The sequence below is a fragment of the Tatumella sp. JGM94 genome, assembly GCF_018257595.1.
Lineage (GTDB): Bacteria > Pseudomonadota > Gammaproteobacteria > Enterobacterales > Enterobacteriaceae > Tatumella > Tatumella punctata.
The window spans coordinates 1-57671 of record NZ_JAERJN010000019.1 but is presented as its reverse complement, the minus strand read 5'-3'; the positions used below and the strand labels follow the sequence as shown (position 1 = coordinate 57671).

At 50.3% G+C, this 57671-nt stretch carries 53 protein-coding genes and 1 pseudogene (1 of these 54 running past the window's edge); 26 read left to right on the top strand and 28 right to left on the bottom strand.

Annotation, left to right across the window (positions count from 1 at the left end; genetic code table 11):
* From JK216_RS13655 to JK216_RS13605, 11 genes are all read left to right on the top strand, one after another.
* Positions 1-186 carry the final stretch of a glycosyltransferase family 2 protein gene (locus tag JK216_RS13655; protein WP_212711992.1) on the top strand. 570 nt of this gene lie to the left of the window's left edge, so 186 of the gene's 756 nt are visible here — the last part of the coding sequence; its start codon lies beyond the left edge, outside the window; the stop codon is at positions 184-186.
* A 24-nt stretch (positions 187-210) separates the two neighbouring features.
* On the top strand, positions 211-1947 hold the full coding sequence (locus tag JK216_RS13650; protein WP_212710346.1) for a hypothetical protein: 1737 nt from the start codon (positions 211-213) through the stop codon (positions 1945-1947).
* 11 nt (positions 1948-1958) lie between these two features.
* Positions 1959-2456 carry a hypothetical protein gene (locus JK216_RS13645; protein WP_212711991.1) on the top strand — a complete coding sequence of 166 codons (498 nt, stop codon included), beginning with the start codon at positions 1959-1961 and terminating at the stop codon, positions 2454-2456.
* Positions 2453-3475, top strand: a complete 1023-nt coding sequence (locus JK216_RS13640; protein WP_343878087.1) for a WavE lipopolysaccharide synthesis family protein — start codon at positions 2453-2455, stop codon at positions 3473-3475. The genes JK216_RS13645 and JK216_RS13640 overlap by 4 nt, the downstream gene beginning before the upstream one ends.
* 41 nt (positions 3476-3516) lie before the next feature.
* Positions 3517-4152, top strand: a complete 636-nt coding sequence (locus JK216_RS13635; protein ID WP_212711989.1) for a hypothetical protein — start codon at positions 3517-3519, stop codon at positions 4150-4152.
* Positions 4145-4780: an HAD family phosphatase gene (locus JK216_RS13630; RefSeq protein WP_212710350.1), complete on the top strand. Its 636-nt coding sequence runs from the start codon at positions 4145-4147 to the stop codon at positions 4778-4780. The genes JK216_RS13635 and JK216_RS13630 overlap by 8 nt, the downstream gene beginning before the upstream one ends.
* The gene (locus JK216_RS13625) at positions 4780-5844 is read left to right on the top strand and encodes a sugar phosphate nucleotidyltransferase (protein ID WP_212710351.1); all 1065 of its coding nucleotides are present in this window, start codon (positions 4780-4782) and stop codon (positions 5842-5844) included. Before JK216_RS13630 ends, JK216_RS13625 begins: the two co-directional genes overlap by 1 nt.
* Before the next feature lie 52 nt (positions 5845-5896).
* Entirely contained in the window at positions 5897-7915 is a 2019-nt protein-coding gene (locus JK216_RS13620) for an autotransporter domain-containing protein (RefSeq protein WP_212710352.1), read from the top strand.
* Positions 7916-8027: 112 nt separating this feature from the next.
* Complete coding sequence (locus JK216_RS13615; protein WP_212711987.1) at positions 8028-8465, top strand: acyltransferase; 438 nt, start codon at positions 8028-8030, stop codon at positions 8463-8465.
* An 11-nt stretch (positions 8466-8476) separates the two neighbouring features.
* Complete coding sequence (locus JK216_RS13610) at positions 8477-9121, top strand: acyltransferase family protein (protein WP_212708918.1); 645 nt, start codon at positions 8477-8479, stop codon at positions 9119-9121.
* 26 nt (positions 9122-9147) lie between these two features.
* Positions 9148-9426 (top strand): FaeA/PapI family transcriptional regulator, encoded by a 279-nt coding sequence (locus JK216_RS13605; protein ID WP_212708919.1) that lies wholly within the window; start codon positions 9148-9150, stop codon positions 9424-9426.
* A gap of 42 nt (positions 9427-9468) precedes the next feature.
* Here the strand turns inward: JK216_RS13605 and JK216_RS13600 are convergent, their stop codons facing one another.
* The 3 genes from JK216_RS13600 to JK216_RS13590 form a co-directional block, all read right to left on the bottom strand.
* On the bottom strand, positions 9469-10782 hold the full coding sequence (locus JK216_RS13600; RefSeq protein WP_212708920.1) for an MFS transporter: 1314 nt from the start codon (positions 10780-10782) through the stop codon (positions 9469-9471).
* Positions 10783-10992: 210 nt separating this feature from the next.
* A complete protein-coding gene (locus JK216_RS13595; protein WP_212711985.1) occupies positions 10993-11985 on the bottom strand; it encodes a LacI family DNA-binding transcriptional regulator in 993 nt (330 codons plus the stop codon).
* Between the two features lie 187 nt (positions 11986-12172).
* Positions 12173-12781, bottom strand: coding sequence for a hypothetical protein (locus JK216_RS13590; RefSeq protein WP_212708922.1), 609 nt, complete (start codon positions 12779-12781; stop codon positions 12173-12175).
* A 601-nt stretch (positions 12782-13382) separates the two neighbouring features.
* On the opposite strand from JK216_RS13590, the gene idnO reads away from it, so the two are divergent.
* From idnO to JK216_RS13575, 3 genes are all read left to right on the top strand, one after another.
* The gene (idnO, locus tag JK216_RS13585) at positions 13383-14147 is read left to right on the top strand and encodes a gluconate 5-dehydrogenase (RefSeq protein ID WP_212711983.1); all 765 of its coding nucleotides are present in this window, start codon (positions 13383-13385) and stop codon (positions 14145-14147) included.
* Positions 14148-14228: 81 nt separating this feature from the next.
* Positions 14229-15506 (top strand): MFS transporter, encoded by a 1278-nt coding sequence (locus JK216_RS13580; protein ID WP_212711981.1) that lies wholly within the window; start codon positions 14229-14231, stop codon positions 15504-15506.
* 12 nt (positions 15507-15518) lie between these two features.
* Positions 15519-16526 carry a substrate-binding domain-containing protein gene (locus tag JK216_RS13575; RefSeq protein ID WP_212711979.1) on the top strand — a complete coding sequence of 336 codons (1008 nt, stop codon included), beginning with the start codon at positions 15519-15521 and terminating at the stop codon, positions 16524-16526.
* A 44-nt stretch (positions 16527-16570) separates the two neighbouring features.
* Here JK216_RS13575 and narI read toward each other — a convergent pair whose 3' ends face one another.
* The 8 genes from narI to nirB form a co-directional block, all read right to left on the bottom strand.
* The gene (narI, locus tag JK216_RS13570; RefSeq protein WP_212708926.1) at positions 16571-17251 is read right to left on the bottom strand and encodes a respiratory nitrate reductase subunit gamma; all 681 of its coding nucleotides are present in this window, start codon (positions 17249-17251) and stop codon (positions 16571-16573) included.
* Positions 17248-17937 carry a nitrate reductase molybdenum cofactor assembly chaperone gene (gene narJ, locus JK216_RS13565; protein WP_212708927.1) on the bottom strand — a complete coding sequence of 230 codons (690 nt, stop codon included), beginning with the start codon at positions 17935-17937 and terminating at the stop codon, positions 17248-17250. The genes narI and narJ overlap by 4 nt, the downstream gene beginning before the upstream one ends.
* Positions 17937-19469 (bottom strand): nitrate reductase subunit beta, encoded by a 1533-nt coding sequence (gene narH / locus JK216_RS13560; protein ID WP_212710357.1) that lies wholly within the window; start codon positions 19467-19469, stop codon positions 17937-17939. The genes narJ and narH overlap by 1 nt, the downstream gene beginning before the upstream one ends.
* Positions 19466-23206, bottom strand: coding sequence for a nitrate reductase subunit alpha (locus tag JK216_RS13555; RefSeq protein ID WP_212708929.1), 3741 nt, complete (start codon positions 23204-23206; stop codon positions 19466-19468). The genes narH and JK216_RS13555 overlap by 4 nt, the downstream gene beginning before the upstream one ends.
* An 86-nt stretch (positions 23207-23292) precedes the next feature.
* Complete coding sequence (locus JK216_RS13550) at positions 23293-24681, bottom strand: NarK family nitrate/nitrite MFS transporter (protein ID WP_212711977.1); 1389 nt, start codon at positions 24679-24681, stop codon at positions 23293-23295.
* A gap of 330 nt (positions 24682-25011) precedes the next feature.
* Positions 25012-26139 (bottom strand): uroporphyrinogen-III C-methyltransferase, encoded by a 1128-nt coding sequence (gene cobA / locus JK216_RS13545; protein ID WP_212708931.1) that lies wholly within the window; start codon positions 26137-26139, stop codon positions 25012-25014.
* 6 nt (positions 26140-26145) lie between these two features.
* Positions 26146-26511: a nitrite reductase small subunit NirD gene (gene nirD / locus JK216_RS13540; protein ID WP_212708932.1), complete on the bottom strand. Its 366-nt coding sequence runs from the start codon at positions 26509-26511 to the stop codon at positions 26146-26148.
* Entirely contained in the window at positions 26508-29051 is a 2544-nt protein-coding gene (nirB, locus tag JK216_RS13535) for a nitrite reductase large subunit NirB (RefSeq protein WP_212711975.1), read from the bottom strand. The genes nirD and nirB overlap by 4 nt, the downstream gene beginning before the upstream one ends.
* 292 nt (positions 29052-29343) lie before the next feature.
* Between nirB and JK216_RS13530 the strand changes: the two genes are divergently transcribed.
* Positions 29344-29847: a hypothetical protein gene (locus tag JK216_RS13530; protein ID WP_212708934.1), complete on the top strand. Its 504-nt coding sequence runs from the start codon at positions 29344-29346 to the stop codon at positions 29845-29847.
* 82 nt (positions 29848-29929) lie between these two features.
* On the opposite strand, the gene JK216_RS13525 is transcribed toward JK216_RS13530, so the two are convergent.
* Positions 29930-30781: an SDR family oxidoreductase gene (locus JK216_RS13525; RefSeq protein WP_212711974.1), complete on the bottom strand. Its 852-nt coding sequence runs from the start codon at positions 30779-30781 to the stop codon at positions 29930-29932.
* A 95-nt stretch (positions 30782-30876) separates the two neighbouring features.
* Here JK216_RS13525 and JK216_RS13520 point away from each other — a divergent pair, with 95 nt between their 5' ends.
* From JK216_RS13520 to JK216_RS13510, 3 genes are all read left to right on the top strand, one after another.
* Positions 30877-31275 carry a helix-turn-helix domain-containing protein gene (locus JK216_RS13520; RefSeq protein ID WP_212711972.1) on the top strand — a complete coding sequence of 133 codons (399 nt, stop codon included), beginning with the start codon at positions 30877-30879 and terminating at the stop codon, positions 31273-31275.
* A gap of 246 nt (positions 31276-31521) precedes the next feature.
* On the top strand, positions 31522-32316 hold the full coding sequence (locus JK216_RS13515) for a siderophore-interacting protein (protein ID WP_212710359.1): 795 nt from the start codon (positions 31522-31524) through the stop codon (positions 32314-32316).
* A gap of 46 nt (positions 32317-32362) precedes the next feature.
* The gene (locus JK216_RS13510) at positions 32363-32863 is read left to right on the top strand and encodes a PadR family transcriptional regulator (RefSeq protein WP_212708938.1); all 501 of its coding nucleotides are present in this window, start codon (positions 32363-32365) and stop codon (positions 32861-32863) included.
* Between the two features lie 68 nt (positions 32864-32931).
* Here JK216_RS13510 and JK216_RS13505 read toward each other — a convergent pair whose 3' ends face one another.
* Positions 32932-33942 (bottom strand): MDR family oxidoreductase, encoded by a 1011-nt coding sequence (locus JK216_RS13505; protein WP_212711971.1) that lies wholly within the window; start codon positions 33940-33942, stop codon positions 32932-32934.
* A 972-nt stretch (positions 33943-34914) separates the two neighbouring features.
* On the opposite strand from JK216_RS13505, the gene JK216_RS13500 reads away from it, so the two are divergent.
* Positions 34915-37065 (top strand): ornithine decarboxylase, encoded by a 2151-nt coding sequence (locus tag JK216_RS13500; protein ID WP_212711970.1) that lies wholly within the window; start codon positions 34915-34917, stop codon positions 37063-37065.
* 49 nt (positions 37066-37114) lie between these two features.
* Here JK216_RS13500 and mltC read toward each other — a convergent pair whose 3' ends face one another.
* From mltC to mutY, 3 genes are read right to left on the bottom strand one after another with little or no spacing between them, the layout of a single operon-like run.
* Positions 37115-38191 (bottom strand): membrane-bound lytic murein transglycosylase MltC, encoded by a 1077-nt coding sequence (mltC, locus tag JK216_RS13495; RefSeq protein ID WP_212708941.1) that lies wholly within the window; start codon positions 38189-38191, stop codon positions 37115-37117.
* Positions 38192-38242: 51 nt separating this feature from the next.
* Positions 38243-38515: an oxidative damage protection protein gene (locus JK216_RS13490; RefSeq protein WP_212708942.1), complete on the bottom strand. Its 273-nt coding sequence runs from the start codon at positions 38513-38515 to the stop codon at positions 38243-38245.
* Positions 38515-39600, bottom strand: coding sequence for an A/G-specific adenine glycosylase (gene mutY, locus JK216_RS13485; protein ID WP_212710360.1), 1086 nt, complete (start codon positions 39598-39600; stop codon positions 38515-38517). Before mutY ends, JK216_RS13490 begins: the two co-directional genes overlap by 1 nt.
* 154 nt (positions 39601-39754) lie before the next feature.
* On the opposite strand from mutY, the gene trmB reads away from it, so the two are divergent.
* The 3 genes from trmB to JK216_RS13470 all read left to right on the top strand — a co-directional run bounded on the left by trmB (position 39755) and on the right by JK216_RS13470 (position 41613).
* Positions 39755-40474 (top strand): tRNA (guanosine(46)-N7)-methyltransferase TrmB, encoded by a 720-nt coding sequence (gene trmB / locus JK216_RS13480; RefSeq protein WP_212710361.1) that lies wholly within the window; start codon positions 39755-39757, stop codon positions 40472-40474.
* Entirely contained in the window at positions 40474-40800 is a 327-nt protein-coding gene (locus JK216_RS13475) for a YggL family protein (RefSeq protein WP_212708945.1), read from the top strand. The genes trmB and JK216_RS13475 overlap by 1 nt, the downstream gene beginning before the upstream one ends.
* A 99-nt stretch (positions 40801-40899) precedes the next feature.
* Complete coding sequence (locus JK216_RS13470; protein ID WP_212708946.1) at positions 40900-41613, top strand: DUF2884 family protein; 714 nt, start codon at positions 40900-40902, stop codon at positions 41611-41613.
* Between the two features lie 52 nt (positions 41614-41665).
* Here the strand turns inward: JK216_RS13470 and hemW are convergent, their stop codons facing one another.
* Genes hemW through JK216_RS13450 form a run of 4 tightly spaced genes read right to left on the bottom strand, consistent with a single transcriptional unit; the run spans position 41666 to position 44686 of the window.
* Positions 41666-42805, bottom strand: coding sequence for a radical SAM family heme chaperone HemW (hemW, locus tag JK216_RS13465; RefSeq protein WP_212710362.1), 1140 nt, complete (start codon positions 42803-42805; stop codon positions 41666-41668).
* Entirely contained in the window at positions 42798-43391 is a 594-nt protein-coding gene (gene rdgB, locus JK216_RS13460; protein ID WP_212708948.1) for an RdgB/HAM1 family non-canonical purine NTP pyrophosphatase, read from the bottom strand. The genes hemW and rdgB overlap by 8 nt, the downstream gene beginning before the upstream one ends.
* A gap of 20 nt (positions 43392-43411) precedes the next feature.
* On the bottom strand, positions 43412-43966 hold the full coding sequence (locus tag JK216_RS13455; RefSeq protein WP_212708949.1) for a YggT family protein: 555 nt from the start codon (positions 43964-43966) through the stop codon (positions 43412-43414).
* A 12-nt stretch (positions 43967-43978) separates the two neighbouring features.
* On the bottom strand, positions 43979-44686 hold the full coding sequence (locus JK216_RS13450; protein WP_212710363.1) for a YggS family pyridoxal phosphate-dependent enzyme: 708 nt from the start codon (positions 44684-44686) through the stop codon (positions 43979-43981).
* A gap of 14 nt (positions 44687-44700) precedes the next feature.
* Between JK216_RS13450 and JK216_RS13445 the strand changes: the two genes are divergently transcribed.
* Entirely contained in the window at positions 44701-45735 is a 1035-nt protein-coding gene (locus JK216_RS13445; protein WP_212711969.1) for a PilT/PilU family type 4a pilus ATPase, read from the top strand.
* Between the two features lie 22 nt (positions 45736-45757).
* Here JK216_RS13445 and JK216_RS13440 read toward each other — a convergent pair whose 3' ends face one another.
* The 8 genes from JK216_RS13440 to metK form a co-directional block, all read right to left on the bottom strand.
* Positions 45758-46138: a protease inhibitor I42 family protein gene (locus tag JK216_RS13440; protein WP_212708952.1), complete on the bottom strand. Its 381-nt coding sequence runs from the start codon at positions 46136-46138 to the stop codon at positions 45758-45760.
* A 113-nt stretch (positions 46139-46251) separates the two neighbouring features.
* Positions 46252-46668: a Holliday junction resolvase RuvX gene (gene ruvX, locus JK216_RS13435; RefSeq protein WP_212711968.1), complete on the bottom strand. Its 417-nt coding sequence runs from the start codon at positions 46666-46668 to the stop codon at positions 46252-46254.
* The gene (locus JK216_RS13430; RefSeq protein ID WP_212710365.1) at positions 46668-47231 is read right to left on the bottom strand and encodes a YqgE/AlgH family protein; all 564 of its coding nucleotides are present in this window, start codon (positions 47229-47231) and stop codon (positions 46668-46670) included. Before JK216_RS13430 ends, ruvX begins: the two co-directional genes overlap by 1 nt.
* A gap of 72 nt (positions 47232-47303) precedes the next feature.
* The gene (gshB, locus tag JK216_RS13425) at positions 47304-48251 is read right to left on the bottom strand and encodes a glutathione synthase (protein ID WP_212708955.1); all 948 of its coding nucleotides are present in this window, start codon (positions 48249-48251) and stop codon (positions 47304-47306) included.
* A 94-nt stretch (positions 48252-48345) separates the two neighbouring features.
* Positions 48346-49077 carry a 16S rRNA (uracil(1498)-N(3))-methyltransferase gene (gene rsmE, locus JK216_RS13420; protein WP_212711967.1) on the bottom strand — a complete coding sequence of 244 codons (732 nt, stop codon included), beginning with the start codon at positions 49075-49077 and terminating at the stop codon, positions 48346-48348.
* Positions 49078-49245: 168 nt separating this feature from the next.
* Positions 49246-49752 (bottom strand): SprT family zinc-dependent metalloprotease, encoded by a 507-nt coding sequence (locus JK216_RS13415; RefSeq protein ID WP_212708957.1) that lies wholly within the window; start codon positions 49750-49752, stop codon positions 49246-49248.
* Positions 49753-49851: 99 nt separating this feature from the next.
* A complete protein-coding gene (locus tag JK216_RS13410) occupies positions 49852-51249 on the bottom strand; it encodes a sugar porter family MFS transporter (RefSeq protein ID WP_212711966.1) in 1398 nt (465 codons plus the stop codon).
* A 439-nt stretch (positions 51250-51688) separates the two neighbouring features.
* Entirely contained in the window at positions 51689-52840 is a 1152-nt protein-coding gene (gene metK / locus JK216_RS13405; RefSeq protein WP_212708959.1) for a methionine adenosyltransferase, read from the bottom strand.
* A gap of 815 nt (positions 52841-53655) precedes the next feature.
* Here metK and speA point away from each other — a divergent pair.
* From speA to JK216_RS13390, 3 genes and pseudogenes are all read left to right on the top strand, one after another.
* Complete coding sequence (gene speA / locus JK216_RS13400; protein WP_212708960.1) at positions 53656-55632, top strand: biosynthetic arginine decarboxylase; 1977 nt, start codon at positions 53656-53658, stop codon at positions 55630-55632.
* Positions 55633-55826: 194 nt separating this feature from the next.
* A complete protein-coding gene (speB, locus tag JK216_RS13395; protein ID WP_212710367.1) occupies positions 55827-56747 on the top strand; it encodes an agmatinase in 921 nt (306 codons plus the stop codon).
* 58 nt (positions 56748-56805) lie between these two features.
* Positions 56806-57219, top strand: a pseudogene (locus JK216_RS13390) (YidB family protein); the annotation flags it as partial.
* Positions 57220-57671 lie beyond the last annotated feature (452 nt).

Sequence of the window (57671 nt, the reverse complement as noted above, 5' to 3'; positions counted from 1 at the left end):
AATGATCGCAGCGCAGGGGAGTTCTATGTCGCTCCCGTTTATAACTATATGCTGGCTGAGGGCAACTCCCGGCTTGGGATCCTTAATATTGGCAGCGAAATGGACGGCATGTATGGTCTGGGGACACCTGAGGACTTGCAAAAATTCTGTAGCCTGCCGGTTTTCCGCCAGTCTGTATCGTTCTGATAACCGGGCAGGCTGGAAACAAATATGAGAATTATTCGTTACAGACATGACAGAAAACTCAGGGTCCCGGTCCTGAATCGTTGTTACAGCGGCCATCTTCCGCAAGCCGAAGAGGGTACCCGTATGACGGTGATTAGTTTTTCTGCCTTTGAAGGTAAAAAAGCAGATAAAGAATACGTGGTAAATGGCTGTTCACGTTTTCTGTTAAAAGATATTCACCATGTTGCACTGATTAACGTGCAGAACGATTCTTCACTGTATGCCCATCTGTTGTGGGATATCACTCATCAGATGCCAGTCGGGGCCCGTCTTTATATTAAAGAACAGATCCCTTGTGACAGTCTGCTGGAGCGTCGTTATTACCAGCGGGCTTTTACTGAAGTTGAAGCCCGTGATGGATTCAGGGTATATCTCAAGCAGCACCCGCTGACGGCAGAGCAGGACAGGGGGCTGGAACAGTGGAGTTTTTGTATTCCGACAGGACCTGAAGATCCGACATTTCTTAATGCCTGTGTGGAACGTATTCTGCAGCTTAATTTGCCGGAATTCGAGATTATCCTGTGCGGAACGCCCCATGCCGATTTTCTTTTTTATGATCAGGTCCGGATTATCGGCCAGGAAATTACTGCTCCGCCGGTACATATTACCCGTAAGAAAAATGCACTGGCACAGGCCGCCCGCTTCCCTAATCTGTGTATTATCCATGACCGGGTGATGCTGCCACTGAACTTTTCTGAAGCAGTGTTGCGTTTTGGTGACTTTTATCCGATGACCGGCTTTCAGTCATTCTATTTTGCCGATCAGTATAATCTCATTCCAAGAAAATATTCAGATTTCAATACGATAGAGCAGGACCTGACCCGGGAGCTGAATATCCGGACAGTAACGAAAAAAGATACCGCACTGATCAGTAAACTTTTTTACTGCTACCAGCATCCGGCCAGAAGCCAGTTCGGCCATGATTATCTGACCGGCAGCCTGTATTTGTGTAAAAAATCAGTCTGGCTACACTCCCCACAGAATGAACAACTGTACTGGAATGATTATGAAGATATAGAACAGGGGATACGTTGCAGCGATGATGGTATACCTTCTATCATTAATCCGCTGACGGTGACCCAGAGTATGAACGCCCGCTCGGTGATTCATTACTACGGTTGTGTAGCCGTAAAAGATTACCGGGGAAGAAACCGTATGAGCCGCAGTATTATGGAAATACTGCCGTTTGTGCGAAAAAAACCGTTATTCCGCCTGTCAGATGAGCAGGCCCGCGGGCGTATTTATCAGTTTGCCTGTAAGTACGGGGCCACCCGCCAGGTCTTACAGACCATATCTTCATCAGGAATGAGCGGACTTGCCCGGTTCTTACTGATAAAGAATGTGATTAAAGAAATTACAGTAAAATTGTCCCGGACCAGTGAGTTTATCAATGATTTTAGTCGTCTTATTCTGTGTGAAGAGATAGCACCTAATGAACTGATTCAGATTTTACGGGTAATGAATTCCTCAGCCAGTCCTGCAACTAAGAAAAGCACACTGGTGGGAAGCTTTATTCTTAATAACCAGTTGTCACATTCATGGTTTTACTCACCGTTTTACAGAAATAATGATGACTGGTTTATTAAAAAAACACCATTAATAAAAATAAGCACCTGGATTTCGGCCTGCTACCTGAAGTACCTGTATAAGGGTGCTTACTTCCCGATGTCTGTGAAAGAAGTAGCCCGATTATTAAATGACAGTACACCCTATAAAAAGTGACCGGAGAACAGATGGAACTGCAGGTAGAGGGCGTCAGCGAAGAAGAATACGGGCTATGGTTAAATGGTAATGATCAAACCAGAATTCCCGAACTTAACAGAGAAATATCACAGGTATTGTTACTGGGTTTTGATATGGAAAAAGTTAAGAATTTCTCTGTCGATCTGGAAACAAAAATCTATGCGATCTTTGTTAAGGTAAGTAATGATAAAGAATATGATACCTACCGTGAGCATCTGATTACTCTGATAAAAATTCTGCTGATGGATGACTCCCGACCGGACCGGAGTGTGACGGTATTTATTGTTTCCGCAAAGCATGAAGACTATAAGAATGAACTCTGGTCTTTTTTTAATATGAGCACCAGATACCTTCGGGTCCGGCACTTTGGCGAATACAGGGCGTTGCTGAATAATGTATCAATGATTTTTCTCGGGGTGACTATTACTGAAAACTTTAAAAAACTTATTAAATTGGTAAAAAAGAAAATCAGTTCGATCAGGGGATGATCATGGAGAGAGTAAGTATAATTTTTCAGGGTCGGGTTATAGAAAATAATAAGATATGTGATGATATTATCGAGAATATAGCCATTACCCGGAAGAATTTCCCACAAGATGAAATTATCTTATCCACATGGAATATCAGGCGTGATTTACGGAGGGAGTTAAAACAAAAGATAAATCCTTACGACATTATTCTTCTGGAGAGTCAGGATCCCGGTCCATTGATATACCAGCAAAAAACAGCCCGCTGGGTAACGAATATAAACCGGCTGATAGTTTCTTCGCGGGAAGGTATTCGCCGCGCAAGCCATGAACTGGTGGTTAAGTTACGCACTGATTCACGGCTTAATGGCCCGGAAATCAGGCATATTTTACAACACCGACAGGAGTACGCCTGCCGCTTCCCACGAGATCCTGGCTATGCATTATTTCGTCATCGGGTAATAAACGGTAATGTATTTGCCCGCAATGCCAGAGGATATATGCCATATCTGTTTCATCCCGGTGATATTTTTCTGGCGGGGAATCAGCAGGACTTATATGACCTGTTTGACATTCCGCTGGCAGACAGTTCAGTGTTTGAAGTTTGCTTTTGCTTTTCAATATTTACCCTTATGCGTTATGTGCCTGAGCAATACATATGGGTTAAGTATATTGAAAAGGTCAGCGGGAATATGGAGTTCCCCGGAAATCGTTTCGCCTCTGAAACGCTGCGGGAAAGATCAGAGAATTATTATATTAATAACTTTATCCCTTACTCCAGCGAAATGCTTAATTTTTACTGGGGTAAACATCATCAGGTATATAAAAGTAAAGGACTTTCCAGTGTGTATTGCTTTGATGACTGGAAAAAATTACAGCCAGGGGAAAACCCTTCTCAGGGAACAGTGCAGCAGTTACGTCATAAAGTAAAAAGGCTGCATATTTTTATATTACGGCTGATGTTATGGATTAAGTTTCTGCCGTTACACATCACGTTTGTCCGCGGGGTTGCTATCAGAGTTTTTGGGCGTCGTTGCTAGACCCGGGACAGTACCACAGGGAAAGTTATACCGGAGGGGAAATGCAGATTTTATCACACCGGGGGTTATGGAAAACGGTGGCTGAAAAAAATACGGTTACGGCATTCAGACGTGCTTTCAGCCAGGGGTTTGGTTGTGAGACCGATATTCGTGATTTTAATGGTCAGCTGGTGATCTCTCATGATATGGCGCAGCAGGGGTGCCTGCTGTTTTGTGATTTTTTACAATTACATGCCAGCTATGACTATCGCCTGCCGCTGGCGCTGAATATTAAGTCTGACGGGCTGGCGATGGAAATCCGGCAGCATCTGCAATTTTTTAAAATAGAAAATTATTTCTGTTTTGATATGTCAGTTCCTGATATGCACAGCTATATCGCAGCAGGGGTGAAGACCTATGGGCGGATCAGTGAATTTGAAACCGAAAATCTGCTGTTCCGGGAATTACAGGGCGTGTGGCTGGATAGTTTTTTGTCCGGTGAATGTGATGTCCGAAAAATAGAATATTTTCTTCGCCGGGGTGCAGAGGTCTGCTGTGTTTCTCCGGAATTACATCAGCGGGATCACCGCGACTACTGGCAGCAGCTAAGCCATTTTACGGCCGGATCAGAGCTGACTGATCAACTGATGTTATGTACCGATAGACCTGAAAATGCCAGGGAGGTGTGGGATGAATAATAAGATTCAGGCGATCATTTTTGATATGGATGGTGTCCTGATTGATGCCAGAGACTGGCATTATGATGCTCTGAACAAAGCGCTGGCACTGTTCGGAATGGTGATTGCCCGTCATGAACATCTGTCTAAATTTGACGGTCTTCCTACCCGCGATAAGCTGTCTATTCTGAGTACAGAGAAAGGATTACCGCCGTCACTGCACGGCTTTATCAATCAGCTGAAGCAGCAATACACGATGGAAATGGTATATCAATATTGCCGTCCCGTGTTTCATCATGAATTTGCTTTAGCCAGGTTGCGGCATGAAGGCTATCGTCTGGCTGTCGCATCAAACTCCATACGCGACAGTATCGAAGTTATGCTGACCCGGGCGAATCTGCTGGCTAATTTTGAGTTTTTTCTTTCTAACCAGGATGTGACTTACGGAAAACCTTCTCCGGAAATTTATCAGAAAGCTATCGCCAGACTGGGACTGCTACCGGAGCAATGTATGGTGGTGGAAGATAACGACAACGGGGTTCGTGCCGCCACAGAGAGTGGTGCCCATGTGCTGAAAGTGGATACAGTCAGTGATGTCAATTACTGCAATATCAGAAACTTTATCAACATAATTGAGGGTAAATCCTGATGATGACAATAATCACGCCACTGGGAGGCAGCGCATTATATGAAATGAGCGCTGAATTCTCTTATCCGAAAATCCTTAACGAAATTGATAAGAAAACGTTGTTCGAATATTCGCAGGAGATTGTTGCGGGGTTACCGACAGATACCCGGCGTATCTTCCTTATCCCGGGACAAAAAGATAAAGCACTGCAGTTATCTTCAATGATCGCTATTGTCAGTAATGGTCAGGGAAAAGTAATTCATTTACAGGGTGATACGGGAGGTGCGGTTTGCAGCTGTTTACTGGCTGTTGATGATATCGATCCTGATGATGAGGTGATTATTATTTCCGGCGATCAATATATCAGTGGTGATATTCATAACATCCTGGATTATTTTCGCCAGAAACAGGCCGATGCCGGTGTGCTGACCTTTACTTCATTACATCCTAAATGGGCATTTATCAGAAAGCAGGCTGACGGAAGAATTATTGAGGTTGCGGAAAAAAGAGCCATCAGTCGCGAAGCCATCGCAGGTTTTTATTACTTCAGAAAAGGTGAGTTTTTTATCAACGCGGCCAGGCGCAGTATTATTAAAGGCGCAATGGTCAACGGGCAGTATTATCTTTCCGGATGCCTGAACGAAATGATTTTGCAGAATATGAAAATTACTGGCTGGTCATTACAGGAGGGAAGTTACCATAATTTCTACGATTATCATGCTATTAAAGAGTTTTCGTCTTTCCGTAAACCCGGGAAAGCACGGCTGCCTGCCGGTTTCTGTTATTCCGATATTTTTACAGTAAAAGAGATTATCGATCCTGAAATGGTATTTGATTCGCGGGTAATTCTGCAAAAAAAAGACCGGCAGTTATCCGGAATTACAGCGGTAACCGAATATCTGACCCGTTTATTGTGCTCTGCTGAACAGTTCCGGGCAGAAGGTCAACTGAGCGGCAGAGAAAGTCATCAGGTCATTATTCTTTATACTCTGTATTGCCAGGGGAATGTCCGGCGGTTACTGGATACGATTACTGTCAGCGAGAAAGGAAAAATAATTTATATCAGCCAGTCTGAAGTGACTTAACAGTTTCATTCTTTAATGAAGCAAAAACTTTCAATTTAAATAAGGATATTTAATGAAAAGTGTACTCCATGCCGGTGTTATCTCGGCGACACTTGCCATTTCTGCTCCGGTAGTTGCTTTTGATAAAGTATATACCTTCGGGGACAGTATCAGTGATGGTGGTTTTGCCGGGCCTATTACCCGTTTTCTGTCGGGATATGACAGTAAACTGTATAACGAGCTGATCTCAGAGGCTTACACAGGTGAAACTTCACCACCTTATACCCAGGGCGGAACCAATTATGCACAGTCAGGAGCCACAGCCAGCCAGACACCGTTTCTGATTTATAAAACCAGTCAGCAAATTGATATGTATCTGCAAGACAATAATCAGCAGGGAAATCCTGATGGCTTATATATTCTCTGGGTCGGAGCTAATGACCTGTCAGTTGATGTGGAAACCAGCTTACTGAGCTTTAATTTCAGTAAAATATTCAATCAGGGGGAGAACTACCTGCTATCCAGTGCCCCGCAGGATGTCGTCAGCCAGGCCCGACGGCTGCTGGATTCGGGGGCAGGGATGGTGGTAGTACCTAACCTTCCTGATGCCGGAATGAGCCCATGGACGGGGACCGCGTTATTTGGTTTTGCTCAGGCTTTCCTTGGCGGAAATCTGCTGGATCTCCCGCGTCTGTATGCATTACAGGACGCCTATCTACGCTCACTGGGCAGTGTTAATGGCGAAGAAGCACGCCAGGCGGCGGTTACCGCTTCTGTTGAACGGGTACTGGAAAGTTATGGGCTGAATGTGCCGATTGAGATCACCTCTGCCATTTTTCGTACATTCCTTAGCATGGAAAATAAACTGACTGAGCAGTTCAATAATGATGTGGAAAAGGGACTGAGCGGGTTGCAGGGAAATATTGTTCTTGCTGATGTTAACCGGCTTTTCGCCGAAATCATTGATTCTCCTGCCGCCTATGGTTTCGATAATATTTTAGTCCCGATGTGCCAGATTGGTATCGGAGCTCCTTTCTGTAAAGAAGATACCCCGGGATTTTATAATGATCAGGTATATTTATTTTCAGACTGGTTTCACCCCAGCCCGGTCGCCCATGGGGTGATTGCTGAATATATGATGTCGATTATTGATGCGCCGTTTCAGGTGGCCGGGCTGAATCAGGGGATCAATAATATTCAGTCTGACAGGCGTTTATACCTTGATTCGCAATTACAAAAACAACGGATGATGTCCTCCGATGACAAAGTCAGTATTTTCGGAGGATACAGCGGTAAATACGCAAGGGCTAAAGAAAATACGCTATTGACTGGCGGACACGGGCTTGCCAGTAACGGCCATATCGGTTTTTCCCTGCAACCAGTGAAAGGGTTCAGCCTCGGTGGTATGGTCAGTGCCGGAAATACACATTTTAAATCTTCAGATCTCTTCAAATACCAGTACAACAGCACCACTATGAGCCTGTTTAGTCAGCTGGTGATGGAAAACGGTGTATGGGGTAACCTGGAACTCAGCAGCGGCAGTGCTGATTTTAATAAAATCAGACGCAGTGTTTCGCTGGGGAAAGCGGTCAGAACAGAACAGGCTGCAACCCGCGCCCGCTTCAGCGGGTTAAGTGTTAATCTCGGATTTGATATGGCATTACATCGTAATGTTACCACTGGCCCTCTGCTGGGTTTTAGCTACGATCGTTCGCTGCTCAATGGGTATGCCGAAAAAGGCAATAGCAGTACCTCAATGAAGTTTGGTGATCAGCGACTGAATCGCCGCAATATTACAGCAGGCTGGCGGATAGATACCCGCAACCTGCCGGTAAACCCCTATCTTCACCTCAGCTATCGTAATGAATCTGTGACTGCGCCGGGCAAAATAACCGCCTCGTTAAAAAGTACCGGAACGGAATTTTACCGGCTGACAGAGGGGGGGAAATCACGGCAATGGCGGGAAGTGAAACTGGGGATGTACTCTTCTCTAAGTAAAAATCTGAGTACCTACGCAGCAGTTCAGTTAAGTAACAGCAACGACAGTAATACTGTGGTTAATTATGCCACCGGTCTGAACTATTCATTCTGACCGGCAGCCGACATGCTTTGGGATATGTAAATAAAGACAGATGGCTTGCGGTCAGCCCGCAGGCATCTGTTTATTCACCAGCACCATTAGTATCAGATAAAGAGACATCTCTATGACCAGTGAACGTCAACATATCGATATTATTCAGGTTTATCGGGCTATTGCTGCATTAGCGGTTATTTTCTATCACTACAGCTGGTTTGTTTCACCTTTGGAACAAACCCTGTTACGCCGCGGATATCTGGGGGTAGATATTTTCTTTATGGTCAGCGGTTTTCTGGTATGGATAACCACCAGACAGTTGCAGTCCGGATGGAAAAACAGCTTGAAATATATTATCCGGCGCAGTTTTAGAATATTTCCTGCCTATGCAATCCTGACGTCAGGGTATGCCATTTATTACTGGTTCACCCGCCCGGCGAGCGGATTATTTAACCAGACGATAAAATCATTATTCTTTATTCCGCTGAATGGCGGAGAGTCACCTGCTTACGGCTTTCCGTTGCTGGAAAATGGCTGGACGCTGAATTATGAGTTTGTTTTTACCTGATGGTTGCAGTTATGCTGTTATGTGGCCGTTCTCGTTACCTTTTTCTGGTCATACTTTTTTTATCATTAATGTTACTGGTGCCCCGTGATGCTCTGTTACAGCGTCAGGCCAGTGATCCGCATTTCTATCAGCAATATATCCTTATGATCAGTGATTCAATTAATATTGATTTTCTGGCCGGATTGCTGGCAGCGATGCTTTACAGCAGGATGTCATCTTCTGCAGGCATCGGCTGCTGGCTGCTGATGGCAGGATCTGTGGTTTTCTTTTTATTTGCCGTCGGCGGATTATATGCCCCGTTTGGTGAACGCTGGAATTTACATACCAATGTTATGACGCTGCCTTGCTTTATTCTTTTCCTGTCCGGACTTAAATTAAGCAAGATAACATCCCGGCGGGTTCCCGGATGGCTGATGTTTACCGGGAAAATATCTTACTCACTTTATTTGTTACATATGGCCGTTATCTTTACGGTGATTTCTGCCGCGCAGAGATATCTGGGTGAGGACTATTTCGATTCATTTTCAAACCGGTTTAATCTGTTATGGGTAAGCCTGGTGCTGACCTACATATGTTCATGGGTGTTTTATTTATTTGTTGAGATAAAGCTTTCGGTTTTTTTAAGAGACAAATTACTAAAACGTCTCCCTTTGTAACCAGAAACTAATGGAATGGAATAATTATGTACAGTGAAAGAAAGTTACGAAAGAATAAAAAACGGGAAATCCTTCATGCATTAAACGAATTATGCCTGGATGTCTGTCCTGAACCATTGCAGGGGGGGATGTTACCTGAATTACAATACTGGCCGAAAACCCGTCAGGTAGCTGACCGTTGTGATGCCAGTATTTATGTTACCAGGGCGGTATTATTACAGCTGGCTGACGAAGGAAAAGTGATTAAGTCTCCGCAATTATATTTTAACTCGTTACGCTGGTACATTAAAAAGACAAGCCAGTGACCCGTTTCCCCGGCCTGATGGCAGGCCGGGGAAACTACCGGATTATTTGTTATTCGCCAGTGGCGGAGGCAAAGGGTCACTGTCTGCGGCAGGTGCCGGCCGGAGATCACATTGTGCCGGGAGTAATGCTGCAATAATGCCTGCGAGCACCAGTGAGGCTGCCAGCACCACGACGGCCGTATTCTGCCCGTAAAGATACATCATCAATCCTACCAGATAAGGCCCGCAGAACCCGCCGAGGTTACCTAATCCGTTAATGACGCCCCGTGCGCTGCCTGCCGCTTCGGCGGAAGCAATACGCCCCGGAATACTCCAGAACGGGCTGGTGGCTGCTTTAAGAAAAAATCCGCAACAGATCAATGCAATATAAGCCGCGATAATGTTCTGGCGCAATATTACCGACGCCAGCAGTGATGCAGCAAAACAAAACAGAGATATCATTACCCATTGGCGGCGTTTTCCGGTTTTATCGCTGAGGTATGAAATACTGTAGATCCCCAGCAGGGTAGCAATAAAAGGTAATACGGTCAGCATGCCGACATTACCGATACTGGCCCCGGTAAGATTCTTAATAATGGTTGGCAACCACAGGGTATAGCCATAGTCCCCGGTCTGATAGAAAAAGTTCAGTACTACCAGTTTCATCAGACCTTTATTACGGAATACCTCTTTCAGCGGCGCATTGCTGACCGGATTCAGTTTCCGACGCTCGGCCTGTTCCCTGGCGAGCTCGCGTAACAGATATTCTCGTTCAGCCGCAGGTAACCAGCGGGCTTCCCCGGGCCTGTCGCTTATCATAAACCACCAGAAGACCAGAACCACGACAGACAGTAATCCCTCGATAATAAATAACCAGCGCCAGTCCAGTATCGCAATAATAGCCCCGGAAACGGGCGCGGTGACCATACCGCCCAGCGGGGCAAACATCATCACAAATGCATTAGCCCGGCCCAGTTCTTTTTCCGGAAACCAGTTACTGACCATGGTCAGCACCACCGGCAGCATTCCGCCTTCGGAAATACCAAGAATAAAACGCAAAATCAGCAGCTGATAATGGTTAGTCACAAACCCGGTGGCGACGGACACCACAGCCCACGCAATCAGCGAATAAGCAATAAAGCGTTTTCCGCTGCCACGTACAGCAATGTGTCCTCCGGGGACCTGTAAAAAAAGATATCCGATAAAGAAGATGCCACTGACAACGCCGGCCATCTGGCTGGACATGGCCAGGTCAGTTTCCATACCGCCAGGCAGAGCGAAACTGATATTGACCCGATCCATAAACGACATAATGCAGGCAATCAGGATCGGCACAATAACGCGAAACCAGCGGGTGCCGGGGATAGTGTTCTGCATAATAAAACCCCTTTATCATTCTTCAGGACGATGAAAACAGGGTCAGCAAAGTCAGTGCTCTGTGACTGTCTGCAACGCTTATCAGGGGGTATAAAACGCGATTTCAGAAGGATGTTATGGGATCCCGGTCACGTATAATCATGTTAGAAAACCCTGTTACAAGGTTCGTGAGCCAGACGGCGGGATAAGCGGAGTGAAACCGGGAAAGGATCAAAGCGTTTCCCCGCAAGAGAGCTGGTAATGGAGGTCAACATGGGCAGGTGTTTCCTGTCCGGCAATGCTTCTGAGCATAATTTCGGTCACAGTTTTACCGATGGCAAAACGCGGGGTAATAACGCTGGCCAGTTTTAACGGAGTAACCTGACCTATCTCCAGTCCGTGAAAACCGGCAATACTCAGCTGCGCGGGGACCTGAATACCAGCCTGCAAACATTCCTGTAAAACGCCGACGGCCAAATCATCGTTAGTACAGAGTATGCCATCGACCTGCGGGTATTTCTGTCTGGCAACCCCCATCATACCGTTACCGACCGAAACCGATGATATTTTATTCGGGGTGATCTGACCCGGCCGGAGTCCGGCTTGCTGCATGGCTTCGCAATAGCCGGAATAGCGCAATCTGTCTCTGTGATCAGACATCGCTCCGAAATAGATAATCTGTTTTTTACCCCGCGCCAGTAACAGCCGGGTCATATCAAATCCGGCCTGTTGATTATCAAACCCGACACAGATCCGGCCTGGCTGACATTGATTACCCATCACTTCTGCGACCGAGATCCCCGAAGCTTTAAGATATTTTTCGGCACGTAGTGTATGCACCGACTCGGTCAGAATAATGCCTTTAATCTGCATTGCCAGCAGAGCCGCTATCTGTTCTTCTTCGCGTAACGGATCATAGTCGTAACTGACGACAACCGTTTTATACCCCGTATTGCTGAGCGCTGCCTCAACTCCCGCCAGCAGGCTGGGAAAAATCTGGTTATGAAAGGAAGGGATCAGCACCCCGATACGCGCAGTTGCCTGGCCGGATATTTGCGGATTATCTGTATCGGGCTGATAGCCGATTTCGTTAATAACGGCAGCGATTCGCTGTGATGTCTGCGGGGTGACTTTTTCCGGTGTTCGCAGGTAACGGCTGACAGTCATCGGAGTAACCCCGGCCAGAGAGGCTATATCATGCAACGTGATACGCTGGTTTTTCATGCCTGATATCCAAAATATCCTCAAAGGAAATGACCGGTCCGGAGTTACCGGTACAGGTAATAATGGAACAGACTACTGTAAAAACCGCGCAGATGTCACTGATTGTTGTTCTGAAGCCGGAACAAACCGGCTGGCAGCAGCCGGTATTTGCAAAGAGATTATGCCTGCGTCAGGCAGGGACAGCGCATTATGGATTAATCAGGCGGCCGATAGAACGGAAGAAATTACGCTGCCCGCTTCCTTTTTTGATTGCGCCTTCACGATAGAAATAGACTTTTCGCAGGTTACAGTTCAGTAATTCTGCGATGTTTTTGGTATTCAGGTTATAGAGATAGGCGCGTAATAAGGAGACTTGCTCTTTGTTCAGATTCAGGCGATTTTTCAGGATAACACTATAATTTCTTTTACATTTTTCGTTCGTTTCCCGGCAAAGGATACGAATGAAAAAGCTAAAATCGTCGAGGGACAGACGTTTATCCAGTTCAAAATCTGCATTTTTTATACTCATAAACTGATGCAAAACCGAGAGCAGGCAAACTTTACATTCCGGATTCATTTTTTTCATCCGAATAATATCGTTTTCCGGATCGATGACAATCGAACGTGTCGTCAGGGTATCATAAAATATGAAATCAAAGCTGTTGGCTGAAGGGTGATTAAGCAGTTCTTCAACGGATGAAAATTTATGAATAGATATATTATCTGAAATGTAACGGCATATGGATTTAATCGCAATGCAGGTATAATTACAGGTATCTATAATTGCAATGGAACGAATGACTTCCTTGTTATTCATATAGCACCACATTTAATTTATCAGGTTGAATTTAAGTGAGTTTTATATTTTACTTTCCATGGTGAAGGTCACCTGACAGGGCAGCAGGGAAAGGGCATTATTATGCCAGTGAGACTCACTGTATGTTGTGTTAATTGATATTAACTCTTCGGTTGAGAATAATATCGACAGATTATGTCAGTTATTTATGCTCTGTTCCATAGAGCTATTGTCAATTATCAAAAAATAAGAATATTACAGTTTTAGTGAGCAGTTATGAAAATAAACTTTCCGGTTTTTTAAATAGAAGGGGGGACAAATAAACAGTAGTTTCCACGGGAATATTTGTCATTTTACAGATTCATCTTTGTCATTCTCTGGCCAGAGGGCACAGGTGCATAGGTTCAGGCTCCAACGGATTCCGGCCGGATCTCTCTGCCGGATAAAAAGGCTGACGGTTAAATGTTTAGTGGCAGAGAAGGCCGTAAACCGGAGTCGCGAATAAATCCGACAAAGATCACAGATTACAAATAAAGCCCGATAAAGGTCTGGCAGACTCTTTTACCCTGACAAAGGTCGAAGGTAAAGTTACGCGTAACAGTTCATAAAATGAGGTCATCTGATGAATAATTTATTCGATTTAACCGGTAAGCGTGCTCTGATCACCGGCTCAACTCAGGGGCTGGGGCTGCTGATGGCCCGCGGACTGGGTGAACACGGTGCCTCGGTTATTATTAACGGCCGCGACCCGCAGCGCTGTGAAAAGGCGGTAGCAGATTTACGGGCTGACGGGATCCGGGCCAGTGCCTGTGCTTTTGATGTGACTGATCCTGCTGCTGTGGCGCAAGCTATTGCCACTATTGAAACAGAAACCGGGCCGCTGGATATCCTGGTAAATAATGCCGGAATCCAGCATCGGGCACCTTTTACTGAATTTCCGGTTGAAGAATGGGATCGGATTATTGAAGTTAATCAGAAGTCTGTTTTCATTGTTTCTCAGCAAGTTGCAAGGAAAATGATCGAACGGAAACGCGGTAAAATTATTAATATCTGTTCGATGCAGAGTGAATTAGGCCGTGATAATATTACGCCTTATGCGGCCTCTAAAGGGGCGGTGAAAATGCTGACTAAAGGAATGTGTGTTGAACTCGCCCGGCATAATATTCAGGTCAATGGGATTGCCCCCGGCTATTTTGATTCGGAGATGACGGCAGCGCTGGTCAATGATAAGCAGTTCTCTGACTGGTTGTGTCACCGTACACCCGCAGCGCGCTGGGGTAAACCGGAAGAGCTGAAAGGGGCGGTGGTATTCCTGTCAGCACCTGCTTCTGATTTTGTTAACGGTCATATTTTATTTGTGGATGGCGGAATGCTCGCTTCCGTATAGCGTACTGACCGGGCAGATAATTATTTGGCCTGCCCGGCATGTTATTTGCCCTGCCCCCGCCAGTACACAGGATCCTCTCCGATGAATACACCCCGCCAATTGCCGGTAAAACGGTGGTGGTATTTAATGCCGGTTATTTTTATAACCTACAGTCTGGCCTGTCTTGATCGGGCAAATTACGGATTCGCGGCAGCCTCCGGGATCGAAAGGGACTTAGGTATCAGCCCCGGTACATCTTCTCTGATTGGCGCATTGTTTTTCCTCGGGTATCTTTTTTTTCAGGTGCCGGGGACGATTTACGCTGTCAGGCGCAGTGCCCGAAAACTGGTATTTGCCAGTCTGTTGCTGTGGGGGCTGTGTGCGACAGCCTCCGGGCTGGTGAGTGATATACCGGCGCTGATGATTATCCGGTTTATTCTGGGAGGGGCAGAGGCAGCAGTTATGCCTGCAATGCTGATTTATATCAGCAACTGGTTTACCCGCAGAGAGCGTTCACGGGCGAATACGCTGCTGGTACTGGGTAACCCGGTGACGGTGTTATGGATGTCGATAGTTTCCGGATATCTGATCAATGCTTTTGGCTGGCGACAGATGTTTATTCTGGAGGGAGTTCCGGCACTGGTCTGGGCCGTCGTCTGGTGGCAGATAGTTCGCGACAAACCTGAACAGGTCTGCTGGCTGAATGACGATGAAAAACAGGCATTGAACCGGGCACTGGCCGAAGAGCAGCAACAGATCCAGCCGATGCGCAATCTCTCGCGGGCACTGAGATCGCGTAATGTAGTGATACTTTGTCTGTTGCATGCTTTCTGGAGTATCGGTGTCTATGGTTTTATGATGTGGATGCCTTCCATTCTGCGGATGGTCGCGGTTATTGATATTGTACAGACCGGCTGGCTGTCAGCAGCCCCTTATCTGGCGGTGATTATTACTATGCTGGTGGTTTCCTGGTTATCGGATAAGTCAGGATTACGCCGGCGATTTATCTGGCCATTATTACTGATTGCCTCTGTAACGTTTTTTGGTTCCTGGTGGCTGGGCAGTTATTCTTTCCGGCTATCTTATAGTCTGCTGGTGCTGGCAGCGGCCTGCATGTATGCCCCTTACGGTCCCTTTTTTGCCTTGATCCCCGAGTTATTGCCGAAAAATGTTGCCGGAATATCCATCGGTCTGATCAACGGCTGCGGGGCGGCAGGGGCTTTTCTTGGCGCATGGCTGGTGGGATATCTGAACGGTATCAGCGGCGGGCCGGGAGCATCATATACTTTTATGGCAATCACTTTGCTGGTGGCCGTCGGACTGGTTTTTTTACTGCGGATACCATCAGGCACACTGATACTGGCTGATAATTCGGACTAAACAGGAACAGGAATGAAGAAAAGCAGGATGTCGTTACAGGATATCGCCAGCCTTGCAGGGCTGACGAAAATGACTGTCAGTCGTTATATGCGTGACCCGGAAGTGGTCTCAGAACGCAGCAGGCAGGCCATTGATGCTGTGATGCGCCGGCATGACTATATCCCTAACCGCTTACCTGATATTTTATCCGGGGCCCGCAGCCGGACACTCGGGGTTATTATTCCCTCATTCCGTAATCAACTCTTTTCCGATGTGCTGGATGGTATTCAGCAGGTTGCCGCGCAGTATAACTATCAGACCATCATTGCCAGTGATAATTATGATCCGCTGATCGGCCAGCAAAAAATCATTACACTGCTGTCATACCATATTGATGCCCTCATCCTGACCGGCAGGCAGCATACTCAGTCGGCGATAAACAGTATCAGGACATCGGGAGTCCCTGTGGCTGAGTTAATGGAAATCAGTCATGACGCTCTGGATATACAGGTGGGGTTTGATAACCTTCAGGCTGCCAGAGAAATGACCCGTCACCTGATTGCCCGAGGCCGGCGACAGATTGTTTTTCTCGGCGCGATGGATGATCCCCGCGATATTTGCCGCTACCGGGGAGTAGAGATGGAGTTAACGGGGGCCGGGCTGACCGGCAGGCATATTGTGCCGAAAGAAATATCGTCGATGGCTCTCGGCCAGCGAATGTTCCGCAAAATTATGCAGCAGTATCCGCAGACAGACACCATTTTCTGTACCAATGATGATCTGGCTATGGGGGTATTACTGGAATGTCAGGCCCGTCAGATAGCGGTTCCCCGACAGATGGCGGTGGCCGGGTTTCACGGGCTGGATATCGGACAGGCTAACCAGCAAAAACTGGCCAGTGTTATTACACCACGTTTCCGGATGGGCCAGCTGGCGACGGAATTACTGATGGACAGACTGGCGGGTAAGCAGGGCCGTTTAGCGGAACAGACAAGCTGCATTGACCTGGGATACCAGTTATTTTTTGGTGATACAGTATAAATTATCTGCAAGGGCAGCGGCAGAAGATGCCGCTGCCATCATTTTCAGCGGCGTGAACGAACCAGCTGATAGCGGCGGGTAATATATTCGACCGGCGCACTCCAGATATGTACCAACCGGGTAAAGGGGAACAGTAAAAACAGTGTCATCCCCAGTACCAGGTGTACCCGGTAAATCATATCCACACCTTCCAGTAAGGCGGCTGAATTACCCCTGAAAGTCACAACAGACTGGGCCCAGCCAACCAGTTTCATCATCTCTGAACCGTCGGGGTGACGGGCAGAAAACAGGATGGTAATCAGACCGAGGCAGGCCTGAATCAGCAGTAAACTGAGGATCAGAATATCGGCCCGTGTAGAAGTGGCGCGGATCCGCGGATTATACAACCGTCGTTTCAGCAGTAATGCCCCCCCGGCAACGGTCATAATACCGAAAATGCCCCCGGCCATCATGGCTATTTTTTGTTTAGCGGCAATGGATAAAAATGGTTCATATACCCAGTGCGGGGTCAGTAAACCAAACAGGTGACCGAAGAAAATGCCGAGAATGCCGATATGAAACAAGTTTGATGCCAGCGTCATGCCTTTTTTATCCAGCATCTGGCTGGAAGACGCCCGCCAGCTATATTGGCCGTAGTCGTAGCGTAACCAGCTACCGGCTAAGAAAACGGCACCACACAGGTACGGATAGAGATCAAATAAAAAAGTATTCAGCCAGCTGATCATTTGCCACCTCCTGCAGAGAGATCCAGATATTGTGGTGTGACCTGCTGGCGAAAGCGTTGCCGGTATTGTTGTTCCGCTGCATTTTTACATGCCGGATCTGCTATAAATTTCACCTGTTCTTCCTCCCAGATTGCATCCATTGCCTGTGGCGTATCATCGCGTGACTCTCCGGCGATTTTGTCCAGCACGCTGTGGCTGCGTAACGGGCTGTCTGCCAGCATTAACAGCTGGTCAAACAACAACCGGTAGTCACTGCCACGTTGTGCCAGACGGCCGCCGAGTAATGCCAGAATTTCGGCGACATCCAGTAATCCCTGACGGCTGTCTTCTGCGGAACAGAGTGACAGATATTCCAGATACACCGGCAGATAGTCGGGCAGCTCACGGCAACCGGCTTCCAGCCCGGCTGCCTGATACTGTGCCAGCAAATCGACCATTGCCTGGCCACGATCGCGGGATTCGGCATGCACATGTTCAAACATCAGCATTGAGGTGGCACGACCGCGATCAAAGGTTTCGCACCATTCCTGCTGCCGGTCCAACAGGGGGGCCTGCAGGTAACAAGCGGCGAAGGCCAGTAACTGCGGACATTCAGCTTCGATCAGCGGCAAAATTTCGTCTGCAGCATCCCATAATTCCTGAGAAGGATACTCGAGCATGACTGCGATCAGTTTCAGAGGTGACATTACTGATCTCCTGTTTTACCCGACACATTGATGGCATCAATCCGGCGGCTATTAAACAAATTAAAACGGCTGTCGCTGCCATGACAGCCATCACCAAAGCTGAAACCACAGCCGTTACGTTCAGGGAAAGCATCACCGGCCAGCTCACGGTGTCCGGAAGGCACCACAAACCGGTCTTCGTAGTTGGCAATTGCCAGATAACGGTACATATCTTCGGCCTGTTCAGCGGTCAGCCCCACGGCATCCAGTGCGCTGGTATCTGTTTTACCTTCTACGGTTTGTGCGCGTTTGAAATGACGCATTGCCATCATCCGTTTCAGTGCCGACAGTACCGGCCCGGTATCGCCTGCGGTCAGCATATTAGCGAGATACTGCAGCGGGATACGCAGCTCTTCAACAGCAGGTAAGACTGCTTCTGAACTGAGAGCACCGGCCTCGACAGCGGACTGAATCGGGGATAATGGCGGCACATACCAGACCATTGGCAGGGTGCGATATTCAGGATGCAGAGGTAACGCCAGCTTCCAGTCCATTGCCAGTTTCCAGACCGGTGAGTGGCGGGCAGCATCCAGTACATTCTGCGGGATCCCCTGTTGCAGGGCTTCGCGGATCACCTGTGGATCATTGGGGTCGAGGAAAACCTCTGTTTGTCGCTGATAAAGATCCTGATCGCTCTCTGTGCTGGCGGCGTCGAGGATCTTGTCGGCATCATAGAGTAATACACCCAGATAACGGATCCGTCCGACACAGGTTTCCGAGCATACGGTTGGCATACCGGCTTCGATACGCGGATAGCAGAAAATACATTTTTCAGACTTGCCACTTTTCCAGTTAAAGTAGATTTTTTTATACGGGCAGCCACTGATACATAAACGCCAGCCACGACAGCGGTCCTGATCGATAAGAACAATGCCGTCTTCTTCACGTTTATAAATTGCACCGCTCGGACAGGTCGCCACACAGGCAGGGTTCAGACAGTGCTCGCACAGCCGGGGCATATACATCATAAAGGTATGTTCAAACTGGCCGTAAATCTGTTTTTCCATCCGCGCGAAGTTCTGATCCGCTGAACGTTTTTCAAATTCCCCGCCAAGGATCTCTTCCCAGTTAGGCCCGGAAGTGATCTTATCCATACGCTCTCCGCTGATCAGCGAGCGGGGACGGGCGGTCGGCTGATGTTTGCCGGAAGGCGCGTTGTGCAGGTGCTGATAATCAAAGGTAAAAGGTTCGTAGTAATCATCAATACCCGGCACCACCGGGTTAGCAAAAATCTTGCTCAGTACCCCGGCTTTATTACCCAGCCGCGGCACCAGTCGTCCGCTGATTTTACGTATCCAGCCGCCCTGCCACTTTTCCTGGTCTTCCCAGGCCGCGGGGTAACCGATCCCCGGTTTACTTTCGACATTATTAAACCAGGCATATTCCATGCCTTCACGGCTGGTCCAGACATTTTTACAGGTCACAGAACAGGTATGACAGCCAATACATTTATCGAGGTTAAGCACCATGCCTACCTGGGAACGTATTTTCATTTTTGAGCCTCCTGGACCTGATCCCGGCCTTCGTCATCCAGCCAGAGAATATTTTTCATTTTGCGGACAATGATAAATTCATCACGGTTAGAACCGACGGTACCGTAATAATTGAATCCGTAGCTTTGATGCACATAGCCACCAATCATATGGGTGGGTTTGGGACTGATACGGGTCACTGAGTTATGGATCCCGCCACGCATACCGGTGACTTCAGAGCCGGGAATATTGGTGATACGTTCCTGGGCGTGATACATCATGGTCATACCCGCAGGTACCCGCTGACTGACGACCGCCCTTGCAGTCAGTGCACCGTTGCTGTTAAACGCCTCAATCCAGTCGTTATCAGCGATACCCATTTCTCTGGCATCATCTTCACTCATCCAGACAATTGGCCCGCCACGCGACAGTGTCAGCATCAGCAGGTTTTCGCTATAAGTTGAGTGAATGCCCCATTTCTGGTGTGGCGTCAGGAAATTGAGTATTTTCTCCGGGTAACCATTGGACGGAATATGACTCATTTGCTCGACGCTGCGGGTATTGACCGGTGGCCGGTAACTGACCAGGCTTTCACCGAAGCCCCGCATCCACGGATGGTCCTGGTAAAGCTGCTGACGTCCGGTCAGCGTCCGCCACGGAATTAACTCATGAACATTGGTATAACAGGCGTTGTAGGAAACATGTTCATCTTCCAGTCCTGACCATGTCGGGCTGGAAATAATTTTACGGGGCTGTGCCTGAATGTCGCGGAAGCGGATTTTTTCTTCCTGTTTTGGCAGGGCAAGGTGGGTATGGTCCCGGCCGGTAATTTCACCGAGGGCCTGCCATGCTTTTACTGCCACCTGCCCATTGGTTTCCGGGGCCAGAGTCAGGATCATTTCGGCAGCATCAATCGCCGAATTCAGCTGTGGCTGACCTTTGCCTGCTCCGCGGGTATGAGTATGGTTAAGCTGACGCAGCAGATGGATCTCTTTATCGGTGTTCCAGCTGATGCCTTTGCCTCCGTTGCCCAGTTTTTCCATCAACGGCCCGATTGACATAAAACGTTCGCTGAGGGCAGGGTAATCACGTTCAACCAGCATGATATGCGGGGCTGTTTTGCCCGGTTGCAGTTCACATTCCCCTTTATGCCATTGTTTCACGTCATAAGGCTGAGCAATTTCTGCCGGAGAGTCATGCTGAACAGGCAATAGCACCACATCATTTTCCACGCCGAGGTGACCCGGACAAAGGGCTGAAAAGGTTTTGGCGATATCTTTATAAATTTCCCAGTCACTGCGTGACTCCCAGACGGGGTCAATGGCAGCAGATAACGGATGAATAAACGGATGCATATCCGAGGTATTCATATCGTCTTTTTCATACCAGGTCGCGGTAGGTAATACGATATCTGAGAACAGACAGGTGCTGGACATTCTGAAATCGAGAGTGACCAGCAGGTCCAGTTTCCCTTCCCGTGCCGGTGTCTGCCAGTCGACTTCTTGCGGGGACATCTCCGGATCTGCAACGGTTTCACTTCCCTGAATACCGCTCTCGATCCCCAGCAGATAGCGCAGCATATATTCATGGCCTTTCGCCGAAGAACCCAGCAGATTTGAGCGCCAGACAAACAGGTTGCGCGGGTGGTTGTTACCGTTATCCGGTTGTTCGCTGGCAAAGCGTAATTCCCCTTGCTGTAACGCTTTGGCCGTGTAATCCGCCGGGGAAAGTCCGGACTCTTTTGCCTTAGCGGCAATCGTCAGCGGGTTAGTATTAAGTTGTGGCGAAGAAGGCAGCCAGCCCATACGTTCGGCACGGACGTTGAAATCGATCAGCTGACCAGCGAAATCCTGAGGGTTTGCCAGCGGAGACAGCAACTCTTTGACCGATAATTTTTCGTAACGCCACTGAGAAGAGTGATTATAGAAAAATGAAGTACTGTTCATATGGCGTGGCGGACGAGCCCAGTCCAGGGCGAATGCCAGCGGCTGCCAGCCGGTTTGCGGCCGCAGTTTTTCCTGACCGACATAATGGGCCCAGCCGCCACCGGTTTGTCCGACACAGCCGCAGAAAATCAGCATATTGATTAAACCACGGTAATTCATATCCATGTGATACCAGTGGTTCATTCCTGCGCCGACGATAATCATCGAACGCCCATGGGTTTTGTGAGCAGTATCGGCAAACTCGCGGGCAATACGAATAATCTGCTGACGGGGCACCCCGCAAATTTGCTCTGCCCAGGCCGGTGAGTAGGCTTTTACTTCATCATAACTGCCCGCGGTATTACTATCGTCGAACCCCCGGCCGACACCGTAATTGGCCAGCGTCAGGTCATAAACACTGACCACTTTGGCACGGCGGCCGTCCGCCAGACTAATCTCTCTGACCGGCAGTTTATGCACCAGTACCGGTGACTGTTCGACATGGCGGAAATAAGGGGATGGCTGACCGCCAAAATAGGGGAAGGCCACCTCTGCCAGTTGATCGTAACCCTCGGCCAGGCTGAGACGTAATTCTGTTTGCTGGCCTGCCGCGCGGGCTTCCAGGTTCCATTTCCCCTTTTGCCCCCAGCGGAAACCGGCAGAGCCGTTCGGCACCACCAGCTGACCATCGCTGTCAAAAGCCACGGTTTTCCAGTCCGGATTATTACTTTCCCCGAGATTATCCACCAGATCGGCTGCACGCAGCAGGCGTCCGGCGCTGTAATAACCTTTATCGGTCTCTTCCAGCATCACCAGCATCGGCATATCTGTATAACGGCGGCAGTAATTAATAAAGTAATCGCTGGGGTTATCGAGGTGGAATTCTTTAAGGATCACATGGCCCATAGCCATTGCCAGTGCGGCATCAGTACCCTGCTTAGGTGCCAGCCAGTGGTCACTGAGTTTAGCCACTTCTGCATAATCAGGGGTTATAGCAACAGTTTTAGTGCCTTTATACCGGACCTCGGTAAAAAAGTGTGCGTCCGGGGTTCTGGTCTGAGGCACGTTGGACCCCCAGGCGATAATATACGCCGAGTTGTACCAGTCAGCAGATTCCGGAACATCTGTCTGCTCTCCCCAGGTCATCGGGGATGCCGGAGGCAGATCACAATACCAGTCATAAAAACTCAGGCAGGTTCCGCCCATCAGTGACAGATAACGGGTACCCGCCGCATAGGAGACCATCGACATGGCCGGAATAGGCGAAAATCCGGCAACCCGGTCAGGGCCATAGTTTTTTACTGTCCAGATATTCGCGGCGGCAATCAACTGGTTCAGTTCGTTCCAGTCAGAACGGACAAAGCCGCCTTTACCGCGGGCTTGTTTATAGCTGGTTGCTTTCTTCTCATCACGGACAATACTGTCCCAGGCTTCTACCGGGTCACTGAATTGCTGCAGTGCTTCCCGCCATAACCGGATAAGCTGTTTACGCACCAGCGGGTATTTTAGCCGGTTGGCGCTGTAGATATACCATGAGTAACTGGCACCCCGCGGACATCCGCGGGGTTCATGGTTAGGTAAATCAGGGCGTGTCCGCGGATAGTCTGTTTGCTGGGTTTCCCAGGTGACCAGCCCGTTTTTGACATAAATTTTCCAGCTACAGGAACCGGTACAGTTTACGCCGTGGGTGGAACGGACAATTTTGTCATGCTGCCAGCGCTGGCGATAGCCGTCTTCCCAGTCACGGTTGCTGTCCATTTCCTGTCCGTGGCCGTCGGAAAAGGTGCTGCCCTTTTGCTTAAAATAGCGGAGTTTATCCAGTAATTTACTCATTTTTTTCTCCGTGCAGAAACCGTATTTCTGCCATCACTCTGTCAGGTATTCGGTGGTTGATCTGGCGGCAGGCCGGAGCTCCGCAATTATCCTTTCGCCGGTTTTTTACGGCCGTATACCAGTCCGGTAACCAGCAGACAGATAATGTAAAAGACCAGAAAGATTTTCATTGCCCCTACCGGAGAGCCAGTCAGGTCCAGGGAGGTGCCGAACGCCTTGGGAATAAAGAACCCGCCAAAGGCACCAATCGCAGAGATAAAGCCCAGCGCGGAGGCAGTTTCAGTCACGGCCATCTGTTGTGCTTCTGGCTGACTGGCACCTTCTTTGAGCGATTTGCTGATAGTCAGCTGACGGAAGATCACCGCAATCATCTGGAAAGTGGAACCACTGCCTAGTCCGGCGGTCAGGAACAACCCCATAAATACAGCGTAGAAAGCCGTGAAATTGCCTGAGCCCGGGGTAGTGTCTGGCAGGGTAAGGAACAGTAAGCCGCAGAATATAACCATAAAAACATAATTGATCAGTGTTACCCGTACACCACCAAACTTATCGGAAATCATCCCGCCGAAGGAACGGGCCAGGGCACCGATAAAGGGGCCAAAAAATGCCAGTTTCAGGATATCAATCCCCGGGAACTGGGTTTTTGCCAGCATGGCAAACCCCGCAGAGAAGCCAATAAAAGAACCAAAGGTGGTCAGATATAACAGGCTGAGCAACCACATATGACCGCGTTTCAGTACCGGTAATTGCTGCCGTACCGACATCTGAGTACACGGAACATCATTCATCCCGAACCATGCGGCGAGGGTTGCGAGGATCAACAGCGGGACCCAGAACAGGGCCGCATTCGCCAGAAAAAGGACACTACCGTCAGCCTGCTGTACTCCGTGGGTACCGAGCAGGCTGAATAACGGTACAACCAGAACCAGCGGCGCGACCAGCTGCATAACACTGACACCCAGGTTACCAAGCCCGCCATTAATCCCCAGCGCGCTGCCCTGACGGGTTTTCGGGAAGAAAAAACTGATGTTGCCCATGCTCGACGCAAAGTTAGCCCCGGCAAAGCCGCACAGCAGAGAGATAACAATAAAGGTTGAATAACCGGTGGTCGTATCCTGCACAGCCAATCCTAACCAGATGCAGGGGATCACCAGGATGATGGTGGAAATTGCGGTCCATTTACGTCCACCGATTAATGGCACCATAAAAGAGTAGGGTACCCGCAGAATGGCCCCGGATAATGCAGGCAGTGCTGTTAACATGAAAAGCTGGTCAGTAGTAAAATTAAAACCGGCTTTATTCAGATTAATGGATACCGCACTGAATAACATCCAGACACAGAAAGAAAGTAATAAGGCAAAGACCGAAATCCACAGGTTACGTTGCGCTATTTTCTTTCCGTACTGCTCCCAGAACTGAGGGTTTTCAGGTTCCCATTGCTGTAAAAGCCCGGAACGTTGGTTGGTTAACGACATAGCCAGGTCCAGTGTTGAAGGTGGATGAAATTACCGGTTTCAGGTAATGACCGAGTTAATTAATGGTTTAAATATAAGTAGTTAATAATTATCATTGTTATCTGAGGATATATTTTGTTATCGCTTTTATTACATGACGGATTTTATCCTGACTTTCAGCAGGTACTGATTGATCCCGGACAGGTTTTGTTCAGGAACCATCAGTGAATAAATATATTTTTTTACGACTTTATTCACTATTTACTGTTCACTATTGAGTAACGTATTGGCAGGAAATAAATTTAAAGAGTAAATGTTTAATTAAATTAATATGTTATTTTGTTTGTTAATTTAAATTAAATTCTGCCCGGCAGAAAACCAGTTAAGTGAATGCTGTAAACGGACAACCTCGCCGACAATAATAAGTGCCGGGCTGGCTGCATCTTTACATAATTGTTGTAACTCATGGAGGATCCCGACACTGACCTTTTGCTCTCTGCGGGTGCCCTTCCCGATGACGGCAACCGGCGTCTGATCACTGACTCCGGCTGCGGTCAGTTGCTGATAAATATCACCGGCCTGTTGTAATCCCATATAAAAAACAGTGGTCTGCGACGGCGAAATACCCGACAGGAACGGCGGACTGGCGGCATGTTTTGTATGGCCGGTAATCAGGCGGAGGCTGTCAGCATAATCACGATGAGTTAGGGGAATCCCGGCATATGCGGCGCATCCGCTGGCTGCGGTGATGCCGGGGACTACCGAAAAACGGATCCCCGCAGCAGCCAGAGCCTCGAGTTCTTCTCCGCCACGGCCAAAAATCAGCGGGTCACCGCCTTTTAACCGCACGACGCGCTTTCCTGACTGCGCCTGCGAGATCAGTAACTGATTGATCTGTTGCTGGGTAGTGGAATGCCGGCCACACTGTTTTCCGACACTGATATATTCTGTCGCCGGGCAGATTAATGCCCGGATATCGTCAGAAACCAGGCGGTCAGCCAGTACCACATCAGCCTGTTGCAGACAGGACAGGGCTTTAAGTGTCAGTAATCCGGCATCTCCGGGGCCGGCACCGACCAGGGCAACTTCTCCGGCCCCCGGTGACGGTATATTCATTTCCGGCGGAAGTACCGTTGCCGTTGTCTGCAGGACGGCGGATGATCCCTGTTGCTGGCTGATTTCGCAGAATATCTGCGCGCTATTGGTTTCGCGGCTGATTTGGTTATTCAGTGTTTGATCGCTGGTGGTCGCGACCACCAGCCAGCAGCCCTTAAGCAGACCGGAGTGATAACGGCCCTGATTCCAGCGGATCTGCTGTTGCTCTGCCAGAGCCGACAGCCCGGGAGTAAGCTCAGAGGCACAGACTAAAATATCCGCACCGGCCTGCAGTAACTGATGCACTCTGGTTTCTGCGAGGTGATTTCCTCCGGCGACCAGGCAGAGACGCTGGCGGAGATGGCATACCAGGGAAAGGTGCATCGCCCGTTACCCGGCCAGTACTCCGTGGCCGGCTGCCACGGTGCCACAAGGCTGTAACTGGACGACCCCCTGTTCAACTCTGACAGGGTAGGCTGCCACTGAGTAATTTTCATCTTCCAGACACCAGCCATCCCGCAGACGAAAATGCTGTTTTTTCAGCGGACTGGCGACCCATAACTCCCTTTCATGCTCTGCGATAATCCCTCTGCTCAGTACACTGGCCCCGAAAAAAGGGTCGATATTACTGATAGCAAAGACCTGCGGGTCTGCTGAGGGACGGAACAGGGCAATTTGCTGGTCATTTAACAGTGCACAGACTCCGGTCGCCGGCAGGATATCATCCAGCTGACATATGTTAGTCCAGCAACTCATGGCTGTTCCTCCTGAATAACAACGGGAATACGTTCACTGACAGTCGCTGGCCGATGCTGTTGTCCCTCCGGCACCATTTGTACCAGCATGTCCCGCCGGGCACTGTTGACGAAGTGATGGAAACGTAGCTGTGCCTCTGGCCGGCGCAGTGTTTCTTTCCATTCACAGTTGAAACGGTCTCTCAGTAACTGCAGATCCGCCTCAGACTGCTCAGCAATATTCAGTTCATCATTAATAATTACTTTTTTCAGATAGCCGATCCCGCCCTGCAGGTTTTCCAGCCAGACCGAGGTACGTTGCAATTTATCGGCAGTACGCAGATAGAACATCATAAACCGGTCGATATAGCGGACCAGTGTCTGTTGATCCAGGTCGGCGGCCAGTAAATCGGCATGGCGTGGTTTCATCCCGCCATTACCGCACACATACAGGTTCCATCCTTTTTCGGTGGCAATAACGCCGACATCTTTACTCTGGGCCTCTGCACATTCACGGGTACAGCCAGATACCCCGAATTTCATTTTATGCGGGGTACGAATGCCTTTATAACGGTTCTCCAGCATCACACCGAGCGAGGTACTGTCACCGACACCGAAACGGCACCAGCGGCTACCGACACAGGTTTTCGCCATACGCAGCGCTTTGGCATAAGCATGGCCACTTTCGAAGCCTGCGGCGATCAGCTGTGTCCAGATCGCCGGCAAATCGTCTTGCTGCACCCCGAACAGGGCGATACGCTGTGAACCGGTAATTTTGGTATATAACCTGAACTCACTGGCAATATCGCCCAGAGCCTGTAATTGCCGTGGTGTGATTTCTCCGCCTGCAGTCCGCGGGATAACAGAATAAGTGCCATCTTTCTGTATATTTGCGAGGAAATTATCGTTGGAGTCCTGTAACGGAACTAACTCTGGTTGCAGAATATAGTCATTCCAGGCGGAAGCCAGCAGGCTGGCAATCACGGGTTTACATACCTCACAGCCGTAACCGCGACCATACTTGCTCAGCAAGCCGTCAAAAGTGGTTATCTGACCGACCCGAATCAAATGAAATAACTCCTGGCGGGAGTGGGGGAAGTGTTCGCACAGGTGATTATTAATTTCAATACCCTGGCGTGACAGTTCGCTATTCAATACCCGGGTTAGCAGCGGGACACAGCCTCCGCAGCCGGTACCTGCTTTGGTGGCGGCTTTCAGCGCCGCGACCGTATGGCAACCCTGTTCAATGGCTTTAATCAGGGCACCTTTGGTAACATCGAAACAGGAGCAGATTTGTGCGCTGTCGGGCAATTTATCAACGCCCATCGCCGGAGTATCTCCGCCAGTGGCCGGCGGAAGGATCAACTGACCGGGGTTCTCCGGCAGTTCGATATCATTCAGCATCAGTTGTAACAAATTACTGTAGTCGGAGGTATCTCCGACCAGCACAGCACCCAGTAAATGGCGGCAGTCTTCGCTGACAATCAGCCGTTTATAGACTTCTTTTATCTCATCAAGATAGACAAAACTCTGGCTGCCCACTGTTCTGCCGTGCGCATCGCCGATCCCGCCAACATCCACGCCGAGTAATTTCAGTTTGGCACTCATATCCGCACCACTGAAGACCGCCGGATGACCGGTTAAATGCTCAGCAGCCACCCGTGCCATTTTATAACCGGGGGCTACCAGCCCGTAGACATGTGTATTCCAGCAGGCACATTCACCGATGGCATAAATATCAGGATCACTGGTCTGGCAGTGGTCATTAATCAGGATACCGCCTTTTTCGGCGACAGCCAGCCCGCATTGTCTTGCAAGACTGTCCTGAGGACGGATGCCGGTAGAAAATACAATAAAATCGACTTCCAGCTGAGTGTCATCAGCAAACAACAGGGTTTTTCGTGCCTGCTCTCCCTGCTGGACAATCTGTCGGGTATTTTTACCCGTATGCACTGTCACGCCGAGCCGTTCTATCTTTTTACGTAACAGCTCGCCGCCCATAGGATCAATCTGTTCCGCCATCAGTACTGGCGCGAATTCTATAACATGGGTTTCGGTCCCGAGGTTTTTTAAGGCCCCGGCGGCCTCAAGGCCAAGCAGCCCGCCACCGATAACGGCACCACGCTTGCTGCGTAATGCACAGGCTTCGATGGCGTTAAGATCTTCTATGGTCCGGTAAACAAAACAATCAGGGGTATCACTGCCTTTAATCGGCGGGATCCATGGTCGTGAGCCGGTGGCGATAATCAGTTTGTCATAACCGACAATACGCCCCTGACCGGAACTGACTTCTCTGCGCTGCCGGTCGACAGTTAAGGCCCTCTCTCCGATCAGTACTCTGATCTGGTATTTCTGATAAAAGCCTTCACGAACCAGTGATAAATCTTCTGCTGTGTGGTGTGAGAAATAAGAGGAGAGGTGAACACGGTCATAAGCTACGCGGGGTTCTTCACAGAAAACCGTTATCTCAAAATTACCGGCGGGATTTTTGTCGATTAACTCTTCAATAAACCGATGGCCCACCATCCCGTTACCAATCACACAGAGTCTGATATTACTCATTATGGCCTCACCGCAATTATTGAACGCTGACTCTACGACGGCACCGCAAACAGCACATTGATGCAAATCAAATGCATCTTTTGTTGGTACGGCAAAAATTCTCCTCAGGACGGATAAAGATAAGTTGATGTTATTAGTTATCGGGGATTCGCGGCATCGCGGGTCGCCAGTTTATCCGTCAGTGCCTGTCGGTATCTGTGGAGAACAATTGACTGTTTTTGACAAAAATGGATAAAAAGCCAGATTAATAGCTATTTATCGGCTTAATGTGTAAGAGAATTCCGTATTGTAAGTGGATGCCTTGCCAGAGAGATTATTGGCTGCTAGGTTTAATTCACAAGCAAAAACAAGGAAAACCATGATGAAAAAGACATTAACTGCTGTAGCAATTTCTATGACTTTCTTCACAGCGCATGTATTTGCAGAAACAACCAGCCAGCAACTGCAGGAGCAGACGCAGCAACTGAAGAACAAAACGTCTGAGACGGCAGAGCAGGCAACCAACCGTACCACTGAAGCTGCCCACAAAGCAGAACACCGCCTGCAGGAAAAAAACCAGCAGACGGTTAATAAACTGAAAAATGGCGGCAACAGCAAAAGCGATGCCCTGAAAGAAAAATCTCAAAAGGCCTGGAATCACACTAAAGAAGGTACTGAGAAAGGCTGGAATAAAACCAAAGAGACGACTCATAAAGCCGTCAATAGTACCGAAGAAGGCGCAACCAAAGCATGGAATAAAACCAAAGATGCTGCGGCAGATGCCAAAAAATCAATCGCAGAGAAAACCGGCAATTAATTCGCCTGTCAGAGACAGAGACTGAATATTGCGATGAAACCCCGCCCTGCTGATACAGGGCGGTTTTTTTTGAGGGTGGTGGTTATTTCAGGGTGTCGCTAATGGTCTGCCGGAAAGGCGTGGCAGGACGGCCAATCAGCGTGCTCAGTGTATGACTGTCATCAAACAGACCACCCTGCGCGGCCCCGGCATCAGAATCAGCCAGCAGATCAGCCAGTGCATCCGGCAGGCCGGCTTGTTTCAGTGCCGCCGCAAACGCATCCGCCGTCAGGTTCACATACTCTACGGCCACACCACTCTGACGGGCAATTTCTGCACTGAACTGTTGCAGCGTCCAGCTCTCATCACCGGCCAGCTCATAGACTTTTCCTGCCTGATTATCGTCAGTAATAACCTTCGCGGCAGCCTCGGCATAATCCTGGCGTGAAGCTGAAGATATTTTTCCTTCACCGGCAGCACCAATAAAGGCGTGATGGCTGAGGGCGGGGGCAATACTGGCTGCATAGTTCTCGCTATACCAGCCGTTGCGTAGCAGGGCGTAATCGATCCCCGAGCGGGCGAGAAGCGCTTCTGTCGCCCGGTGCTCTGCCGCCAGCCCCAGAGGAGAACTATCGGCATGCAGCAGGCTGGTATAGGCGATAAATTTTACTCCGGCCTGTTTTGCTGCATCAATCACCGCTCCGTGCTGAACTTCACGCTGACCTATTTCGCTGGAAGAGATAAACAGCAGTTTTTCCGCGCCTTTTAATGCCGGTGCCAGAGTTTCCGCGCGGTTGTAATCTGCTTCACGCAGGGTGATACCGGCCGGTAACTGTGGCGCAGCGGCCGCAGGATCCCGTACCAGGGCAATCAGTTCACTGGCAGGCAGTGTTTTCAGTAGCTGGTGGATAACTTTCCGGCCCAGCTGGCCGGTAGCTCCGGTAATAGCGATCATAATAGCCTCTCTTTTTAATAAATACGGCGACATATGGGTACTATAAAAGCTAAGCTTACTTTTAGTAAGTACTTACAAAAAGGTTAGTCTGGAAAATGTCAAACAACCTGCATCAGAAATATATGCGTGGTGAATTACTGAATTCGAATTGCCCTTCCCGGGATATGCTGAAAAGGATAACCAGCCGCTGGAGTGTGCTGGTATTGCTGGCACTTAAACAGGATGTATTACGTTTTAGTGAATTGCGCAGAAAAATTGGCGGGGTCAGTGAACGTATGCTGGCGCAGACTTTACGTAATATGGAGCAGGATGGTTTTATTACCCGTAAAGCTTATGATGTGGTCCCCCCGCATGTTGAGTACTGGCTGACGCCGCTCGGACATGAAGCGGAACAGAAGGTGGTTGGTCTTGCTGACTGGCTGGAAGACAATGTTCAGCGAATACAGCAAAACCGCGACAATTTTGAACGCCGGACGCCGGATGATACGCCCTGATCAACGGCCTGCGGGAAAAAAGACATAAAATGCGATCTGTTGCCGGGGTGTTTGTTTATTACGCATTAATTTTAAAAGAATATTTAATTTATTTATCCCCCGAAGGGCCGTGGCTTTCCTGACTGAAGGGTATTTTCCTTGCGCTTAAGATATATCATAGATAGATTATATAATCTCAAATGAGAATCATTAACCATGCCGTTGCCGGAAAGGCACCAACGGAAAATAGCTACACGGGGATCTTTTATGTCTGCATTATTATCTTCAGGGCGCGCTCTGCCAAAACGGGTCAGAAATGAACTGCGTTTTCGTCAGATAACCGTACAGAGTAAACAACTGATTGCCGGAAAGTTCTGGCGTATTACATTTTGCGGCCAGCAACTGGCCGGTTATCATTCGCCAGGCTTTGATGACCATAGCAAAATTTTCTTCCCCGACCCGCAAACCGGAGCGCTGTTATTACCGGAGGTCAGTGATGAAGGGATAGTCTGGCCAGACGGAGAACGTCCGGTCTCCCGTGACTATACCCCGCTGTATTTCGACGGGAAATCCAGCCTGACCCTCGATTTTTATCGTCACGAAAGCGGTGTCGCCAGCCAGTGGGCTGAGCAGGCAACCGCAGGTGACCAGCTGGCAATCGGCGGACCTCGCGGGTCGATGATTATTCCCGTGGATTACCGGGTACAGGTACTGGTATTTGATGAAACCGGAATGCCGGCAGTGCAGCGGCGCTTAGCCGAAACCACGGCTGAACAACTCTTTCTGCTGGCCTTTGCCGATCAGCAGCTGGTAAACAGTTATCTGCCGGAACTACCAGCCAGTAGTGAACTGACCTGTTTTGGCGGTCCGGCGATCAGCCCCCGGACTCTTGAACTTTGCCGGCAGAAACTGGGGTCATTGCCGCTGCCGGAAGATGATTATTTTATCTGGCTGACCGGTGAAGGTGAGTCGGTAAAACAACTCAGTGACTATCTGACTGAACAACGCCAGTGCCATCCTGGCCTGGTACGGGCTGTGGCTTACTGGCACCGCAAAAGCTGATAATAGCCTCTGCTGACAGCCGGCAGGGGAAAAGGATACCGTTACCATGAATATTGCTAAATCCGGTTTACTCCAGCGTCGCCGGCGTGAAAAAATTCTGGATGCTGCAGATATCCGGTTACTGATACTCAGTTTTTTACAGCAGCAACCGGCCCATGGATATGAATTGATTAAAGCCGTCGAAAATCTGGCCCGCGGAGAATATACCCCCAGCCCGGGGATTATTTATCCGGCACTGATGTTGCTGGAAGAAATGGATGCCATCGTCCCGCAACATCCCGGCGCGGGGCGTAAAAGTTACCAGCTGACAGGTTACGGGCAGCAGTTACTGACCGATGGTGCAGCACAATTAGAAGAAATCTCGGCCCGTCTGAAAATGCTGGCAATTGTCGGCAGGAACCGCAACATTCCGCAAATCGAGCGGGCAGTCCATAACCTGAAAATGGCTCTGCACACACGGCTTGCGGAACCGTCTTTATCCACGGAAACGCTGTATGCAATAATCGATGCTCTGGATGATGCTGCCAGACGAATAGAGCGCAGTTAAACAACGTGATATTCACCGGCTGTCAGTGCGGACACTGATTATCCCGCCTTTTGCGGCCAGTTATTCATTTATTCTGAACCTGACTGCCGCGTTTCCGGCCGGCAGTCGACGACCAGCCGGCCACGGACCCGGCCATAAAGTAGGTCATCGGCCCCGCCGATAGCGGCCGCCAGCGGGATGATTCGGGTCATTTTCTCGAAACTGTTATGGTCATAGACGGCCGCCAGCCGTTGCCATGCTTGTTGCCGTACCGCCAGCGGGCACATAACACTGTCGACACCCGTCAGAGTTATCCCCCGCAAAATAAAGGGGGCAACACTGGCAGGAAGGTCAAGGCCCTGGGCCATGCCACAGGCCGCGACTACACCGTTTCTGGCGGTGGCGGCCAGAACATTACTTAACGTATAGCTGCCAACCGTATCGATCGCTGCAACCCATTGCTCTTTTGCCAGAGGTTTACCCTGTGTATTCAGAGTATCCCGCATAATAATCCGCCCGGCACCGAGTGTATTGATAAGATAGTCGCTTTCTTCCGCCCGGCCGCTGCTGGCAATAATCCGGTAACCGGCCCGCGACAGCAGCCAGACGGCAATACTGCCGACGCCACCGCAGGCACCGGTGACCAGTACCTCTCCCTGTTGCGGGGTGATGCCGTGCTTTTCCAGTGCCATCACACACAGCATAGCCGTCAGCCCCGCAGTACCGATCGCCATAGCACTGACAGGATCCAGAGGAGCGGGTAGCGGCACCAGCCAGTCACCATTGACGGCGGCCTTTTCTGCCAGACCGCCCCAGTGATGTTCACCCGCTCCCCAGCCTGTCAGTATCGCTACATCGCCGGGTTGCCAGCGGGGATGCTGGCTGGAGATGACTTCACCGGTAAAATCGATACCCGGGACCATCGGAAACTGACGGACAATCGGTGCCCGGTTAACTATCGCCAGAGCATCTTTGTAATTAAGGCCGGAAAATAAAACCTTCAGCAACACCGTCTCCGGTGGTAATTGTGCTTCCTGTAACTGACTCAGGGTCGTCCGATACCCTTGCTCATCCTTATCGATCACTATTGCCTGAAACATATTTCCCCCGGATAACGGTATACGCCCTGGCAAAGAAAGCCTGGCGGATAAGCTGTGAAATACATAATGCAGCATATCAGTCCCGCTGATCGATAGAAATCAGGCCATTTACAGGAAAACGAAATCCTTTTATGAATATCTGTTCAGTGCCGGGAGCGGATGCCATTGAGGAGATACTGTTACCCTGGCAAACAGGTTGCTGATTCTATTCGGTGTGATCACTATTGCTATCGACTATACGATCAGGAATGGTGTGATTATCGGTCTCAGTTTTATAGCAGTGACTCACTGTGCAGGACGATTGTACGGGTCTGAGTCTGCGAAGAGTGAGGAGCAGACCTTCAGATATCTCCCCGTATCAAAACAACGTCCTTACCGGACGGTATAGCCCATTTTTACCGCAATATATGGTTTACAGGCACAAGGTTCAGGATACGGATACCTGCTACCAGAGGTATCATCAGGCTTTTTAGCCGGTACTGAGGAAATCAGCTGTCAGTGAATATAAAGTCAAAAAATATGTCTTTTTATTTCCTGTTGTTCATTTTACTTCTTTATTATCAATATTTTGTGTTTTTATTGTCTGGTGATGTTGAATATTGTTGCTTGCCTGGGCCGGGGAAAGGTGACATGATAATCGCCGTTTATTTTATGCCACCATCGACTGCCCCGTGAGGATATTACGGTGAACATTACTGCCTGTTCTGCTCGTAATCTTATCACCCGCACACACTGTGTTGCCGGGATAAAGGGTGCCTGCCGGAAACCTCTGTTCTTTACCATTCGGTGACGCCTGCCAGTGGCTGCCTGCTGGATATGAGTAAAAACAGAAACGGTTCTGATTTTACTGATGTCTATCACCCTGAACTGAACCCTGTTCTCAGCCCGATATCTGACATTATTCGCCGGGGATATGTCCCCATGCTGTGCCTTTGTGCACCCACTCATCCTTGACCTTTGGGGATTTGTGTTATGACTCCTATGAAAATTGCGGCCAGTGCCGCGCTGATTCCGGTAATTGTTTCCGCTCGTCCGCTGGTGGCACTGGAAGATACTGACTTTACTGATGTTGCTGCGGTAGTGCTGAGCAGCACGGATGCCAGTAAGGCACTGCTTTCGTTGCTGGAACGCAGCGGGTTTAACTTACCGGTATTTGTCGGTGGTGAATTAGCGCCGCAGATCAGCGACCGGACAGAATACAGGGAATATCAGCCCGATGAAGAAGGGCATATGGCCCTGGAGCAGGCTGCCAGCGAATACCAGCAGACTTTACTGCCGCCTTTCTTCGATACCCTGACCCGTTATGTTGAGATGAAGAACAGTACTTTTGCCTGTCCCGGCCATCAGGGCGGTGAATTTTTCCGTAAGCACCCTGCCGGGCGGCAGTTTTATGATTTTTTCGGAGAAAATATTTTCCGCTCAGATATGTGTAATGCGGATGTCCGGCTGGGGGATCTGTTAATCCATGAAGGGTCGGCCAAAGATGCCCAGAAGTTTGCCGCCAGGGTGTTTAATGCAGATAAAACCTACTTTGTACTGAACGGTACTTCCAGCGCCAATAAAGTGGTCACTAATGCGTTACTGACGCCCGGTGATTTAGTGTTATTCGATCGTAATAACCATAAATCCAACCATCACGGGGCACTGATTCAGGCCGGAGCAACTCCCGTCTATCTGGAAGCGGCGCGCAACCCGTTTGGTTTTATTGGCGGCATTGATGCCCGCTGTTTCGATGAAGATTACCTGCGTAAGCAATTGCAGCAGGTGGCACCACAGCGGGCGCAGGCGGAGAGACCTTTCCGGCTGGCGATTATTCAGCTGGGCACCTATGACGGTACTGTCTATAACGCCCGTCAGGTGGTGGATAAAATTGGTCATTTATGTGATTACATCCTGTTTGATTCTGCCTGGCTGGGCTATGAACAGTTTATTCCGATGATGGCCGACGTTTCGCCTTTACTGCTGGAACTGAATGAAAATGATCCGGGGATCTTTGTCACCCAGTCGGTACATAAACAGCTGGCAGGGTTTTCACAGACATCACAGATCCATAAAAAGGATAACCATATCCGTGGTCAGCGACGCTTCTGTCCTCATAAGCGGTTAAATAATGCGTTTATGCTGCATGCGTCGACCAGCCCGTTTTATCCGCTGTTCGCGGCACTGGATGTCAACGCCAGAATGCATCAGGGTCAGGCCGGGCGCCGGCTATGGCAGGAATGTGTCAGGCTGGGGATTGAGGCACGTAAAGAGATCCTGTCACGCTGCCGGATGATCAAACCTTTTCTGCCGGAAAAGGTCGACGGCCAGCGCTGGGAAACGATTGCCACTGAAACACTGGCTGCTGATCGTCGCTATTTCAGTTTTGAACCTGAGGCCAGCTGGCATGGTTTTGCCGGTTATGCTGAAGGGCAGTATCTGGTCGATCCTTGTAAATTGCTGCTGACGACACCGGGCATTAATGCTACCAGCGGGGAATACAGTGATTTCGGTATTCCGGCCACTATACTGGCCCATTATCTGCGGGAAAACGGCATTGTGCCGGAAAAATGTGACCTGAACTCGATACTGTTTCTGCTGACTCCGGCAGAAAGTGCCGGGAAAATGGCTCACCTGACAGAGATGCTGGTGCAGTTTGAGCAACATGTTCAGCAGGATGCCTTACTGGAAGATGTCCTGCCGACGGTTTATCGTAAATATCAGCAGCGTTATCAGGGATATACTCTGCGGCAATTATGCCAGGAAATGCATGATCTCTGTGTCAGCTGGCAGGTTAAAGATTTACAGAAAGCGATGTTCCGTCAGCAAAGCCTGCCGGTTGTCAGAATGAATGCACAGCATGCCCATCATCGGTATTTGCGTGGTGAAGCGGAACTGGTCGCACTGGCCGACGCTGAAGGCAGGATTGCCGCAGAAGGGGCATTACCTTACCCGCCAGGGGTACTCTGTGTTGTCCCCGGAGAGCAGTGGGGCGGGGCGGTGCAACGCTATTTCCTGGCACTGGAGGCCGGGATAAACCTGTTACCGGGATTCTCACCTGAATTACAGGGGGTATATATGCGTGAGGATGCAGACAATATTCAGCGTCTGTATGGCTGGGTGCTGTTGGCTGAAAATAGCTGAAAACAGCCTGAGACTGCCGGTGGCGGCGAATCTGCCACCGGCAACCCGCTTAATAACGGTAGTAACCGCGCTGGGCGTTATTCACTTTATACAGATAGCGGCGTGACTCCATCGCCGGGTGATTAGTGACCAGAGTCTGGTAAACCTGATCCGGCGACATTCCATTGATAATCGTGAAAGCACGATCTTTACTGGCCGAAAAGATCCGTAACACACTGCCTGCACCGCCATTATAAGCGGTGATTACGGCGTAACGCCGTGATACCGGGTTATTAATCCCTGACAGATAAGTATTTTGCAGTAACGATAAATAGGCAGTCCCGGCATCAATATTATTTGCCGGGTCCAGCAGATACCCCCGGCTCGGCTTGCCCCATTTACCTTTCATACGGAACACATCGACCCCGGCGGTATGCTGCACTACCTGCATCAGCCCCAGGGCATCAGAGTTACTGACGGCATAAGGGTTAAAACTGGACTCGATCTGCATAATCGCCAGAATCAGTGATGAATCGACACCGTATTGTTCAGAAGCCTTACGCACCAGCGGCAGATATTTATGCGCCCGCTTGTTCAGGTGGTTAGGCACCATCGGGATGGTGACAGACCAGATAACATGCAGTCCGGACATCCGGCGCTGTAGTTTATTCTTCAGCAAATAGTCAGCAAAACTGGCGGCCCTGCCTTCCCAGCGGATAGAGCGACCGGTGTTATCCAGCACTTCGCCATATAACAGAGGTTGCTGGCTGAGCTTAATATCGTTGGCGTCCGAGTAAAGATCGACATTTCCCGGATTCTCGCCCACCAGTAACGTGGTGATAATTGCCTGCCGCAGGCTGGCCATCGGATCGGTACCGGCAATGGTCTCGATAGTAATGTTACCGCTTTCAAAGTTGATATGACTGCGGGTATAGTAATTATCGCTATATTTTACATAGTCCTTGGGCCCGGCAATCAGTACCTCATTGATCCCCCAGATATTCTCAATATTGTGGGCAAACTGCCCCATCAGAATGTCAAAACCATTGGTGTCTTTGACCCAGTCCTCATTAAAAGCCGGAGGCTTATGGCCGGAGCAGGACACCAGTAACGGAGCAATCAACAGTAGCGGGTACAGTTTTTTCATTTTTTCTGTTTAGCTGATTGTGGGTCGGGGAGGTTTCGCCGGAAACCGCTGTCAGGGGGCCGGAGGCGTATAGCCTTCAATATGTACATCTTTGCCTTCGAACAGGAAGCTGACCATTTCCTGTTCCAGCACTTTACGATCTTCCGGATTCATCATGCTGAGTTTTTTCTCATTAATCAGCATCGTCTGTTTGGTCATCCACTCCTGCCAGGCGGGTTTGGAGATTTGCTGGAAAATACGTTTTCCCAGCTCGCCGGGATATAACTGAAAATCCTGCCCTTCAGCTTCGCGTTGCAGATAAGTACAAAAAATTGTGCGGCTCATTATTCTTCCTCGTTTGGCTTACGCGAGTGTAAAACCAGTTGTTGCGGGTGTTTCAGTTCGTTTAGCAGACGCTCAACCGGGGCGGCCAGTCCGACCTCGGGAGCACGGGTTAAGTTATACCAGAGACTGTTGCTTTCATCCATCAGAGAGCCGAAGCGGGGCTGATTAAGATAGCAGGGCACAATATCCAGATGAAAGTGGCTGAAGGTATGACGAAATGCGGTCATCTGCTGTACGGTGCCTGAAATCCGCTGTTCAGCAAGCCAGTGCTGTAACCCTTCTTCATTATCAAACTGCGGGAAACAGTACAATCCGCCCCAGATCCCCACCGGAGGCCGTTGCTGTAACAGCACATTTTCACCCTTTTGCAGCAATAAAAACCAGGCTGTTTTTACCGGCAGTGTCTTTTTCGGTTTTTTCCCGGGATATTTTTCCCACGAATGATGGGCATGGGCGATACAACCGGACTGTAACGGACACAGCTCACACTTAGGCCGTGAACGGGTACATACCATGGCACCGAGATCCATCATTGCCTGATTAAACTGGCTTACCCCGCAGGCCGGAGTCACCTGTTCACTTAGCTGCCACAGACGTTTCTCCACCTCACTTTTACCGGGCCAGCCGTCTACGGCATAACAGCGCGCCAGTACCCGTTTTACATTGCCATCAAGAATGGGATAATGCTGGCCCAGCGACAAGGACAGGATCGCCCCGGCTGTTGAGCGGCCAACGCCAGGTAAGTCTGCGACATCGTCGAAGTTGTGTGGGAAAATTCCGTGGTGTTTATCGACCACCTGACAGGCCGCTTTATGTAAGTTTCGGGCGCGCGCATAGTATCCCAGCCCTGTCCACAGATGCAGGACTTCATCCAGCGGGGCCGCCGCCAGATCGCTGACCGTCGGGAAACGGGCCATAAAACGCTCAAAATAAGGGATCACCGTGGCAACCTGGGTCTGTTGTAACATGACCTCGGATAACCAGACGTTATAAGGCGTTTTTTGCTGTTGCCAGGGCAGGGTCTTGCGGCCGAATTTCTGGTACCAGTCGAGTGTATATTGCGCAAATTGCGATGATTGCATCATGATCGCGATTAATTTCCACCAAAAGCTAACAAAGGGCAGGAATTCCAGCACAGACCTGCCACACTGTAAACATGAACATTGCAAAGGCTTGCTTCCGGCAGCGAAGTTTGCATAATTCCCGTCTTTGTTAAAATATCAACCTACAGGCATTACTATGATCAATGATGTCATCACGCCGGAATTTGATGAGAACGGTCGCCCGTTACGTCGGATTCGCAGCTTTGTCCGTCGCCAGGGGCGACTGACCAACGGCCAGCAGCATGCGCTGGACCACTACTGGCCGGAGATGGGGGTTGAGTTTACACCACAACCGGTCAGTTTTTCCGAACTGTTTGGCCGTGAAGCCCCGGTGGTTTTAGAAATCGGTTTTGGGATGGGGGCATCGCTGGTCAGTATGGCGCAGCAAAACCCTCATCAGAACTTTTTCGGTATTGAGGTTCATGCACCCGGCGTCGGTGCCTGCCTGGCATCGGCCCATGAGGCCGGCATCAGTAACCTGCGCGTAATGTGCCACGATGCGATGGAAGTTCTGGAAACCATGATTCCGGATAATTCACTGCGGATGGTGCAACTGTTTTTCCCGGACCCGTGGCATAAAGCCCGTCATAATAAACGTCGTATTGTTCAGGTACCCTTTGCTGAGCTGGTATTACGCAAGCTGAAACTGGGCGGTGTATTCCATATGGCGACAGACTGGGAGAACTATGCAGAGCATATGCTGGAAGTGATGCAGAACATTCCCGGCTATCGTAACCAGTCAGCGGCAGGCAATTATGTGCCACGCCCGGAAAGCCGTCCGTTAACTAAGTTTGAACAACGCGGCCAGCGTCTTGGTCACGGAGTTTGGGATTTGATGTTTGAGAGGATTAAATAATGGCAGTACAACGTAGTCGTCGTTTACGCAAAAAAATGCATCTGGCGGAATTCCAGGAACTGGGTTTTTCTGTCAGCTGGACCTTTGCTGCAGGAACTTCAGAGCAGGAACTGGATTCCACGCTTGATGCTTTCGTTAATGAAGTGATCGAACCAAACGGTCTGGCCTATGACGGTAGCGGTTATCTGCAGTGGGAAGGGCTGGTTTGTCTGCAGGAAACCGGTAAATGTACCGAACAGCACCGCGAAACCGTGCGTCAGTGGCTGGAAGCGCGTGGCTTGTCTGATGTAAAAGTGACGGAACTGTTTGACGTCTGGTGGGACTAAGTTGTAGCGGTTAACCGACCGTCTTTAATCAGTCAGTCATCAGTCAGTCAATAGCGCCCGACAGCAAACGATGCTTTGCCGGGACAGAAAGGAGTATACATGTTACGTAAAGCGATCGCTGTCGGGCTGTTACTGGCCGCAGCCCAGGCCAGGGCAGATTATCAATGTCCGGTTACACCGCAGGATGATATTGCCATCACCGGGCAACAGGTCGAAATCACCGGCAGCAATGGACAGATGATAATTACCCCGCGCGGAGAGATCACTTTTAACGGTCAGCCGGTCCGGACTGATAACGCACTGCGTCAGCAGGCGATCTCTTATCAGAACGCATTGCGTAATGACCTGCCGTGGATTGACTCGGGTGCCCGTCAGCGGCTGGAAAACAGCAGAGCTGCGCTGGATAAAGTGATCGTCGAAAAACTGGGGGCTGACAGCCATGTGCGTACGCGGCTGGCGACGCTGGATACTCAGCTGAAAGAGCAGATGAATCGTATTATTGAACAGCGCAGCGACGGGGTAATGTTCCACCATCAGGCCATCGACCAGGTGAGGTCAGAAGGCCAGAAGCTGGTACAGAGTGCGCTGGGCGGAATTCTGCAGGACAGCCTGAATGAACTGGGGAGCGCTAAAACGTCCGGAGATAACCCGCTGCAGGCGCTGATGGGTAACCTCGGCGGGCTTCAGCAGTCGATCCGCAGTGAAGCCGATAAGCAGGAAAAAGATTTCCAGGCCTTCGGTAAACAGGTGTGTGGCAAAGTGGTGGCGCTGGAAAAACAACGCACATCCCTCTGGCAGCAAGTCAGCCACTGATATCCCGCGGTCTGTAAGCAGTATCAGGTTCGCCTGATACTGCTGTTTATTACTATTCCGGGCCGAGAAATAACTCCAGCAGGCTGTTAAGAAACAGCCGGCCTTTCTCTGTCACCTGCCAGTGTCCGGCGGACTCCTGCAAATATCCGGCGGCAATCGCTTTATCCAGTGCCGGACGAATCTGCTGCACGGGCAGTCCTGTAAAACGACTAAATTCCTCCTGCGGGCAGGGTTCAGCTAACCGGAAACGGTTCATAAAGTATTCGAACGGTTTTTCCTGGTCTGCGACCGTATAGCGTTTATCCAGATACTCTCCGCGCATAAAACCACGGGGATGACGGGTTTTAACTGTACGGATAATCTGACCATCCGGCTGAGTCAGTTTTCCGTGAGCACCACAGCCAATGCCCAGATAATCACCAAACCGCCAGTAGTTCAGATTGTGCTGACATTGCATACCGGGGCGTGCATAGGCAGACGTTTCATATTGCTGGTACCCGGCGGCTGTCAGTAACTGATGTCCCTGCTCGAAAATATCCCACAGATCATCATCATCCGGCAAAACCGGAGGCCGGGAGGCAAACAGTGTGTTCGGTTCAATTGTCAGCTGATACCAGGACAAATGGGGCGGCGAGAGCTCAATTGCCTGACGCAGGTCATCCAGCGCTTCTTCCAGGGACTGGTCAGGTAAGCCATGCATCAGGTCGAGATTAAAACTGCGCAGCCCCAGACCGGCAGCCAGCTTTGCCGCACGTCGGGCTTCGTCCGGACCGTGAATCCGTCCCAGGCGCTGCAGTTTACTGCTGCTGAAACTCTGAACCCCGATAGAAATACGGTTAACACCGGCCTGCTGATAACCACTGAAACGATCCGCTTCCACCGTGCCCGGGTTAGCTTCCATGGTAATTTCTGCAGTGGCAGACACCGGCAAGCGCTGGCGAACTCCGTCGAGTAATGCCTGCATCGCTTCACTGCTTAACAGGCTCGGGGTCCCCCCGCCGATAAAGATCGTGGAGACTTCCCTGCCGGATGTCAGCGCAATATCCGTATCCAGATCGGCCAGCAGATGATCCACATATTCCATATGCGGGACATCGCCTTTCAGGGCATGTGAATTAAAATCACAGTAGGGACATTTCTGTACACACCAGGGAATATGAATATACAGACTCAGTGGCGGCAGATTACCCATTACCCAGTGCATCCAGTAACATTTTAAGGGCCTGTCCGCGGTGAGAGATCGCCAGCTTTTCTGCTTTGGTCATCTCTGCCGCAGTTTTCCGGAGCGCCGGCAGATAAAACACCGGGTCATAACCAAATCCGCCTTCACCATGACTTTCACGGGCGATCATTCCCGGCCAGCAGCCATGGAATACCAGCGGGGTCGGGTCATCCCAGTGACGCAGATAGACCAGTACACAATGAAATGCGGCCTGGCGTTTATCGTCCGGGACATCCTGCATCGCATCAAGCAGTTTTTCCAGGTTCTGCTGATCACTGGCATCGCTGCCGGCATAGCGGGCAGACCAGATACCCGGTGCGCCGCCCAGCGCATCGGTCGCCAGCCCGGAGTCATCAGCAATTGCCGGCAGCCCGGTGAGCCGCGAAGCGTGGCGGGCTTTTAACAGAGCATTTTCGATAAAGGTCAGGCCGGTCTCTTCTGCAGACTCCACGCCGAGGTCGGTCTGGGCGACGATCTCCATCCCGAACTCTGCCAGCGGGGCGGCCAGTTCACGCACTTTTCCGGGGTTACCGGTCGCCAGTACAACTTTTTGCATAATCAATTCAATCCTCAGAATTACAGCAGATACCAGAGTCCCGGAAACAGATCCATTCCGAGAAAATTCAGTCCGTAGAGGATCAACACCACGACCATAGCGGAAAAATCGATCCCGCCCATCGCCGGCAGAATACGGCGCACAGGGGACATCAGAGGTTCCGTCAGCTGCACCAGTACATAATCAATCGGGCTGCGGCCCTGGCTGACCCAGCTCATCAGAGAACGGATCAGGATCACCCAGAAAATCAGGTTACCGGCAGCTTTCAGCAGAGATAGCACGCCAATCAGTACATTATCCAGCCCGATAGCGAAGCTGCCTGACTGAACCAGCATCAGCAGCGGGAATTTAATAATAGTCAGCACCAGAGCCAGTAATAAGGAGGCGGTATCGACAGGGCCGATAGCGGGGATCACCCGGCGCAGAGGGCGGATCACTGGCTGAGTCAGTTTAACGATAAACTGTGCCAGCGGATTATAAAAATCACAGCGTGCCCACTGCATCCAGATGCGCAGCAGCAGTACCATGACGTAAAGATCGATAACCGTTTTGACCAGAAAAGTCAGAGTGTACATGAGTGTCCTCAGTTATTGGGGTGAAGATGGCGGGTACTGGCGGGCACCAAAAATGGCGGAGCCGATACGTACCATCGTACTGCCGGCTTCAATGGCAGCATCCATATCATCGCTCATACCCAGCGATAGTGTATCAATACCCGCGTGTTCGCTCTGTAAGACAGCGAAGGCTTCGGCCATACGCAGGCAAACTGCCAGCCGGGACTGATAATCGTCCGAAGGCGCAGGGATGGCCATCAGACCGCGTAATTTCAGACGGGGTAATGCCACAATCTGGCGGGCAAGCTGAGGAATTTCGGCAACGCTGATCCCCGATTTGCTCGCTTCGTCACTGATATTCACCTGGATAAGAACATTCAGCGGGTCAGACTGTGGCGGACGCTGATCATTCAGTCGCTGTGCCAGTTTCTGACGATCCAGGGTATGGCACCAGTCAAAATGTCCGGCAACCAGACGGCTTTTATTAGATTGCAGCGGCCCGATAAAGTGCCATTCCAGACCGTCTAAATCTGTTGTCAGGGCAATTTTATCGACCCCCTCCTGTACATAGTTTTCACCAAAGCAACGCTGCCCCGCCAGCCAGGCCTCACGGATAGCGCTCACAGGTTTGGTTTTACTGACTGCCAGCAGAGTGATCTGCTGTGGATCTCTGCCGCAACCTTCGGCAGCCGCGGTAATACGCTCACGGACTTGCTGTAAATTATGCTGAATGGAAGTCATAACCGGACTATTTTATGGAGTTAGATGAAATTATTGAGCGTAGTGTAAAACATAATGCCTCTGATCTGCACCTCTGCTGTGGACATTTACCCTGGTGGCGTTGTCAGGGGCGTCTGGTATCGCCTCCGGACCTGCCGGTAATCAGTGAAAAACAACTCGCAATATTTTGTCAGCGCTGGCTGAACAGTAGTCAGCAGCAACTGCTGCACAGAGAAGGGCACTGTGATGCCGGGCTGACGTTAGCCAGTGGCCTGCGGCTGCGTGTCTGTGTTTTTCGCCAGCAGAGCGGACTGTCTCTGGCATTACGTCCGTTACGACCGCAAATCCCGTCAATGGAAAGCCTCGGATTACCGCCAGTCAGTTACCGGCTTATCGAAAAACAGGCCGGACTGATTTTAGTGTGCGGGGCGACCGGTTGCGGGAAATCGACCTCGATGGCGGCAATGATTGCAGAAATTAACCGCCGCCGCGGGCTGCATATCATTACCCTCGAAGATCCGGTTGAGTATCTGCATCACAGCACCGGATGCCTGATCCAGCAGCGGCAAGCCGGCGCTGATTTCTCATCATTTCATCAGGGGTTAATCGCCGCCTTAAGGCAGGATCCGGATATTATTATGATCGGTGAATTACGCGACCACCAGACCATCCGCCATGCTCTGATGGCGGCAGAAACCGGCCATCTGGTGTTGTCCACCTTACATACCGTGACAGCAGCGCAGGCACCAGAACGCCTGACAGACAGCTTTCCGGCGGCTGAAAAGAACCAGGTCAGGGCGCAACTTGCCGGGTGTTTATCTGCGGTGATTGCCCAGCGGCTGACAGAAAGCGACACCCGGCCCGGACAGTTACGGGCAGTTTTCGAAGTTTTAATCAACACACCGGCGGTGGCCAGTGTTATCCGTGAAGGGCGAATGCATCAGTTGCCGGGGATCATACAGACCGGTGCGGAAGCCGGTATGCAGAGTTTTCCGCCACCGCAGGGCAGGGGCTTCTCTGATACCGGTGGACTACTCAGCGGGGACAGACAGGCGATAACAGGGGATTGATTAGCTATCGCCGGTCACCGGCTTATCCGTTATGGGAAGGTTTAATCACCACCCGGATACTTTTTTCCTGCCAGCCGGATTTATCAAAAGTTCTGCCATAGATCATCTTCAGTGTTGAAGTGCCGGCTTTGCGGCCAATCAGATAAAATGTCTGCTGACCGGAGCAGCCGGTCATACCGGGCTTGCATTCTGCTGACTGCTGATAATCACCGGGGATCAGCAGCAACCCGGCAGGAAGCTGGCTGACCATCCACTGGTAACCGGTAGTCGGATTAGCATCCAGCGATAAGGTGATCTCTTTTCCGGCAACGCCATCCAGCTGTGCCGGAATCCCGGCGGCTCCGGCTGAAGCGGCAATACAGCTTAATGTGCCACCGATCAGACAGTTAAACAGGTTTTTCATGGGTAAAACTCCATTTTTATGCTGCACAAAAACAATATTGTAGCACTAAATACTGAATATTTTTCTGAATATAAAATAAACCCATAAGGACAGCCGCAATCGGTGACAGGTTTTTAATGATGATCCAGCCAGCTTTCGACAATAATCACGGCAGAGCCGGAATCGACGTTACCTTTCGTCAGTGCGCGGTAGCCTCCTGCTTCAAACAATCCGGCACGGGCTTCCACGGTACTTAATCTTTCGTCCTGTAATTCGACGGCAACGCCGAAACGGCCATGGATACGGTTGGCAAACTTACGGGCCCGGGCGGTCAGTGGTTGTTCGGTGCCGTCCATATTCAGGGGCAGTCCGACCACGACCAGGTCTGGCTGCCACTCTTTCAGCAGTTTTTCCAGCAGGTTCCAGTCAGGCACACCGTCGCGGGCTTTTATGGCCGCCAGAGGCCTGGCGGTACCGGTAAGTTGCTGGCCAACGGCCACCCCGATACTTTTGGTACCGAAGTCAAATCCGAGTAAGGTTTTACCTGACATCAGGCATGCCCCGCATCACTGGTCATCTGAACAATATCCACCCCGATAGGTCTGGCTGCATTACGCCAGCGATCGGCCACCGGTGTCCGGAACAGTAACTGTTCACTGGCAGGCACGGTCAGCCAGGCATTTTCCAGAATTTCATCTTCCAGCTGTTGCTTTTCCCAGCTGCAATAGCCGAGTGCCACTATAATATTTTCGGGTTGCTGATCACTGCCCAAAGACTCAAGTACGTCTTTTGAGGTTGTCAGCACCGTATCTTCGGAAATAGTAATACTGGAGGCAAAACTGTGCTGTGGTGAGTGCAGAATAAAACCACGATCATCGGCCACCGGTCCGCCGTTATACACCGGGTGCTCCAGAGTACCGGCAGCAGCGGGGTGTTCGGGAGTAATATCTAATTTTTCCAGAACGCCCTCAATGGTAAGGTTTTCCATCGGCTTATTGACGATTAATCCCATGGCACCTTCATCATTATGTTCGCAAATATAGATGACAGAACGTTTAAATACCGGGTCCTGTAATGAAGGCATGGCGATCAGAAAATGGTGCTGTAAATTCATACTCACTCTGTCGGTTTATTTTTAAGGTCTATCCGGCAGCCGCAGGCTGCCGGTCAAAGGGATCTCCGCAGTTTAGCGGTCAAGACGCTTTTCGATAGCATCCATCAGCATCCCGGTCACAGAAATCGGGAAAGCTGCTTCTATTTCACGGACACAGGTCGGGCTGGTCACATTAATTTCTGTCAGCCGGTCGCCGATAATGTCCAGTCCGACAAAAATTAATCCTTTTTGTTTCAGTACCGGTGCAACTTTGCGGGCTATTTCCCAGTCGCTTTCACTTAACGGCCGGGCTTCACCACGGCCACCGGCGGCCAGATTACCGCGGGTTTCTCCTGATTTAGGGATCCGCGCCAGGCAGTAGGGTACCGGCTCGCCGTCCACCACCAGAACACGCTTATCACCTTCTTTAATTGCCGGCAGGTAGTTCTGGGCCATACAGTATGTGGTGCTGTTGTGTGTCAGGGATTCACAGATCACCGAAAAGTTAGGGTCATCCTGTTTCACCCGGAAAATAGAGGTGCCACCCATACCGTCCAGGGGTTTCATAATAATATCGCCGTGTTCTTTCCAGAACTCCTGCAATTTTTGCTGGCTGCGGGTGACGAGTGTGTCGGGGGTCAGTCCGGCAAACCAGGCGGTAAACAGTTTTTCATTACAGTCACGCAGGCTTTGCGGTTTATTAACCACCAGCGTACCTTGCTCTTCTGCACGTTCCAGAATATAGGTGGCATAGATAAATTCTGTATCGAAAGGCGGATCTTTACGCATCAGGATCACATCCAGATCGGCCAGCGGTATTTCCTGCTCACTGTCAAACCGGTACCAGTCCTGAGCATTCTGCTCAACGCTTAATACACGGCTGCGTGCGCTGGCAACGCCGCCCCGTAAGTGCAGATCATTCATCTCCATATAATGGATTTCATAACCCCGGCGCTGTGCTTCCAGCAGCATTGCAAAACTGGTGTCTTTCTTAATATTGATGTCCGCAATCGGGTCCATCACTATGCCAAGCTTAATCATTCGTCTCTCCTCGGAAGGCAGTAATGACTACCTTATCATTAACGGATTTTACCGGTTCAGGATATCAGGGGCTTTACCGCAGGTGCCGGGCTGTTTAGCCTAAATCGCCAAATCTGACCTGTAAGGCGGTAAGCACAGTCAGTGCTGCAGTTTCGGTACGCAGTACCCGCGGACCGAGCAGAATATCAGTAAAACCCTGTTCTGAACCCATGGCAATTTCTTCTGCGGTCAGTCCGCCTTCCGGGCCTATCAGCATCCGGATACGGCTGACAGGCAGCGGCAGTGTATTTATGCTCTGGCTGGCCCGCGGATGCAGATTAAGTTTCAGCCCCGCTTCCGGCTCTGTACACCAGTCACGCAGGGACATCACCGGACGTATTTCCGGTACGATATTTCTGCCTGATTGTTCACAGGCAGCAATGGCGATTTTTTGCCATTGCAGACGTTTTTTTTCCAGACGCTCAGTGTCCAGTTTGACGCCACAGCGTTCAGAAAGCAGCGGGGTAATCAGGTTCACACCCAGTTCGATAGATTTCTGGATAGTAAACTCCATTTTTTCTCCGCGTGACATCACCTGTCCGAGGTGTAAAAACAGCGGCGATTCACGGTCATCTGTGACACCTTCGGTCACCTGTACCGTGACACTCTTTTTGTCAGCATGGACAATCGTGGCACTGAAAACCTGATTACTGCCATCAAAGATCTCCAGGGCCTGGCCGCTGGTCATTCTCAGCACACGACCCACATGATTGGCCGCCTCTTCGCTTAAGCGAAATTCACTATTATTTGCTACGGTTTCAGGGTGATAAATGCGGGGTACGCGCATGAAAAATCTGCCAGTTATGGGCTGACGTCTCGCAGTCAGCCATTAAAAATAAATGAATAATCAGTGTCTCTGGCTGTGATGATAACGTCAACTGCCGGATAGACTTTTTTACCGCAGCGCAGACCGCTATTATGCCATATCTGTAGCACGGAACGTGAAACCGCAGGCTTACTGCGGATATTCGCCCCTGAGCAGTTCACCGCCACACCCGGTACAGCGATAACGGGTTTCACCGCGCAGCACACGGTTATGCCGGCGGACTGTCAGCAGATGCTGACGGCACTGGCAGTGGTAAGCAAAGGTCTTTTGCAGCGAGTCGGTACTGAAACGGTGCGTCCGGCGGGCGCTGACCCCCAGCACGGTTTCCATCATCCATTTCCATTCTTTACCGTGAGGCGCTACTTTTCCGAACTGTTTCCAGACCAGCAGATGAGCCAGCTCATGAGGTACCACTTCATCAATAAACGGTTGTTTATTTTCCAGCAGCAATACCGGGTTAAGGCGTATTTCCCACTGCTGTAACCAGGCGCTGCCGGCGGTAGTTCCCCGTTGCTGGTAGAGAATTGTCGGTTCGGCAAAAGTCTGTTTCAGGTGGCTGCCGGCACGCTGTAAATGCAGTCGCAGCGAATGCATAACGGCCTGCTGCAGGGCAATAGGGAGGCGGGGTGTTTTCATAGGTGCAGCATAAAGGCCGCGACAGAAGATTACAATTATTCCGCGGACAGATAAAAAAACAGGCGACGTTACCGTCGCCTGTGATAAGTGATCGAAAAATCAGTTTCTCTCACCAATATTACGTAATTTTTTACCCTGCATCAGGTTACGTTCAATATGTTCCAGAGACACGTTTTTGGTTTCCGGAATCAGCACCAGCGTCAGGATAATAAACAACACATTCAGCGCAGCATAGAGTCCGAAGGTAGCCGCGTTCCCCAGGCTGCCAAGCAGTGTCAGGAAGGTGGCACCGACAATCATATTGGCAATCCAGTTAGTGGCAGTCGAGACGGTGATCCCGAAATCGCGGCCTTTCAGCGGCTGAATTTCCGAACACAATACCCAAATCAGCGGACCGGCACTCATTGCAAAACCGATAATAAACATTAACAGCATCGCAATAGCAAAGTACTGCGCACCCTCTGTGTGTATTCCGGCATGCAGCATTGCGCCGAGAGTCCCCATACCGACGGCCATAACAATAAAGCCAAGGATCAGCGTGGGTTTACGTCCCCAGCGGTCAACCAGACCGATAGCGATAAAGGTTGCCAGCACGTTAATACCACCGACAATAACAGTCCCCCACATTTGCTGACTGGTATTAGTAAAGCCGGCAATTTCAAAAATCTTCGGCGCGTAATACATAATCACGTTCATCCCGGTAAACTGCTGCATAACCTGCAACAGAACACCCAGGTAAACCGCACGGCGGAAGTTGGGGTTAGAGGTGAAGAGTGCCCAGCCGGTCTGTTTAACTTTCAGGCTTTCACGAATTTCGTCCAGTTCGCGTTTCGCCTGCTCGCTGGTATCACGCAGACGATCAAGCACCCGCTGTGCATCTTTAAAATTACCTTTCGCCGCCAGCCAGCGCGGGCTGTTTGGCAGGAAGAAAACGCCCACCAGTAACAGCAGTGCAGGGATAGTGATAACGCCGAGCATCCAGCGCCATGAGCCGCTGTAGCTGAAAGCCGTATCCGACAGATAAGCCCCGACAATACCGATGGTGATCATCAGCTGGTACAGAGAAATCATACTGCCACGGATTTTTTCCGGGGCAATTTCGGACAGATACAGCGGGGCGGTATAAGATGCAATACCCACCGCCAGACCCAGTAATACCCTGGCCGCGATAAGGACTTCCGGATCAGTTGCCAGCGCTGAACAGAGTGAACCGGCAACAAACAAAATGGCACCCGCCATCAGGCTTTTTTTCCGGCCCAGCTGAGACGACATCCAGCCGCTGCCAATGGCACCGATAGCGGCACCAAACATCATTGAACTGACAATCCATTCCTGCTGGTGGGCAGTCACATTAAAATCTTTTGCGATGAAAGGCAGGGCCCCGGCAATCACACCGATATCCAGACCAAACAGTAAACCCGCAAGTGCAGCAAGAAAGCAGACAAACAACGTCATCATTTTGTTTGAGGTTCTGCTTTTGTGAGTGTTGCCAGGCATTTTAGCCTCCGCTGTTAACTATCATTCTTGTTGTAATGTTAAGAAATTCCTTCGGAATTATCAGTGAGCCAGATCACAATGATGTAATCGGTTACATATGATAACCCCCTGAAAGAGATATTTAATTCGAGAATTATCGTTTCAGGGCCTGACAGGAAAGAATATTTTCCTGACAGTCAGAATAAAGATTATAGCTCCGCATTGATAGCGCAAAGCAACCCATTTTTAACGATTGAATTGATTTGTTATACCCTGAAAAGTCTGAGAATTCTTTACTCATTGCTATGTAATCGTTACCACAGGTTCTGGTTCACATTTTTTGTGAAATTTTATTAAGAAAATGCATGGATAAAAGATCAGCAACCGGCAAGGGTATCATTTTACGAAAGGCAACGGGGCAGAGGAAAACAGGGCAGAAGACTCTGCCCTGAAAAGAGTATTACAGACCGGCAGCGTCGCGTAAGGCGGCAGCTTTGTCGGTTTTTTCCCACGGGAAGTGCTCACGGCCAAAGTGACCATAGGCAGCAGTTTCACGGTAGATTGGGTGTAACAGGTCCAGCATCTGAATCAGACCATATGGACGCAGGTCGAAGAACTCACGTACCAGCAGGGTCAGAGTTTCGGTTGGTACTTTTCCGGTACCAAAGGTTTCGACCATGATTGATGTTGGTTCAGCCACACCGATGGCATAAGACACCTGGATTTCACAGCGATCCGCCAGGCCAGCCGCAACGATATTTTTCGCGACATAGCGCGCAGCGTAGGCTGCAGAACGGTCAACTTTTGACGGGTCTTTACCAGAGAATGCACCGCCACCGTGACGAGCCATACCGCCGTAGGTATCGACGATAATTTTACGGCCGGTTAAGCCACAGTCGCCCATTGGTCCGCCGATTACAAAACGGCCGGTCGGGTTAATAAAGTATTTGGTCGAACTGTTCAGCCATTCTTCCGGCAGTACAGGTTTGATGATCGTTTCCATCACCGCTTCCTGCAGTTCTTTCTGGCCAATCTCTTCCGCATGCTGAGTTGACAGCACCACAGCATCGATACCGACGATTTTACCGTCGTCATACTGGAAGGTGACCTGGCTTTTTGCATCAGGGCGCAACCATGGCAGAGAGCCGTCTTTACGGACTTCAGCCTGACGCTGTACCAGACGGTGTGCATAAGTCACCGGGGCTGGCATCAGAACATCGGTTTCGTTGGTTGCATAACCAAACATCAGTCCCTGATCTCCGGCACCCTGCTCCAGAGGATCTTTACGGTCCACACCCTGATTAATATCCGGCGATTGTTTACCGATAGCGCTGAGTACTGCGCAGGAATTCGCGTCGAAGCCCATATCGGAGTGGATATAGCCGATATCACGTACGGTCTGACGGGTAATGTCTTCAATGTCTACCCATGCGCTGGTGGTGACTTCACCGCCAACCAGAACCATGCCGGTTTTTACGTAGGTTTCACAGGCGACGCGTGCTTTCGGATCCTGTTCGAGAATGGCGTCCAGGACTGCATCAGAGATCTGATCAGCAATTTTATCGGGATGCCCTTCTGATACGGACTCAGATGTAAATAGGTGTTTTGCCATTTGTTCCTTACCTTACTCTCTGGTTTCAATTCAATCGGCCTGGCGAACATCAGTCATGCTCACTTTCGCTTCTTCAGACAACGCCGTGAGCGGTACAAGGTGTGCTTTACGGCACAGACTGGAAAGACACTGCCTGGTTATTAATCATTTAGATGGACAACCATCCGGACGTCCATTTTAGGGCAGTCACCGGCCTGAATTCCAGCCTTTTTTATGATTAAGGGATTGCTAAATGTAAATTAGTGGAACACTGTACTGGTTTCAGCCAGTAATTCTTTGCTTTTTCAGGCAATGGGCGTTATAAACAGCCGCTGCTGCCATACAGGACAGCAGGTTGCGGGGCGCGCAGCAGATGCGTGGTCCTGAGATCAGGCCATGGCGGTCTGATTTCCATTCTCTGAACGTTTTCCGTATGCCGGTGGCATAAGCGGAGGTGATGAAACTGATGAACCAGGCTTGCTTATTTTCCGGGGGTTCTTTGCCCTGTGGCGATGCACCCGGCTGCCTCTCTGTTATTCCTGTTGTCTCCTTATATGCTGTCCTGCAAACTTTTCCCCGACGACGTTACCCCGGCTGCGGTAATTTTTCCGACACCTGTGCGGGTTAAATTATCGGCTACCGGTCCGGTATGACTTCGCCGTACCAGCTGCGGGTTGTACCCTCAGACTGTTCCGTCCCCGGTTTTACCCTGAAGCTGCCCCGGTTACCGGTGTACTATGCTATACCTGGTGAATGAAGCAGGCTTTCGGTCAGGAGAAATTTCTCCATGAGAGAAAACAGCTGTTTCACATTTCAATCTACGATAGAGGTTCGCGATGTCTGACGACATGAAGACTATTAAGGGTTCGTCAGCAGGCGAACATGGGGTTCTGCGTTCTATGCAGGAAGTGGCAATCAATGACCAGCAAGCCAGCCGGATGTTGAAAACCTATAACATCGCCTGGTGGGGGAACAACTATTATGACGTCAATGAACTGGGTCATATCAGTGTCTGCCCCGATCCGGATAAACCAGACGTCCGGGTTGACCTGGCAAAACTGGTAAAAGAGCGCGAAGCTCAGGGACAGCGCCTGCCGGCACTGTTTTGCTTTCCGCAAATCCTGCAGCACCGTCTGCGTTCCATCAACGCCGCGTTTAAACGGGCGCGTGAGTCTTTTGGCTATCGCGGAGATTACTTCCTGGTTTATCCGATCAAGGTTAACCAGCATAAACGCGTCATTGAATCACTGATTAACTCCGGCGAACCGCTGGGACTGGAAGCAGGTTCAAAAGCTGAACTGATGGCAGTACTGGCCCATGCCGGACAAACTCGCTCGGTTATTGTCTGTAACGGCTATAAAGACCGTGAGTACATTCGTCTGGCGCTGATTGGCGAAAAGCTGGGACATAAAGTCTACCTGGTGATCGAGAAAATGACCGAGGTACGGCTGGTGCTGGAAGAAGCCGAACGTCTGAACGTCACCCCGCGGCTCGGTATCCGCGCGCGGCTTGCTTCTCAGGGCTCAGGTAAGTGGCAGTCAAGCGGGGGGGAAAAATCGAAATTTGGTCTGTCAGCCACCCAGGTACTGCAACTGGTTGAGATCATGCGTAATGCCGGCCGTCTGGACAGTCTGCAGTTGCTGCATTTCCACCTCGGTTCACAGATGGCGAACATCCGTGATATTTCTACCGGAGTGCGCGAGTCAGCACGTTTTTATGTAGAGCTGGCAAAACTAGGTGTCAATATCAAATGCTTTGATGTCGGCGGCGGTCTGGGTGTTGACTATGAAGGTACCCGCTCCCAGTCTGACTGCTCGGTAAACTATGGCCTGAATGAGTACGCCAATAATGTTATCTGGGCGATTGGCGGGGCCTGTGACGAACACGGTCTGGAACATCCGACGGTGATCACCGAATCCGGACGGGCGGTCACGGCGCACCACACGGTGCTGGTATCGAATATTATCGGGGTAGAGCGTAACGAATTCACCACCCCGCAGGCACCGGCAGAAGATGCACCACGGCCGATTCTCAGTCTCTGGGACACCTGGCAGGAAATGCATGAGCCGGATGTCCGTCGTTCGCTGCGTGAATGGCTGCATGACAGCCAGATGGATCTGTCGGATATCCATACGGGGTATTCTGCGGGCACCTATGATCTGACGCAGCGTGCCTGGGCGGAACAGCTGTATCTCAGCATCTGTCATTATACCCGTCAGCACCTTGACCCGAGTAACCGCGCGCACCGGCCGATTATTGACGAACTGCAGGAGCGGATGGCGGATAAAATCTATGTCAACTTCTCACTGTTCCAGTCCATGCCGGATGCCTGGGGGATCGACCAGTTATTCCCGGTATTGCCTCTGGAAGGGCTGAATAAATCGCCGGAGCGTCGCGCTGTGCTGCTGGATATTACCTGTGACTCTGACGGTACGATTGACCACTATGTGGACGGTGATGGGATTGCCACCACAATGCCGATGCCGGAATATGATGTGGAAAATCCGCCGATGCTGGGCTTCTTTATGGTCGGTGCATACCAGGAAATTCTGGGCAATATGCATAATCTGTTTGGTGATACAGAAGCGGTAAATGTGTATGCCTATGATGATGGTTCGGTGGATGTGGAACTGTCGGATGAGGGCGACACGGTGGCCGACATGCTGGAATATGTGCAGCTTGATCCGCGCGAACTGCTTGAATTATTCCATAAACAGGTCAGTGCCAGCGTGATTGAGGAACAACTGCGGGATCAGTTCCTGTCTGAATTTGAAAGTGGTTTATACGGTTATACCTATCTGGAAGATGAGTGATAACCGCCGGCTGCCGCGACAAAGCATAATGCGCACCAATAATGTTTGCAGTTGCTGCAGCGGGGTACCATAATCTGTTATCCCCCTTGTGCGTCGGGTTTAACGACACACAAGGGTTTTTTTTCGCCATCATCAAGCCGGGTAACAGAATTTCTGCTGCCTGAACCGGTAAACGGGAATATAGAGGAAGAGATATGTACCACACCCTGGGTAATGAATATGACAACTCTCTGGTGTCTAATGCCTTTGGTTTTATGCGGTTTCCGCTTAACTTCCAGCCGTATAACAGTGATGCTGACTGGGTGATCACCGGTGTACCTTTTGATGCGGCCACCTCTGGCCGTCCCGGCAGCCGTTTAGGCCCGGGGGCAATCCGGCAGATATCGACTAACCTCGCATGGGAAGGCTGTCGCTGGCCATGGGATTTCGATTTACGTCAGCGCCTGAATGTCATTGATTGTGGTGACCTGGTGTATGCATTCGGTGATTCTCAGGATATGTCCAGCAAACTGCAGGCTCATGCGGAAAAACTGCTGGCCAGCGGCAAGCGTATGCTGACTTTTGGCGGTGACCACTATATTTCACTGCCCCTGTTACGCGCCCACGCTAAACACTTCGGTAAAATGGCACTGGTGCACTTTGATGCGCATACGGATACTTACTCCAACGGGCCGACTTTTGACCATGGCACCATGTTCTGGCATGCGCCTAATGAAGGGCTGATCGATCCGCAACACTCGGTTCAGATCGGTATCCGTACCGAGTATGACAAACAGCTGGGCTTTAATGTGCTGGATGCGGCGCGGGTCAATGACCAGCCGGTCGATGCGATTGTGGCCGAAATTAAAAAAACGGTCGGTGACCTGCCGGTTTATCTGACCTTTGATATCGACTGTCTTGACCCGGCACATGCCCCGGGCACAGGTACTCCGGTCACCGGTGGCCTGACCTCCGACAAAGCCGGTAAACTGGTACGTGCTCTGCAAGGGCTGAACATCGTCGGTATGGATCTGGTGGAAGTCGCGCCGGGTTATGATCATGCGGATATCACCTCTCTGGCAGCGGCAACCCTGGCACTGGATATGTTACATGTTCAGGCTGCCAGCAAAGCCTGATGTCTTGTATTCGTCTGTATAACAGCGTTAACTTACCGGCTACAGAAAAACGGGGGAGAATAGCATGGGATTACTGGATGAGCTGGTCGGCTCACTGACCGGCGGGCAGCAAAATAATTTGTCTCAGTTGCAGGCAGTCTGGAACTGGGTTCAGGAACAGGGCGGTGTTGAAGTACTGATCAGTAAATTTCAGCAGGGCGGTCTGGGAGAAATTCTCGCCTCCTGGCTGAGTAAAGGTTCAAACCAGCAGCTCACCAGTGGTGACATTCAGTCGGCTTTCAGTAGTCAGGACCTGCAGTCACTGGCTGATAAGCTGGGGACAGATATCAGTGGTGCGTCAGGGACTTTGTCGGAACTGTTACCCCACCTGATTGATCAGATCTCTCCGCAGGGTGAAGTGCACCCTGAAGCTACTGGCAGCAATAGCCAGCTGGATCTGGGCTCACTGGTCGACAGTCTTTTTAAACGTTAATTATTGTCGGCTAAAAAACCGGTTTTCTGTAAAGAGGCCGGTTTTTTTTGTCTGCCGTATCACTGCCGGTGGCGGGAGGTATTCAGCGTCACAGGGATGATACGCAGACATACCCGCGGGCAGCGGATAGCGGCAGAGAATACCGGGACTGAAAACTCAGGCACCGGCAGTGGATATGCCGCCAGTCTTACGCCTGTCGCACAATTCGCATCCCGTGGCATATACTTTTGCCCTGTTTTTCATGTACATTGAAGGACTAACGTTTTTCTGCCTTGCCCGATAATTGTTAAATTTCAATGAAATAGATAATATTATCCAGGGGAAGGTTACTTGCCGATCCGGAGTTAATATATGCCCTCACATAAAGAACTCGCGAATGCGATCCGTGCCCTCAGTATGGACGCTGTGCAAAAAGCCAAATCCGGTCACCCGGGTGCCCCGATGGGCATGGC

Bases quoted from the DNA above. Each gene is read 5' to 3' on its own strand.
- JK216_RS13490 (WP_212708942.1), bottom strand. From the start codon at position 38,515: ATGAGCCGCACAATTTTTTGTACTTATCTGCAACGCGAAGCTGAAGGG.
- JK216_RS13555 (WP_212708929.1), bottom strand. From the start codon at position 23,206: ATGAGTAAATTACTGGATAAACTCCGCTATTTTAAGCAAAAGGGCAGC.
- JK216_RS13445 (WP_212711969.1), top strand. From the start codon at position 44,701: ATGGAGTTAGATGAAATTATTGAGCGTAGTGTAAAACATAATGCCTCT.
- JK216_RS13440 (WP_212708952.1), bottom strand. From the start codon at position 46,138: ATGAAAAACCTGTTTAACTGTCTGATCGGTGGCACATTAAGCTGTATT.
- ruvX (WP_212711968.1), bottom strand. From the start codon at position 46,668: ATGTCAGGTAAAACCTTACTCGGATTTGACTTCGGTACCAAAAGTATC.
- JK216_RS13470 (WP_212708946.1), top strand. From the start codon at position 40,900: ATGTTACGTAAAGCGATCGCTGTCGGGCTGTTACTGGCCGCAGCCCAG.
- narI (WP_212708926.1), bottom strand. From the start codon at position 17,251: ATGATCAGCTGGCTGAATACTTTTTTATTTGATCTCTATCCGTACCTG.
- JK216_RS13590 (WP_212708922.1), bottom strand. From the start codon at position 12,781: ATGAATAACAAGGAAGTCATTCGTTCCATTGCAATTATAGATACCTGT.
- JK216_RS13615 (WP_212711987.1), top strand. From the start codon at position 8,028: ATGACCAGTGAACGTCAACATATCGATATTATTCAGGTTTATCGGGCT.
- hemW (WP_212710362.1), bottom strand. From the start codon at position 42,805: ATGGGTAATCTGCCGCCACTGAGTCTGTATATTCATATTCCCTGGTGT.
- nirB (WP_212711975.1), bottom strand. From the start codon at position 29,051: ATGAGTAATATCAGACTCTGTGTGATTGGTAACGGGATGGTGGGCCAT.
- JK216_RS13510 (WP_212708938.1), top strand. From the start codon at position 32,363: ATGAATATTGCTAAATCCGGTTTACTCCAGCGTCGCCGGCGTGAAAAA.
- mltC (WP_212708941.1), bottom strand. From the start codon at position 38,191: ATGAAAAAACTGTACCCGCTACTGTTGATTGCTCCGTTACTGGTGTCC.
- gshB (WP_212708955.1), bottom strand. From the start codon at position 48,251: ATGATTAAGCTTGGCATAGTGATGGACCCGATTGCGGACATCAATATT.
- JK216_RS13455 (WP_212708949.1), bottom strand. From the start codon at position 43,966: ATGTACACTCTGACTTTTCTGGTCAAAACGGTTATCGATCTTTACGTC.
- narJ (WP_212708927.1), bottom strand. From the start codon at position 17,937: ATGTCACCTCTGAAACTGATCGCAGTCATGCTCGAGTATCCTTCTCAG.
- rsmE (WP_212711967.1), bottom strand. From the start codon at position 49,077: ATGCGCGTACCCCGCATTTATCACCCTGAAACCGTAGCAAATAATAGT.
- JK216_RS13610 (WP_212708918.1), top strand. From the start codon at position 8,477: ATGCTGTTATGTGGCCGTTCTCGTTACCTTTTTCTGGTCATACTTTTT.
- mutY (WP_212710360.1), bottom strand. From the start codon at position 39,600: ATGATGCAATCATCGCAATTTGCGCAATATACACTCGACTGGTACCAG.
- JK216_RS13450 (WP_212710363.1), bottom strand. From the start codon at position 44,686: ATGACTTCCATTCAGCATAATTTACAGCAAGTCCGTGAGCGTATTACC.
- JK216_RS13645 (WP_212711991.1), top strand. From the start codon at position 1,959: ATGGAACTGCAGGTAGAGGGCGTCAGCGAAGAAGAATACGGGCTATGG.
- rdgB (WP_212708948.1), bottom strand. From the start codon at position 43,391: ATGCAAAAAGTTGTACTGGCGACCGGTAACCCCGGAAAAGTGCGTGAA.
- JK216_RS13515 (WP_212710359.1), top strand. From the start codon at position 31,522: ATGTCTGCATTATTATCTTCAGGGCGCGCTCTGCCAAAACGGGTCAGA.
- JK216_RS13625 (WP_212710351.1), top strand. From the start codon at position 4,780: ATGATGACAATAATCACGCCACTGGGAGGCAGCGCATTATATGAAATG.
- trmB (WP_212710361.1), top strand. From the start codon at position 39,755: ATGATCAATGATGTCATCACGCCGGAATTTGATGAGAACGGTCGCCCG.
- JK216_RS13640 (WP_343878087.1), top strand. From the start codon at position 2,453: ATGATCATGGAGAGAGTAAGTATAATTTTTCAGGGTCGGGTTATAGAA.
- JK216_RS13580 (WP_212711981.1), top strand. From the start codon at position 14,229: ATGAATACACCCCGCCAATTGCCGGTAAAACGGTGGTGGTATTTAATG.
- cobA (WP_212708931.1), bottom strand. From the start codon at position 26,139: ATGCACCTTTCCCTGGTATGCCATCTCCGCCAGCGTCTCTGCCTGGTC.
- JK216_RS13650 (WP_212710346.1), top strand. From the start codon at position 211: ATGAGAATTATTCGTTACAGACATGACAGAAAACTCAGGGTCCCGGTC.
- JK216_RS13600 (WP_212708920.1), bottom strand. From the start codon at position 10,782: ATGCAGAACACTATCCCCGGCACCCGCTGGTTTCGCGTTATTGTGCCG.
- speB (WP_212710367.1), top strand. From the start codon at position 55,827: ATGTACCACACCCTGGGTAATGAATATGACAACTCTCTGGTGTCTAAT.
- JK216_RS13415 (WP_212708957.1), bottom strand. From the start codon at position 49,752: ATGAAAACACCCCGCCTCCCTATTGCCCTGCAGCAGGCCGTTATGCAT.
- JK216_RS13605 (WP_212708919.1), top strand. From the start codon at position 9,148: ATGTACAGTGAAAGAAAGTTACGAAAGAATAAAAAACGGGAAATCCTT.
- JK216_RS13410 (WP_212711966.1), bottom strand. From the start codon at position 51,249: ATGCCTGGCAACACTCACAAAAGCAGAACCTCAAACAAAATGATGACG.
- idnO (WP_212711983.1), top strand. From the start codon at position 13,383: ATGAATAATTTATTCGATTTAACCGGTAAGCGTGCTCTGATCACCGGC.
- JK216_RS13635 (WP_212711989.1), top strand. From the start codon at position 3,517: ATGCAGATTTTATCACACCGGGGGTTATGGAAAACGGTGGCTGAAAAA.
- JK216_RS13430 (WP_212710365.1), bottom strand. From the start codon at position 47,231: ATGAATTTACAGCACCATTTTCTGATCGCCATGCCTTCATTACAGGAC.
- JK216_RS13520 (WP_212711972.1), top strand. From the start codon at position 30,877: ATGTCAAACAACCTGCATCAGAAATATATGCGTGGTGAATTACTGAAT.
- JK216_RS13550 (WP_212711977.1), bottom strand. From the start codon at position 24,681: ATGTCGTTAACCAACCAACGTTCCGGGCTTTTACAGCAATGGGAACCT.
- JK216_RS13500 (WP_212711970.1), top strand. From the start codon at position 34,915: ATGACTCCTATGAAAATTGCGGCCAGTGCCGCGCTGATTCCGGTAATT.
- JK216_RS13630 (WP_212710350.1), top strand. From the start codon at position 4,145: ATGAATAATAAGATTCAGGCGATCATTTTTGATATGGATGGTGTCCTG.
- JK216_RS13620 (WP_212710352.1), top strand. From the start codon at position 5,897: ATGAAAAGTGTACTCCATGCCGGTGTTATCTCGGCGACACTTGCCATT.
- JK216_RS13575 (WP_212711979.1), top strand. From the start codon at position 15,519: ATGAAGAAAAGCAGGATGTCGTTACAGGATATCGCCAGCCTTGCAGGG.
- speA (WP_212708960.1), top strand. From the start codon at position 53,656: ATGTCTGACGACATGAAGACTATTAAGGGTTCGTCAGCAGGCGAACAT.
- metK (WP_212708959.1), bottom strand. From the start codon at position 52,840: ATGGCAAAACACCTATTTACATCTGAGTCCGTATCAGAAGGGCATCCC.
- JK216_RS13525 (WP_212711974.1), bottom strand. From the start codon at position 30,781: ATGATCGCTATTACCGGAGCTACCGGCCAGCTGGGCCGGAAAGTTATC.
- JK216_RS13475 (WP_212708945.1), top strand. From the start codon at position 40,474: ATGGCAGTACAACGTAGTCGTCGTTTACGCAAAAAAATGCATCTGGCG.
- JK216_RS13505 (WP_212711971.1), bottom strand. From the start codon at position 33,942: ATGTTTCAGGCAATAGTGATCGATAAGGATGAGCAAGGGTATCGGACG.
- narH (WP_212710357.1), bottom strand. From the start codon at position 19,469: ATGAAAATACGTTCCCAGGTAGGCATGGTGCTTAACCTCGATAAATGT.
- JK216_RS13595 (WP_212711985.1), bottom strand. From the start codon at position 11,985: ATGAAAAACCAGCGTATCACGTTGCATGATATAGCCTCTCTGGCCGGG.
- nirD (WP_212708932.1), bottom strand. From the start codon at position 26,511: ATGAGTTGCTGGACTAACATATGTCAGCTGGATGATATCCTGCCGGCG.